Raw genomic sequence first — 56,924 nt, 5'->3', positions numbered from 1 at the left:
GGGAGGCCCGGGGCCGGGTGGGCGGCCATGAGGTCGGCGACCTCGGCGCGGACGGCGGCGAGGGTGTCCTCGTCGCCGGTGCCGGCGGCGGTGACGGCGCGGTCGATCCACTCGGCGACCGTGGCCATGTGGTCGGTGGTGAGGCCGCGGGAGGTGAGGGAGGGGGTGCCGATGCGGATGCCGGAGGGGTCGAAGGGCTTCCGCGGGTCGTACGGGACGGTGTTGTAGTTGACGACGATCCCGGCCCGGTCGAGGGCCTTCGCGGCGATCTTGCCCGGGACCTGCTTGGGCGTGAGGTCGATCAGGATCAGGTGGTTGTCGGTGCCGCCGGAGACCAGGTCGAAGCCGCGGGCGAGGAGCGCCTCGGCGAGGGCCCTGGCGTTGGCGACGACGGCATGGGCGTAGTCGCGGAAGGAGGGCTGGGAGGCCTCGCGGAGGGCGACGGCGATGGCGGCGGTGGTCTGGTTGTGCGGGCCGCCCTGGAGGCCGGGGAAGACGGCCTTGTCGAGGGCCTTGGCGTGCTCCTCGCGGGACATGAGCATGGCGCCGCGCGGGCCGCGGAGGGTCTTGTGGGTGGTGGTGGAGATGACGTCCACGTGCCCGACCGGGGAGGGGTGGGCGCCGCCCGCGATGAGGCCGGCGATGTGGGCGACGTCGGCGACGAGGACGGCGCCGGACTCTCGGGCGATCTCGCCGAAGGCGGCGAAGTCGATGGTGCGGGGCAGCGCGGTGCCGCCGCAGAAGATGACCTTGGGGCGCTCCTTGAGGGCGAGGTCGCGGACCTGGTCGAAGTCGATGAGGCCGCCCCCCTCAGAGACTGCAGCCTTGCGGACGCCGTACTGCACGCCGCGGAACCAGCTGCCGGTGGCGGAGACGCCCCAGCCGTGGGTGAGGTGGCCGCCCATGGGCAGGGCCATGCCCATGACGGTGTCGCCGGGCTGCGCGAAGGCGAGGTAGACGGCGAGGTTGGCCGGGGAGCCGGAGTAGGGCTGGACGTTGGCGTGGTCGACGCCGAAGAGGGCCTTGGCGCGCTCGACGGCGAGCGTCTCGACCTGGTCGATGTTCTGCTGGCCCTCGTAGTAGCGGCGGCCGGGGTAGCCCTCGCTGTACTTGTTCTGGAGGACGGTGCCGGAGGCTTCTAGCACGGCGGCGGAGACGTAGTTCTCGCTGGGGATGAGGCGCAGGGTCTCGGCCTGGAGCCGTTCCTCGGCGCCGACGAGGGCGGCGAGCTCGGGGTCGGCGGCGGCGAGCGCGGGGTGCTGCTGCGGGGTGGTCATGCGGTGTCCTCCGGGCGTTCGGCGGAACGGTCCCGGGGCTGAGGTGCGCACGGGACCGGGGGCCCGTGATGCCCAGGCGAGCGGCACCTCGTGTGGTGGAGCGCGCGCGGCTCCCCCGGGGTCGCTTCCCCGTACGCCAGTCGCCGTGCGTGATTCCACAGTAGCTGGCGCGCCGTCGCCGAGGTTTCCCTGTCCGGCATCCGAGCGACGATAAGAAAGGGGCCACAGCCCCCTGGGGACGAGCCGCCCCCCGAGCCGCAGGACGAACGGAGATCCCGTGTCGAGGACAGAAGACGCGATCGCTTCCGCGGAGGCGCACAGCGCTCACAACTACCACCCCCTTCCGGTCGTCGTCGCCTCGGCGGACGGCGCCTGGATGACCGATGTCGAGGGCCGTCGCTACCTGGACATGCTCGCCGGGTACTCGGCGCTCAACTTCGGGCACGGCAACCGGCGTCTGATCGATGCCGCGAAGGCGCAGCTGGAGCGGGTGACGCTGACGTCGCGCGCCTTCCACCACGACCGGTTCGCCGAGTTCTGCGCGCAGCTCGCGGAGCTGTGCGGCAAGGAGGCGGTGCTGCCGATGAACACGGGGGCGGAGGCGGTCGAGACGGCCGTGAAGACCGCCCGGAAGTGGGGGTACGAGGTGAAGGGCGTGCCGGACGGGCACGCGAAGATCGTGGTCGCGGCGAACAACTTCCACGGCCGGACGACGACGATCGTGAGCTTCTCGACGGATCACGAGGCGCGGGACCACTACGGGCCGTACACGCCGGGGTTCGAGATCGTGCCGTACGGGGATCTGACGGCGATGGAGGCGGCGGTCACCGAGAACACGGTGGCGGTGCTGCTCGAACCGATCCAGGGCGAGGCGGGGGTCCTGGTCCCGCCGGCCGGCTATCTGGCGGGGGTGCGGGAGCTGACGCGCCGGCGGAACGTGCTGTTCATGGCGGACGAGATCCAGTCGGGTCTGGGCCGGACGGGCCGGACGTTCGCGTGCGAGCACGAGGGTGTGGTGCCGGACGTGTACATCCTGGGGAAGGCGCTGGGCGGCGGGGTGGTGCCGGTGTCGGCGGTGGTGGCCGACCGTGACGTGCTCGGGGTCTTCCGGCCGGGTGAGCACGGGTCGACGTTCGGCGGGAACCCGCTGGCGTGCGCGGTGGCCCTGGAGGTGATCGCGATGCTGCGGACGGGCGAGTTCCAGGAGCGGGCGGCGGAGCTGGGCGAGCATCTGCACGCGGAGCTGGGGCTGCTCGTGGGCGGCGGCGCGGTGGAGGCGGTGCGGGGGCGCGGGCTGTGGGCGGGCGTCGACATCGTGCCGACGAAGGGGACGGGCCGGGAGATCTCGGAGCGGCTGATGGAGCGTGGGGTCCTGGTGAAGGACACACACGGTTCGACGATCCGGATCGCTCCGCCGCTGGTCATCTCGAAGGAGGATCTGGACTGGGGCCTTGAGCAGTTGAGGGGGGTCCTGTCGGACTGACGGAGTCCGTTTCGAGGGGGCGGTGGGCGGTCGACTCGACTCATTGACACCGGACTTGGTCTAGGCCAATGATGCCGCCATGCCGAGACTCCGTCTGCGTCACGCCGTGCGTGCCGCGCTCGCCGCCCTCGTCCCGCTCGCGCTCCTCGGCGCGGTCACCGGACCCGCGCAGGCCGCCCCGGAGGCGGCCTGGCCCGAGCCCGTCCCGGTGGTCTCCCACGTGGAGACCACCGACCCGGTCGTCTTCATCACCCTCGACGACGGCTGGTACCACGACCCCGCCGCGGCCCAACTGCTGCTCGACCGCCGGGTGCCCGCCTCGCTCTTCCTGCTCCCCGGCGCCTACTCGTACGACTCCGGCTACTTCCACACCCTGCTCGACCAGGGCCGCTCCCGCGTCGAGAACCACACCGTCGGCCACCCCGACCTGACCACCCTCGACGCCGCCGGCCAGAAGGCGGAGGTGTGCGGGGCCCGCGACCAGCACCTCGCCGAGTTCGGCGACGGGCCCCGGCTGCTGCGCCCGCCGTACGGCACGTACGACGCGACCACCCTGACCACCGCCCGCGCCTGCGGGGCGAAGGCCGTGGTGACCTGGACGTACGACTTCACGACCTGGGGCGGATGGACCCCGCCGACCCCGCGGCTGAAGGCCGGCGACATCGTCCTGCTGCACTTCAACGAGACGGTGACGCAGGATCTGCGGCGGGCCCTGGACGCGGCGGAGGCGGCGGGCCTGAAGCCCGCGCCGCTGCGCGACTACGTCACAGAATGACGTGCGGGAGGAAGCGGGCGTACTCGTCGGTGACGAGCCCCGCCGACTCCCGGATCCCGAGCCCCGCCGCCTCGTCCTCGACGACCCACGCGCCGAGCACCACCCGGTTGCCGTCGAAGTCGGGCAGCGGGGCCAGCTCCTGGTAGCAGCAGGGCTCCCCGTCCCGTACGAAGGGCTCCGTCCCGGCCTCGTGCAGGGTGACGCCCGCGCCCTCACGGCCCAGCAGGGGCTTGGCGACCCAGCCCGCGGTCGAGGCGAGTTCGCGCGGCCCGTCGAGGTAGGCGGGCAGCAGGTTGGGGTGGCCCGGGTTCAGCTCCCACAGGATCGCGAGCAGCGCCTTGTTGGAGAGCAGCATCTTCCAGGCGGGCTCGATCCAGCAGGTCGTGCCGGTGCCGCCGCCGTTGTCGAGGGTGTCCAGGACGTGCCGGCCGAAGCGGTCGGTGGTCAGCCACTCCCACGGGTAGAGCTTGAAGCAGCTGCGGATGAAGCGGAGCCGGTCGTCCACGAAGCGGCGCGAGAGCCGGTCCCAGCCGATCCGCTCGACGGAGAGCGCCTCGGTGTCGAGCCCGGCCTGCTGGGCGGTCTCGCGCAGGTACGCGACCGTCATCAGGTCCTCGCCGAGTTCGTCGCCGTCGGAGTGCGCGAAGTGGAGGGGGCCGGGAGGCAGCAGGTGGGCCTGCTTCTTCCACGCGTCGACGAGCCGTTCGTGGAGGGAGTTCCACTGGTCGGCGCCGGGGAACCGTTCCTCCATCCAGAACCACTGCGGGCTCGCGGCCTCCACGAGCGAGGTCGGGGTGTCGGCGTTGTACTCCAGCATCTTGGCCGGGCCCGTGCCGTCGTAGCGCAGGTCGAAGCGGCCGTACAGCGAGGGCAGTTCGGCCCGCCGCCGCCAGGACTCGGCGACCAGCCCGGCCAGTTTCGGGTCGGCGATCCCGAGCTCGGCGAACCGGTCGTGCTCGACGATGTGCGCGGCCGCCGCCAGGCACATCGCGTGCAGCTCCTCGACGACCTCCTCCAGGGCCTCGACCTCGGGCAGCGAGAAGGAGTAGTAGGCGCTCTCGTCCCAGTACGGGCGCAGCGAACCGTCCGGGTAGCGGGTCAGCGGATAGACGAGTCCCTGCTCCTCGACGGTCTGCTGCCATCCGGGCCGGGGCTCGATGGTGTGGCGTTCCATGGTGCCGTGCCCGCCTCAGCCGCCGCCGGTGCCGGAGCAGCCGAAGCCGCCGCTGTCGACGGCCGTCTTGTCGAAGCTGCCGCCGCTCACGCGCTTGTCGCGGACGGATCCGCCGTAGTAGTACGAGCCGCGGGTGGTGCTGCCGTTGTCGTCGTCGCTCCCGCCGCCGCTCTCGCACCGGTAGCTGGGCAGCTCCTCCCGGGTCAGCGGGTCCACGCACCGCTTGTCCGGCTCCGAACCGCACGAAGTGATCGTCGCCGCGAGCACACCCATCCCGCCGAGCACCACCGTGCTCGACCTCAGCCTGCGCATGTCGTCGCCTCCCCTTCACCGTCGCGACCGCACAGTGTAGGCCGGTGATTTCCAGCCGCACCCCCTAGAGTCGTTTCGTGCTCCTCGGGATGATCTGTGCGCTTGCTTCGTCCGTCTGCTTCGGCGCGGCCTCGGTTCTCCAGGCGATGGCGGCCCGCGCCGCCGAACCGGGGACGGGCGGGGGCGTCGACGTCGCGCTGATGTGGCGGGCCCTGCAGCAGTGGCGTTATCTGGCCGGTCTCGGGGCGGACGGCCTGGGGTTCGTCCTGCAGATCGTGGCCCTGCGCACCCTGCCCATCTACGTGGTGGGCGCGGCCCTCGCCGCGAGCCTGGCGGTCACGGCGGTCATCGCCTCCCGGGTGCTGAACGCGCGGCTGAGCCGGGTGGAGTGGTGGGCGGTGGCCGTGGTCTGTCTGGGGCTCGCGATGCTGGCGCTCGCCTCCGGCAAGGAGGGCCACCAGGACGGCTCGGAGGCGCTGCGCTGGGCGCTGCTCGCGATCTCCTTCGGGGTCCTGCTGCTCGGCGTGGTGGCGGGCCGGCTGCCGGAGCGGTCCCGGGCGCTGGTGCTCGGCCTCGGGGCGGGTTTCGGCTTCGGGGTGGTGGAGGTGGCGGTCCGGCTGATCGACGGCATCGACTTCACCGATCCCGTCTGGTACGCGCTCCTCGTCGGCGGCGGGGCCGCGTTCATGCTGCTGACCTCGGCGCTCCAGCGGGGCGCGGTGACCACGGCGACGGCGGGCGCGGTGCTCGGCGAGACGATCGGCCCCGCGATCGTGGGGGTGGCCTGGCTCGGGGACCGCACGCGGGACGGGCTCGGCTGGCTGGCGATCGTCGGCTTCGCCGTGGCGGTGGCGGGCTCCCTGACCCTGGCCCGTTTCGGCGAGGCACCGGCCCCGCAGCCACAGTCGGAGCCGGCCACTCCGTCGTAGACACCGCGGAAACGGTCACTCCCTCGTGGACGCGGGCCCCAGTCCTTACGGCAGCACTCCGCACAGCGCCTGGAGGGCGCCCTGCCAGCCGCTGTCCGGGGGTGTGGCGTAGCCGACGACGAGGCCGTCCAGGGTGGCCGGCACCGTGGGGCGGCGGAACTGGTTGACGCCCTGGACGGCGAGGCCGCGCCAGGCGGCGGCCCGCAGGGTGGCCTGCTCGGTGCCGGGCGGGAGCGCCAGGACGGCGTGGAGACCGGCCGCGATCCCGCTGACCCGGGTCTCCGGCGAGTGCGCGGCGACGGCCGCCACCAGCTGGTCGCGGCGCCGCCGGTAGCGCAGCCGCATCGCCCGTACGTGCCGGTCGTACGCCCCCGAGCGCAGGAACTCGGCGAACGCCAGCTGGTCCGGCGCGCTCGACGTCCAGTCCACCTCCCCCTTCGCCGCCGCCACCTCTACCGCCAGGCCCTGCGGAAGGACCATCCAGGCGAGGCGCAGCCCGGGCGCGAGGGACTTGCTCGCGGTGCCGAAGTAGACGACTCGGTCGGGGTCGAGGCCCTGGAGCGCGCCGACCGGCTGCCGGTCGTAGCGGAACTCCCCGTCGTAGTCGTCCTCCAGGACGAGGCCGCCGGAGGCGCGCGCCCAGTCGACGACCGCCGCCCGCCGGTCCGGGGGCAGGGCACCGCCCAGCGGGTACTGGTGGGCGGCGGTCATGAGGACGGCCCCGCACCCGTCGAGTGCGGCCAACTCCTCCGTCCTCGTGCCGCGTTCGTCGAAGGCCAGGGCGGGGGTGCCGAGTCCGGCCCGGCGCAGGAGGCCGTCGTGGAGCGCGAGCCCGTACGACTCGACGGCCACGTCCCGCACCCCGCGGGCCCGCAGCACCTCGCCGATCAGCGTCAGGCCGTGCACGAAGCCCGCGCAGATCACGATCCGCTCGGGCCGGGCGTGCACGCCACGGGCGCGGGCCAGGTACTCGGCGAGCGCGGTGCGCAGTTCGGGCCTGCCGCGCGGATCGCCGTACCCGAAGGCCTCGTTGGGGGCATCGGTGAGCGCCCGGCGGTAGGCCTTGAGCCAGTCGGCGCGCGGGAAGGAGGCGAGGTCGGGGGTGCCGGACTTCAGGTTGTGCGCGGGCGCGAAGGGCCGGCCCCGGCCCGTGCCGGCCGGCGAGGGGGGTCTCCCCTGCTCGCGCGAAGCCGAGAGCTTGGGGAAGGACGGCGCCGGGGTGCGGGGCGCGGCGCGGCGGGCGACGCGGGTCCCGGAGCCCTGCCGGGCGGTGAGCCAGCCCTCGGCGACCAGTTCGGCGTAGGCGTCGGCGACGGTGTTGCGGGCCATGCCGAGGTCGGCGGCGAGCGAGCGGGAGGACGGCAGGCGGGTCCCGGCCTCCAGGCGTCCGCTGCGCACCGCCTCCCGCAGGGCGTCCATCAGGCCCGCGCGGAGCCGGGTGCCGCGGAGTTCCAGGTGGAGGTCCGCCCCGAAACCGGCCCACTCGTTTGCCATGGAAATGGACCATACAGCTGCGCCATCGGCTTCGTACGGTGGACGGCATGACGACCACGACGGAGCAGACAGAGCAGACCGCGTACGCCCACGAGCACGCGCCGCGCCTCCCCCTCGCCGAGCGCGTCCCCGAGTTCTACCGGGCGATGATCCGGCTGGAGACGGCGGCGGCGAAGGACATCGACCCGACCCTGTACCACCTGATCAAGCTCCGGGCCTCGCAGATCAACCGCTGCGCGTTCTGCGTCGACATGCACAGCAAGGACGCGCTGGCGGAGGGCGAGAGCATCGAGCGGATCGTGCAGCTCTCCGCCTGGGAGGAGTCCCGGCACTTCTACACCGAGCGCGAACTCGCGGCGCTCGCGCTGACCGAGGCCGTCACCGTCCTCACCGACGGCTTCGTGCCCGACGAGGTGTACGCGCGGGCCGCCGCGCACTTCGACGAGACCGAACTCGCCCGGGTCATCGCCGCGATCGTCACGATCAACGCCTGGAACCGGATCGGCGTCACCACCCGGATGACGCCCGGCCACTACACCCCGCGCCCCGCATGAGCGCCGGCGCACTGCGGGCTCTGCACCGGGGCCGGCCTGCGGACGATCCCCTGGTGCTGCCCGGCCCGTGGGACGCGGCGAGCGCCCGCGCCTTCGAGGCGGCCGGGCATCCGGCGCTCGCCACGCCGAGCGCGGGGGTCGCCGCCTCCCTCGGGTACGAGGACGGGGCGACCCCGCCGGCGGAGATGTTCGCCGCCGTGGCGCGGATCGTCCGCTCCGTCTCCGTACCCGTCACGGCGGACCTGGAGGGCGGCTACGGGCTTCCGGCGGCCGAACTGGTGGAGCGCGTACGGGAGTCCGGGGCCGTCGGCGTCAACCTGGAGGACTCCGGTCCCGGCGGGCTCAGGGACCCGCGGGCGCACGCGGAGTGGCTGGCGGAGGTGCGGGCCGCAGCGGGGCCCGAACTCGTCCTCAACGCGCGCGTGGACGTGTACATCCGCAGGGCGCCCGAGGCCCTGGAGGCGGCGGTCGCCCGGGCCACGCTCTACGCGGAGGCGGGCGCGGACTGCGTCTACCCGATCGCGGCCCCGCCCGCCGACCTCCCGGCCCTGCGCGCCGCCCTCGGCGACCTCCCGCTCAACGCCCTGGCCGTGCCGGGCGGCCCGTCCTTCGCCGAACTCGGCCGCCTGGGCGCCACGAGGATCACCTTCGGCGACGGGCTGTTGAGGCGCACCCTCGACGAACTGACGGCCTTCGCGACGAAGCTCCGCGAGGCGGGCGGGCCCGGGGCCTGAGGGAGCGGGGACCTCGGCACGAAAAAACGGCGCCCCCGGGCCGTACGGTCGGTCGTACGGTCCGGGGACGCCGGGTATGTGGAGCTGGAATCAGCTCAGATGAGGCCGAGCTCGCGGACCGCGTCGCGCTCCTCGGAGAGCTCCTTCACCGAGGCGTCGATGCGGGAGCGGGAGAAGTCGTTGATCTCCAGGCCCTGGACGATCTCGTACTTGCCGTCCTTGCAGGTGACCGGGAAGGAGGAGATGAGGCCCTCCGGGACGCCGTAGGAGCCGTCGGACGGGACGCCCATGGAGGTCCAGTCGCCCTCGGCGGTGCCGTTGACCCAGGTGTGGACGTGGTCGATGGCGGCGTTGGCGGCGGAGGCCGCGGAGGACGCGCCACGGGCGTCGATGATCGCGGCGCCGCGCTTGGCGACGGTCGGGATGAAGGTGTCGGCCAGCCACGCCTCGTCGTTGACGGCCTCGGCGGCGTTCTTGCCGGCGATCTCCGCGTGGAAGATGTCCGGGTACTGGGTCGCGGAGTGGTTGCCCCAGATGGTGAGGCGCTTGATGTCCGTGACCGAGGAGCCGGTCTTCTGGGCCAGCTGCGTCAGGGCGCGGTTGTGGTCCAGGCGGGTCATCGCGGTGAAGCGCTCGGCCGGGACGCCCTTGGCGGCCGACTGGGCGATCAGGGCGTTGGTGTTGGCCGGGTTGCCGACGACCAGGATCTTGACGTCGTCCGCGGCGTGGGCGGCGATGGCCTCGCCCTGCGGCTTGAAGATGCCGCCGTTGGCGGCGAGCAGGTCGCCGCGCTCCATGCCCGGACCGCGCGGGCGGGCGCCGACGAGCAGGCCGATGTTGGCACCCTCGAAGCCCGCGTTCGGGTTGTCGAAGATGTCGATGCCCTTGAGCAGCGGGAAGGCGCAGTCGTCGAGCTCCATGGCGGTGCCCTCGGCGGCCTTCACGCCCTGCGGGATCTCGAGGAGGCGCAGCTTGACCGGCACGTCCGCGCCGAGCAGGTGGCCGGAGGCGATGCGGAAGAGCAGCGCGTAGCCGATCTGGCCGGCCGCGCCGGTCACGGTGACATTCACGGGAGTGCGGGTCATGGCGATCTCCGTAAGACAGCTGGCGGTGGGGGTCCCTGCCCCTGGTGCGGGATAGCTCTCTTGATCGATCGGTGTCTCGACATGAAGAGATATCCAGCGGTCAGGCTATCCGACCCGGACCCCCGCGAATCCCCACCCCCTTGTGGTCCGGCTCACTGCCACCCGTCCGGAGAGGTCCCGGGGGGCGAGCGGGAGAGGCCCGCACACCCGTCCGGACGGCCCTCCGAGGTAGCGGAATGGTCACCTCCGTGCCACAGCGCACCGACCGGCCTTGAACCGGCATTGGCACGTACATGACCCTTGATCGTGACGGCGCCCGCCCTCCCACGGGGGAGAGGGCGGGCGCCGCACTTCGCGCACCGGACGGCTACGTCACCGTGAGGTGGAGCACGTCCTCCAGGAACGGGATCCGCAGCCAGGGCCCCGGCTGCACCATGAGCGCGAGCAGCACGATCAGGCCGCCCATCACCCCGTACGTGATCATGTCCGTGAAGCGGGAGCGGACGGCCAGCATGCCGACGGACGGCAGCACCCGGCGCATCGCCGCGCCCGTGAGGAGCGCAGCCCCGACCAGGATCGCCCCCACGCGGAAGGCCTGCGGGAACGGATCCGTCCCGACCACGAGCAGGCCGATCCCGGCGAGCACGAGGACGGTGAGCAGCGGCCACTGGCGCGCGGGCGCGGAGGCGTCGCCGGGAGCGGCCCGGCCGCCGCCCTCGGGGCGCGCGGTGTCGGTGGTGACGCTCGGCGGCCGCCGCCGCGGACCGCCCTTCACCCCGCCCTCGGCCGCGCCGTCGACACCGTCCGCCCCGTCCGGGTTGCCGGGCGCCCCCGGAGTCCCCGAGGTCACGTCAGAGCGCCGCGGCCGCGCGCTCGGCGGCCTCGACGACGTTGACGAGGAGCTGCGCACGGGTCATCGGGCCCACGCCGCCGGGGTTCGGGGAGATCCAGGCGGCCACCTCGGCGACGCCCGGGTCCACGTCGCCGAGGATCTTGCCCTCGCCGTTGCGGGAGACGCCGACGTCGAGGACGGCCGCGCCCGGCTTCACGTCCTCGGGCTTGATCAGGTGCGGCACGCCGGCCGCCGCGACGATGATGTCGGCGTTGCGCAGGTGCGCCGAGAGGTCCCGGGTGCCGGTGTGGCACTGGGTCACGGTCGCGTTCTCGGAGCGGCGGGTCAGGATGAGCGGCATCGGGCGCCCGATGGTGACGCCGCGGCCGACGACGACGACCTCGGCGCCGTTGATCTCCACGCCGTGGGCGCGGAGCAGGGTGACGATGCCGTTCGGCGTGCAGGGCAGCGGGGCGGGCTCGTTGAGGACGAGGCGGCCGAGGTTGGTCGGGTGCAGACCGTCCGCGTCCTTGGCCGGGTCCATCAGCTCCAGGATGCGGTTCTCGTCGATGCCCTTGGGCAGCGGCAGCTGGACGATGTAGCCGGTGCAGTCCGGGTCCTCGTTGAGCTCCCGTACGACCGCCTCGATCTCCTCCTGGGTGGCGGTGCCCGGCAGGGTGCGCTGGATGGACGCGAGGCCGACCTGCGCGCAGTCGCGGTGCTTCCCGGCGACGTACTTCTGGCTGGCCGGGTCGTCGCCGACCAGGACCGTGCCGAGGCCGGGCGTGATGCCCTTCTCCTTGAGGGCCGCCACACGGACGGTCAGATCGGACTTGATCGCGGCTGCGGTGGCCTTGCCATCGAGAATCTGGGCGCTCATGGAGACATCCTCCCGGATGACCCCCGCCTTGTTCCAATTCGCTCGTGCGGAGCGGCCGGCGATGCGGAACGAAGAGTTGCATCTGCACAACTCCGTTGCGTACCGACTGGACAAAAAGTCGAGGTTGCGACGACGATGATCCGCGTAGTACCGCGGAAAGTGCCGGGGGGAAATCCGCTCAAATGCCGTGAAAGTCCTCCGCGCGGGCCGCGTCGTCCCCGCACAGAGAAATTCACGGAGGAATCCCGCGATGAGCTTCGGCGATCCGAACAACCCCTACGGCCAGCCGCAGGGACAGGGGCAGCAGCCGGGCTACGGCTACCCGCAGCAGACCCCGCAGGGCGTGCCCCCGCAGGGCTACGGCTACCCGGCGGCCCCGCCGGTCTCCCCGTACGGTGGCGGCGGCTACCCGGGCGTGCCCATGGACATGCCGGGCAACGTCAAGGGCGCGCGCGTCATGCTGTGGATCATGAGCGCCTTCAACATGCTCGGTGGTTTCGCGGCGATCGCGCTCTCCTTCAGCTTCACCAGCGAGCTGGAGAAGTCGGGCTCCCTGTCCGGCGACGAGGAGACCTTCGCGAACCTGGGCCAGGGCATCATGATCGGCGCCGGCGTCGTCTCGCTGATCTTCGCCATCCTCGGCATGGTGCTCGCCGCCAAGTTCAAGTCCGGTGGCAGCGGCGTCCGCATCGGCTCGATCGTCTGGGCCTCGTTCGCGGTGCTGTTCAGCCTCTTCTCGCTGCCGCTCGGCATCGTGAGCCTCGCCCTCGGCGTCATGATCATCGTCTTCCTGGCGAAGGCGGACGGCGCGGCCTGGTTCAACCGGAACAAGCAGCAGTACTGAGCATGAAACGCGTGAGGGGCGGGATCCGTACGGGTCCCGCCCCTCACGCATGTCACGGCCGCTGTCACTGCCGCTGTCAATCCCTCCGTCACTGCCGCTGTTAATCCCTCTGTCACTGCCGCTTCAGGACCGCGAAGCCGTCCGAGCGGTAGGTGATCTCGTATCGCGCCTCCGGATGCAGTTGCGAAGCCAGCTGCGCCGGATCCGACACCTGCTGCCCCCAGCCGCGCAGGTCGAAGGCGAGATAGTCCGGGGTGGTCCCCTTCGAGGTGCCCACCCAGTAGACCCGGTGGTCCGCCGTGAGGTGGGCCAGGAGCGAGACGTCCGCCTCGACGCTCACGCCCTCCGGCACCGCGTCGACCGCCGCCCGGGCCTCCAGGGTCCGGGTGTCCGTCGCGTACGTCTCCGACTTCAGCAGCTCCCGCAGCGGCAGGTTCGCGGCGAGGACGAGCGCGACCGCCGTCGCGACCGGGACCACGACCTTCCCGTACGAGACGAGCCAGGCGCGCGGCGAGGTGCGGACCGAGCGGACGCCGTCCACGAGGGCCAGGAAGACGACCGGCATCAGGATCGCGCTGTAGTGCCAGTGCATGCCCCAGTGGTTGGCGTCCTGGGAGAGGAAGCGCCAGCCCAGGGTCGGCAGGACGAGCAGGACCAGCGGGGAGCGCAGGGCCAGGAAGCCGGTGATCGCGAGCAGGTAGAAGACCATCTCCCACCGCTCGCCCGAGGCGAGGGCGTCGCCGATGACCTGGCCGAAGGAGGTGTCGGCGCCCTGGCCGGTCTTCTCGATCTTGGACCAGTAGTCGTACTGGCCGAGCTTGCTGGCCGCCGGGATCAGGACGAGGACCGTCAGCGCGAAGGCCGCCACGCCGAAGCCGGCCAGGGCCGCGCCCAGCCGCTTCCGCCCCTTCAGGAAGAGGACCGCGCCGACCATGGCGACGGTGAGCCCCATGTCCTCCTTGACCAGGACGAGCGGGAGGGACCAGGCGGCGGCCGCGGTCCAGCGCCCGAGGAGCAGGGCCCGGCAGGTCAGGGCGAGCAGCGGGACGGCGAAGGCGATCTCGTGGAAGTCGGACTTCACGGCCTCCTGGAGCCCCCAGGACAGGCCGTACGCGACGGTGAGCCCGATGGCGGCGGCCCGGCTGCCGAGGATCTGCTGGGTGGTGCGGCCGACGACGACGGCGGAGGCGGCGAACAGCGCGGCCTGCCCGAAGAGCAGGGCGACCGGCGAGGGCCAGATCCAGTAGAGCGGCGCGAGCAGCGCGGTGACCGGGCTGAAGTGGTCGCCGAGTATGGGGAAGCCGGGGCCCTTGATGTCGACGACGGGAGCCCGGAACTCGGCGTACGCCCGGACCGACTGCCCGAAGATCCCGAGGTCCCAGGAGGGCGTGCGGAAGTGCGCGTACTGCACCCACGAGTACAGGAAGTACAGGCCGCAGAGGACGCCCGCGAGGATCAGGTACGGGCGGAGCGGGGCCGGGGAGAGGCCGTCGGACGTCTCCGCTCCGGAGGTCTCCGCAGCGGGTCTGTTCAGTACGTCCAACACCACGTCCCCCACTACCGGCGGCCGACAAAAGAGCAACCCATTAGACCAGAGTCCACCCGATCGGCGGATCTCTCGTCGCCGGGCCCGGTCATGGGGCGGACGGGCTCCGTACACGGAAGGTGACGTTCTGCATTCGTTTATCGGAGCTCCCTAGCCTGACCGCGCAGTCCTCGGGGAAAGGAAGCGTCATGTACAGCATCATCGTGGTGCCCGCACACGCCGCGGACCCCGGTAGCCAGGTCAGGCTGGCGCCCGGCGAAAGACTCCATTTCGGCCGCACCACCCCCCACGCATCCGGCGAGCGTCACCTCCATCTGGACATCCCGCACCCCGGGGTGTCCCGCACCGCCGGAGAGATCGGCGCGACGGCGAGCTACTGGACGCTCAGCAACTTCAGCAAGGCCGCGACCTATGTCGTCGAGAACCCGGAGGGCGCCGGGGAGCACATCAAGATCGCGCCGGGGCGGGTCGACGCCCCCGTACCCTTCGAGTTCTCCCGGGTCGTCCTGCCCGCGGGCGGCGACCTGCTCGACTTCGGCGTCTGGGCGCCCCGCCACGACTACGTGGAGCACGCGCACGCCGCCGAGGACGGCGAGCCGACCGCGCTCGCCTTCCCCCTCGACCGCACCAAACGGTACTTCCTCGTCCTCACCGCCCTCTGCGAGTCCCGCCTGCGCGGCGCCCCGCACGCGCCGCTGCCGACGGTCGAGCAGATCGTGGCGCGGCTGCGCCCGCTGTGGCCGGCGGTGAACCGGGCCTCCGTGCAGTGGAACATCGACTACCTGGCCGTCAAGTTACGGCTCAAGCCAGGTCCCGAGGCTCCCGACGGTGGCCCGCGGCTCAACGGCAAGAAGGACTCCCTGGTCTCGCTCGCCCTCCGCTTCGACCTGGTCCGCGAGGGCGACCTGTCGACCCTGGCGGAGGTGGCGCGGTGACCGCCTTCCCCCTGACCGTGCCGGTCGGCTACGAGATCGGCGACTGGGTCGTGGAGCGCCCGCTCGGCGCGGGGGCCTTCGGCAGCGTCTACGCGGCACGCCACCTCGACGCCTCCGCCTCCCCCGCCCGGGCCGCACTCAAGTTCCTCCCGACGGGCACCCGCACCCCGCGCCAGCTGCGCCACCTCCGCGACCTGGCCGAGCGCGAGGTGGAGCTCCTCAGCCGGCTCCGCTCGCCACGTCTGATCCGGCTGTACGAGACCCTCACCGTCGACGACCCGGCGCACCCGGACCTGGACGGCGCCACCGTCCTCGTACTGGAGGAGGCGGAGCGCCCGCTCCAGTCGCTCCTCTCCAAGGCGGCGGCGCCGCCCTCCGGCCCCGCGCTGCTCGTCCAGATCTGCGAGGGCCTGCACCAGCTGCACACGGCGGGCTGGGTGCACGGCGACCTCAAGCCGGGCAACGTCCTGCTGATGAAGGACGGCACCGTCCGGCTCGGCGACTTCAGCACGGCGAGCGAGCTGGAGGGCACGCACGCCTACGCCGCCGGCTTCGCCACGCCCGACTACACACCGCCCGAGCTGCTCTGGTCCGAGATCGGCGAGCGGGGCACCCGCATCCGCCCCAGCACCGACGTGTGGGCGTTCGGCGTCCTGGCCCACCTCGTCCTCACGGGTTCCTCCCCGCTCCCCGGCGGCACGCCGACCGCCCGCCGGGACGCGGCCCTGCGCTACGCGCGCGGCGAGGAGGAACTCCGTCTCTCCCCCGAACTCCCGGCAGCGTGGCGGGAGATCGTCACGGACTGCCTGAGCCGCACCCACGAGGAACGGGCCGCCCACGACGCGAGATCCCTGCTGCGCCGCGCCAGGGAGGCGGCCGCGGGGCGGACGCCGCGCCGCCGAAGACGGCTCGTCCCGCTCCTCGCCGTGTCCCTGGCCGTGCTGACGGCGGCGGGCTTCGGCCTGAACTCCCTGCGCGACGAGCCGGGTGGGAACACCGACGTGAAGAACACCGCGGCCGGGTACGAGCGCTGCGCGCCGGGCAACGTCTGCTTCTTCTCGGAGGCGGGCGGCCAGGGCGAGATGTGCGACTGGTTCAACGACGATCCCGAGTGGTTCGACGGCGACACGGTCTGCAGCTGGGCGCGGGACCGGACGCCCCGCTCGGTGTTCAACAACGGCTCCGCCGACCCGAAGGGCTTCGTCCATGTCGCCTACTTCGCGGAGAAGAACCTGAAGGACGGTCTGGGCTGCATCCGGCAGGGCGCGCGCCGCGACCTCACCCTCGACCGGCCGATCGCCTCGCACACCTGGGCCAAGACCTGCTGAGCCCTGACCTGGGGCGGTGCCTGCCCATGGCGCCTCCCTAGGAGTTACGAGGTACCCCGCGGCCGCCGGCGGCCGCATGGTGTGACTGCGCCGCGGACGGGCGGCGCAGTCACAAGGGGGGCCGACGATGAAGCACCTGCTCGTTCGCGCGGGCGCGGTCGTCGCCGTCGTCGCGGCGGTGACGACCGGCTGCTCGCGACCGGACACCGCCGCCGCGCCGGAGCGGGAGCTGACGCAGGCCGAGCAGCTGCGGATCTCGGACGCCGACGAGGTGCTGATCGAGCAGTGCATGAACCGGGCCGGCTTCTCGTACTGGACGAGCCCCAGGTCCAGCCTGGAGGAGAGCCGCGAGCCCGGCTACGTCAACGACGACGTCGAGTGGGCGCGGAAGCACGGTTACGGCAGCCGGATCGCGGCCGCGGCCGACCGGTACCGGCGGACGAATCCGAACGGCGCGTACCGCACGGGCCTCTCCACCGAGCGCCGCAGGGCCTACGACGAGGCGCTGGACGGCGGCCGTCGGGCCAGGATCCTCACCGCGAAGCTCCCCGGCGGCAAGGCGACCGTGCGCAAACGGCTCGGCGGCTGCTCCGAGGAGGCCGAGCGAAAGCTGTACGGGGACCCGGACGCCTGGTTCCGGGCCGACAAGGCCGTCACCAATCTGCAGCCCCTGTACGTCCCCGAGATCCTGCGGGACGAGCGGTTCACGACCGCGCTCGCGGGCTGGAAGGCCTGCATGCGACGGGCCGGCTTCGCCTACCCCGACCCGACGGCCGCACGGGACGCCGCGGCCCGTGCGCGGGACTTCGCGAGCGAGACCCGCACCGCGGTCTCCGAGGCGCGCTGCGCCCGCGAGACCTCGCTGGCCACCGTGGCCCGCGAGCGCCAGACGCACTACCTGAACGCCCTGCGCGACACGTACGGCGAGGAGCTCGACACCCATCGCCGACTCCAGCGCGGGGCCTACGAGCGGGCCGCCGGGATCACCGGCGCCCGGGTCTGAAACGACCCGCCGGCACCACCCATCGGCACCACCACCGAAGGAGTCGAACCATGCGCAGAATCGGTACGTCCGTCGCCGCCCTCGGCCTCGCGGTCGCAGGACTCGTGGCACCCGCCACGGCGGCCCAGGCATCGAGCTCCGGCACGGCGAGCAACCACTGCAACGACATCTGGCCGGGCCGGAACGGCAACGTGTACGCCTACGACAGCACGTACTGCTACGGACTCCTCGGCAGCGCCGCCGGCAACGACGCCGACTGGAACGCGTCGGGCGGCGGGTTCGTCAACGCGTGGGACAGGGCGGAGTCCGTCATGAACGCCGGCTACACCGGCAGCTACTCCATCGTGAAGTTCTCCTACCTGACGAACTACGGCGGCGGCTACAACTGCCTGAAGGCCGAGGAGTTCTTCGTCGACGACCTCTCGCGGAACACCTTCAGCGACGGCAACAACATGAGCAACAACATCCGGTCCCACCAGTGGGTGAACTCCTGTGACCGCTGGATGAGCTGAGCCGAACGACGAGGGCCCGCCGGTACGCGCGCGTACCGGCGGGCCCTCGTCGTGTCACCTCGTCGCGGGTCAGTGGAAGAAGTGGCGCGTGCCCGTGAAGTACATCGTCACGCCCGCCTTCTTCGCCGCCTCGACGACGAGCTCGTCGCGCATCGAGCCGCCCGGCTGGACGACCGCCTTCACGCCGGCCGCGGTGAGGATCTCCAGGCCGTCGGGGAAGGGGAAGAAGGCGTCCGAGGCGGCGTACGAGCCGCGCGCCCGCTCCTCGCCCGCCCGCTCGACCGCGAGCTTCGCGGAGTCGACGCGGTTGACCTGGCCCATGCCGACGCCGACCGAGGCGCCGTCCTTGGAGAGCAGGATCGCGTTGGACTTGACCGCGCGGCAGGCCTTCCAGGCGAAGGCGAGCTCGGCGAGCTCCTCGGCGGAGAGCGCCTCGCCGGTCGCGAGGGTCCAGTTCGCCGGGTCGTCGCCGTCGGCCTGGAGGCGGTCGGTGACCTGAAGGAGGGCGCCGCCGTCGATGGGCTTGACCTCGACCGGGTTGGCCGGGCCGCCCTCGGCGCGCAGCACGCGGATGTTCTTCTTCTTGGCGAGGATCTCGACCGCGCCGTCCTCGTAGCCGGGGGCGACGATGACCTCGGTGAAGATCTCCGCGACCTGCTCGGCCATCGCGACGGAGACCGGGCGGTTGACGGCGATGACGCCGCCGAACGCGGACAGCGGGTCGCAGGCGTGCGCCTTGCGGTGGGCCTCGGCGACGTCGGCGCCGATCGCGATGCCGCACGGGTTGGCGTGCTTGATGATCGCGACGCAGGGCTCGGTGTGGTCGTACGCGGCCCGGCGCGCGGCGTCGGTGTCCGTGAAGTTGTTGTACGACATCTCCTTGCCGTGCAGCTGCTCCGCCTCGGCGAGGCCGCCCGTGCCGTCGACGTAGAGCGCGGCGCCCTGGTGCGGGTTCTCGCCGTACCGCAGGACGTTCTTGCGCGCGTAGGTGGCGCCCAGGAAGTCGGGGAAGCCGGAGTCGTCGGCGGCCGCGTAGTCGTCGGCGAACCAGGAGGCCACGGCCACGTCGTACGCCGCGGTGTGCTGGAAGGCCTCGCCGGCGAGCCGCTTGCGGGCGGTGAGGTCGAAGCCGCCGGCCTTGACGGCGGCGAGCACGTCGGCGTACCGCTCCGGGCTGGTGACGATCGCGACCGACGGGTGGTTCTTGGCCGCGGCGCGGACCATCGACGGGCCGCCGATGTCGATCTGCTCGACGCACTCGTCCGGGGTGGCGCCGGAGGCGACCGTCTCGCGGAAGGGGTAGAGGTTCACGACGACGAGGTCGAAGGGCTCGACGCCGAGCTCGGCGAGCTGCGCGCGGTGCGACTCCAGGCGCAGGTCGGCGAGGATGCCGGCGTGCACGCGCGGGTGGAGGGTCTTGACGCGCCCGTCGAGGCACTCGGGGAAGCCGGTCAGCTCCTCGACCTTGGTGACCGGGACGCCGGCGGCGGCGATCCGGCCGGCCGTGGAGCCGGTGGAGACGAGCTCGACACCGGCCTCGTGCAGACCGCGGGCCAGCTCTTCGAGCCCCGTCTTGTCGTAGACGCTGACCAGCGCGCGGCGGATGGGCTTAACGGTGTCCGTGTTCACCGACATGAACCTTTCGTCCCTCAATGCGGTAGCCGTGCCGGGCGAGACGCCCCACGACGTCGACGAGCAGCGAGCGCTCGACTTCCTTGATGCGCTCGTGGAGAGCGGCTTCATCGTCCTCGTCCCGCACCTCGACCACGCCCTGGGCGATGATCGGGCCGGTGTCGACACCGTCGTCGACGAAGTGGACGGTGCACCCGGTGACCTTCGCGCCGTAGGCGAGGGCGTCACGCACCCCGTGGGCACCGGGAAAACTGGGCAGCAGCGCCGGGTGGGTGTTGACGACCCGGCCGCCGAAGCGGGCGAGGAACTCCTTGCCGACGATCTTCATGAAACCCGCCGAGACGATGAGGTCCGGCTCGTACGCGGCGGTGGCCTCGGTCAGCGCGCGGTCCCACTCCTCGCGGGTCGCGTGGTCCTTGACCCGGCACACGAAGGTCGGCAGCCCGGCGCCCTCGGCGCGGTCCAGGCCGACGATCGCGTCGCGGTCGGCGCCGACGGCGACGATCTCGGCCCCGTATCCCTCGGGGTCGGCGGCGATGGCGTCGAGGAGGGCCTGCAGATTGGTACCGGAACCGGAGACCAGGACGACGAGGCGGGCGGCAGCCACTGGGTCACTCTTTCCGTGGTGTTTGTGCGGTCGTACGAACGAATCGTGCCGCTCGATACGGGGAACCCTACGAATGGCTCGACCGTCAGCAACGATACCGGCACACGGGACGGCCCCCACGGGACGGGGGCGGAGCAGGGCGGTAGCGTCAGGGTCCGACGTCGGACGCGCGCCGGACCGGGCCCGGATCAGGGCCGGTTCGGGCGGCGGACGGCTCGGCGGACGAGCAGCAGACGAGACAGCAGCGGAGACCACGGGTGCGGCCGTGGTCGAGACGACAGAGGGAAGACGTTCAGCAGATGCCGGAACGCCAGTCCACGGACGACAACAACCCGTTCGCGCCGCCGCCCGAGGGCAGGCCGGATCAGCCGTGGCAGCCGCGGCGACCGGAGGGCCCGGACGACGACACGTCCGGCACCCCGGACTCGTCGGGGCCGTCCGACGGCCGCTGGAGCCCGCACCAGCCGGGCCCCTCCCAGGACGGCTTCGGCCGGGGGCCGGAGCGCCAGGGAGGCGGCCAGGGCGGGCCGGAGGGCGACCCAGGACAGGACGGACCCCGGCGGGGCCCGGGGACCCGCTGGGACCCGACGGACCCGGCGCAGCGACGGGCGCGGTACGCGATCCTCGCGGGCATGTGGGCCTTCTTCTTCTCGATCTTCGAGATCCCGGAGCTCGCTCTGCTGCTCGGCGCCCTCGGTCTCTACTGGGGGATCAGCTCGCTGCGCACCAAGCCGAAGGCGGCGGAGGAAGTGTCGCCGACCTCACAGTCGCCCGCTGCCTCGCCGGCGGCGTCTCCGACTCCGGGGCAGTCGTCGGCCGAGCGGCCCTCGGGGCAGGGCGCGTCCGCCGCGATCGCCCCGCTCCGCTCGATGCGGACGGCGGCGATCAGCGGTCTCGTCGCGGCGAGCCTGGCCCTGATGATCGTCGCGGTGGGCTTCACCATGCAGCTCGTCTACCGCGACTTCTACGAGTGCCGCGACGACGCCCTGACCCACGCGGGCCAGCTGGCCTGCAACGACCTGCTGCCGAAGCCGCTGCGCGCGGGCTTCGGGGTACGGGAGTAGTCGACCGGCGTCAGTCGGCGGGGGGCGGCGGCGGGGAGGGCTCCCAGGCCGCCGGGAGGTAGTCGTACGGCTCGTAGCCGGGGTCTCCGAAGGGGTCTGCGAAGGGGTCTGCGAAGGGGTCTCCGGTGAGATAGCCGGCGGGTCCGGCGGGCGGATCGGCGTACGGGGTGCTGCCCGGGTCCCGGCCGGTGCCGGTTTCCGCCGGCGCCGGCGGACGGGGCGCCTCGGCTGCCGGCCGGTCCGGTGCGCCGGGCTCCGAGGGGCCGGAAGGGGCCCCGGCAGCGGCGGCCGACGCGGGCACGGCGACAGGCGCGTCCATGGCCGCGGACGCCGCCGGAACGGACCGGAGTCCCGGACGGAGGGCCCAGCGGGACCGGGCCCGTGCCACCGGGGCGACCGGGGCATCCGGGGCGACCGGGGCGACGGGGGCATCCGGGGCGACGGGCGCGGGCCGGGGCTTCTTCGGACGCAGGATCCGGCGGCCCCATGCCCGTACACCCAGGGCCACGGGGGCGTCCTGGGCCACCGGCGTGACCGGGGCGACCGGTGCCACCGGCGCCGGCCAGGGCTTCTTCGGGCGCAGGGACCGGCGCCCCCAGGCCCGTACGCCCAAGGCCACGGGAACCCCCACGCAGGCCCCCCACAGCACCGCGGCCGCGCCCGCCTGCCACCACACCGGGCCGAACGCCGAGAGCCGGCCGGTGCCGAGCGGGCCGCCCGCCGCGCCCGCCAGGACGGCGACGGCCGCTCCGCACCCCCAGGCCGCGCCGAGCGCCGTCAGGGCCGCGTCCCGGGCCGGCCAGCTCCGCGCCGCGCGGCCCACGCGGTGGCCCTGGACCAGGGCGGCGGCCAGTGGGACCGCCGCGACCGTCCAGTGGACCCAGGTGCCGCGCCCCTCGGCGGGCAGCGCGGCGAGCAGCGGGAAGGGCGGCACGGTCGGGTCGCCGACGAGGCCCAGCGGGGTGGCGAGCGCTCCCGTACCGAGGCTGAAACCGGGCCCGAGGCCGTATGCCGCCCCCCAGACGGCCATGTTCGGCAGCAGCGCCAGGACGAGCAGCAGGACCGTCACCCGACCGGACCACTCCCCCGCGAGGCCGTCGAACGAGGCCTGCGCCCGGCCCGCGTGCCAGGCCAGCGAGACCGCCGCGGCCACCGCGCCGCCACCGAGCAGCGTCAGGGTCCCGAGCCCCGCGGCGCGCAGCGCGGCGGCGGCCTGCCGCTGCCCGGGCAGCGGGCGGCCGAGCGCCGTCCAGACGCCCGCGCCCGCGGCGCCGGTGACGACGGCGGGCAGCCAGAGTCCGGCCGTGATCAGGTCGGCGGGCAGCGGGCCGCTCTCGCTGTAGACCACGACGGCGGCCGCGACCAGCAGGTATCCCCCGGCCACGGCGGCCACGGCGCCGCCCGGAGAGGGGCGCGGCCTGACCTCGTCGCCGCCCGGGTCGAGGGTGTCGCGGGCGGCTCGGTGGACGAGCCAGACGGGCAGGGCGACGAGGAGCAGCGGGACGATGCCGAGGGGGGCGGGCAGGCCGGACAGCGTGTCCGTACGGACCAGGTCGACGCCGTGGGCGAGCAGCCAGATCCCGGCGGCGACGTGCAGGGCGCCGACGGGACCGCTGTCGGGGTACGGGGAGCTGATCCAGGCCGCGATCACCAGGACGGCGAGCGCGCCGAGACCCAGTCCGGCGGCGACCCCGCCCCGGACACAGGCGGTGGCGAACGCGGCGGAACGGCCGCCCTGGACCAGGGGGTGCTCGGTCACGTGGGTCACGGGGTCATGCTGCCAACGACACGCGCTTTTGCCGCGTAACAGGCAAACCTCCGTTGTGTCGCTCAAGATACGTTTATGTACTTTTCCGCCCAGAGCAGCTCTGCGGGAGGTCGACGCCGATGAGCCGGAGCACCGCGGATTCCGCATCCTCCGTCACCCTGCCGACCCCGAAGGAGCGGCGCAGGTTGCGTGAGGCCCTCGCCCTGAGCGAGGAGCAGGTCGCCGAGGCCATGGGCGTCACGAAGGCCACGGTCAGGTCATGGGAGACCGGGCGCTCGGCGCCCCGGGGCCGCAAGCTCGAGGCGTACGCGAGACTGCTCGGCACGCCGGGGACGGAGGACCCGCTCCCGGACGCGCCGCAGCCACCGGCCCGGCCACAGACGTCGCCGTCCCCCGCGCAGGCGGCCCCGTCCCACGCGCAGGCCCAGGCGCAGGCCCAGGCCCAGGCGCAGGCCCAGCCCGCCCGGTCGCAGCCGCAGGCCCAGGCGCAGGCCCAGCCCGTCCGGTCGCAGCCGCAGGCACACGCCCAGCCGCAGGCCGCCGCCCAGGCGCAGCCCTCGGTCTCCGCCAACGTCCGGCCCAAGGCCGCCGTCAAGCGGGCCGCCAAGCCGCCGCGGGCCCCGTCCCCGGTCCCGGCCATCGCCCCCGGTCCCGCCCGCAAAGGCCCCGCGAAGCCGCCGGAGCGGCTGAAACCGGTGGCGGCCGAACCGGTGGGGGCCGAACCGGTGGCGGCCGAGGCCCCCGCGGAACCGGCCCCTACCGCACCGGCCCTCACCCCCGAGCAGGCCTTCGACGCGCTGTACGCGTACGCCGCGCCCGGCCTCGTCCACCAGACGTACCTGCTCAGCGGGCGCCGCCGGCTCTCCCGCGAGGCCGTCGAGCACGCCTTCCACCAGGCGTGGCAGCGCTGGCCCGAGGTCGCCGTGGACGCGGACCCGGTGGGCTGGGTGCGGGCGGCGGCGTACGAGTACGCCCTCTCCCCCTGGCACCGACTGCGACGCGCCCACAGGCATCCCGACGCCCCGCCGACCGAGGCGAACCGGCGGGCGCTGCTCGGCGCGCTCCTCGACCTGCCGGCGCCGTACCGCCGGACCGTCCTGCTCTACGACGGGCTCGGCCTGGACCTGCCGGAGACGGCGGCCGAGACGGAGGCGAGCACCCCCGCCGCCGCGAACCGGCTGCTGCACGCCCGCACGGTCCTCGGGCAGCGGATTCCCGACCTCGCCGAGCCGGAGGCCCTGCACCGGCGCCTGAGCGCGCTGGTCGCGGAGGCGCCGACGGCGACGCTGCCGGCCGCCCGCACGGTCCGGAGTGGCAGCGAACGCCGGGCCCGCACCTGGACGCGTGCGGTGCTCGGGGTGACGGCGGTCCTCATCGGGGTCACCGGCTTCACGGTGGTGACCGCGCCGACCCGCTACATCCCGGTGAACGCCCCCGGCGAGACCGTCAACGGGGTGCCCGTGCGCGGCGGCCCGCAGAAGCTCCGCCCGGAGGACCTGGAGCTCCGCGACAAGCTGCGTTCCGAGCCCAACCCGGGCCCGGAGCGGCTGGTCCCGACGAGCGAGTAGCCGCCGTCGTACGCGAGAGGGCCCCGCCCCCACCCGGTCTCCCGGGAGGGGCGGGGCCCTCTCACGTACTGCCTGTCAGGCCGCTGTGCGTGTCAGCCCGTTCAGCCCGCGAGGATGGCGCGCGCCAGCTTGGCCGTCTCGGTCGGCGTCTTGCCGACCTTGACGCCGGCGGCCTCGAGGGCCTCCTTCTTCGCCTGGGCGGTGCCGGAGGAGCCGGAGACGATGGCGCCGGCGTGGCCCATGGTCTTGCCCTCGGGCGCGGTGAAGCCCGCGACGTAGCCGACGACCGGCTTGGTGACGTTCTTCGCGATGAAGTCCGCCGCACGCTCCTCGGCGTCGCCGCCGATCTCGCCGATCATGACGATCAGCTCGGTCTCCGGGTCGGCCTCGAAGGCCGCCAGGGCGTCGATGTGCGTGGTGCCGATGACCGGGTCGCCACCGATGCCGACGGCGGACGAGAAGCCGATGTCACGGAGCTCGTACATCATCTGGTACGTCAGCGTGCCGGACTTCGAGACCAGGCCGATGCGGCCCGGCTTCGTGATGTCGCCCGGGATGATGCCGGCGTTGGACTGGCCCGGGGTGATGAGACCGGGGCAGTTCGGGCCGATGATGCGGGTCTTGTTGCCCTTCGACTGCGCGTACGCCCAGAAGGCGGCGGAGTCGTGGACGGCGATGCCCTCGGTGATGACGACGGCGAGGGGGATCTCGGCGTCGATCGCCTCGACCACGGCGGCCTTGGCGAAGGCCGGCGGGACGAAGAGGACGGAGACGTCGGCGCCCGTCTTCTCCATCGCCTCGGCGACGGAGCCGAAGACCGGGACCTCGGTGCCGTCGAAGTCGACGGACGTGCCGGCCTTGCGCGGGTTCACGCCACCGACGATGTTGGTGCCGTCACCCAGCATGAGCTTGGTGTGCTTCATGCCCGTGGCACCGGTCATGCCCTGGACGATGACCTTGCTGTCCTTGGTGAGGAAGATAGCCATGGTGTGCTTGACCTCGTCCCTTACTTCGCAGCCGCGAGCTCGGCGGCCTTGTCGGCCGCGCCGTCCATGGTGTCCACGCGCTGCACGAGCGGGTGGTTCGCGTCCGACAGGATCTTGCGACCCAGCTCCGCGTTGTTGCCGTCGAGGCGCACGACCAGCGGCTTGGTGACCTCTTCGCCCTTGGAGGCGAGCAGCTCCAGGGCCTGGACGATGCCGTTGGCGACCTCGTCACAGGCGGTGATGCCACCGAAGACGTTGACGAACACGGACTTGACGTCCGGGTCGCCCAGGATGATCTCCAGGCCGTTCGCCATGACCTCGGCGGAGGCGCCGCCACCGATGTCGAGGAAGTTGGCCGGCTTCACGCCGCCGTGGTTCTCACCGGCGTACGCGACGACGTCCAGGGTCGACATGACCAGGCCGGCGCCGTTGCCGATGATGCCGACCTCGCCGTCGAGCTTGACGTAGTTGAGGTTCTTGGCCTTGGCGGCAGCCTCGAGCGGGTTGGCTGCGGCCTTGTCCTCGAGCGCCTCGTGGTCGGGCTGACGGAAGTCGGCGTTCTCGTCGAGAGACACCTTGCCGTCCAGGGCCAGGATGTCGCCGGAGGCGACCTTGGCCAGCGGGTTGACCTCGACGAGGAGCGCGTCCTCGGCGACGAAGGTCTTCCACAGGGTCACGAGGACCTCGGCGACCTTCTCGGCCACGTCGGCCGGGAACTGCGCCAGGGCGACGATCTCGCGCGCCTTCTCGATGTCGACACCGGTGTTGGAGTCGACCGGCACCTTCGCGAGCTTCTCGGGGGTCGTCGCGGCGACCTCCTCGATGTCCATGCCACCGGCGACGGACGCCATGGCGAGGAAGGTGCGGTTGGTGCGGTCGAGGAGGTACGAGACGTAGTACTCCTCGAGGATTTCCGGAGCGGTCTCCGCGATCATCACCTTGTGGACCGTGTGGCCCTTGATGTCCATCCCGAGGATGTCCGTCGCGCGGGCGACGGCCTCGTCCGGGGTGGCGGCCAGCTTCACGCCGCCGGCCTTGCCGCGGCCGCCGACCTTCACCTGCGCCTTGACGACCGACTTGCCGCCAAGACGCTCGGTGGCCTCGCGCGCCGCCTCAGGCGTGTCGATGACTTCACCGGCCAGCACCGGTACACCGTGCTTGGCGAAGAGGTCCCTCGCCTGGTACTCGAACAGGTCCACGCGCGTCCGTCCCTTTTCTGATGATCGCGGTTCGTTGTCTGCGTGGGCGTGCCGCGAAGGGCAACGTGACTGCGCTGTCACAAGGGAGGCGTGCACGGAGTCCGTGGACGCGGCATGTCCGTCTCGCAGGTTATCCCCGAGGGCCGTGGGTCCCTAAATCGCAGATCACAACAGAGCGGTGATACGGGTCACAGACCGTAGGGGTCGGAGGGCGGTCCGTAGGGGTCGACAGGTGGGGACGTGCGGCGTTCACGGCAGGCGGGGCTTGGGCTCCCGGCTTCTCACGACGCGCCCGGAAGAGAAGTGAGGGCCTCTCGTGCACGAGTGTGATATGGGACTCAGTCGGCCTGTCGGCACCCGTGCGGGTGGTCCCGAGACGACGGAATCCGCACCCGGGCACGTCACCGTCCGGTGCCCGGCCGTCCCCTCCTCCGCACCCCGGCCCCTCACCGTCCGGTGCCCGGCCGTCCCCTCCTCCGCACCCCGGCCCCTCACCGTCCGGTGCCGGCCGTCCCCCTCCTCCGCACCCAGGCCCCTCACCGTCCGGTGCCGCCCGTCCCCCTCCTCCGCACCCAGGCCCCTCACCGTCCGGTGCCGCCCGTCCCCCTCCTCCGCACCCAGGCCCCTCACCCCTCCGGTGCCGCCCGTCCCCCTCCTCCGCACCCCGGCCCCTCACCCCTCCGGTATCGGCAGGGGTCGTTTCTCCAGGGCGGCCGCCATGATCTCCGGGAACAGGTCGGGGGTGCAGGCGAAGGCCGGGGCGCCGAGCGCGGCGAGCGCCGCCGCGTGGTCCCGGTCGTAGGCGGGGGCACCCTCGTCGGAGAGCGCGAGCAGTGCCACGAACTGAACGCCGGAGGCCTTCATCGCCGCGACCCGCTTCAGCATCTCGTCGCGGATCCCTCCCTCGTACAGATCACTGACGAGGACGACGACGGTGTCGGCGGGGCGGGTGATCTTCGACTGGCAGTAGGCGAGGGCGCGGTTGATGTCGGTGCCGCCGCCGAGCCGGGTGCCGAAGAGGACGTCGACCGGGTCGTCGAGCTGCTCGGTCAGGTCGACGACGGCGGTGTCGAAGACGACGAGCCGGGTGGCGAGCGACCGCATGGAGGCGAGCACCGCACCGAAGACGGCGGCGTGGACGACGGAGGCCGCCATGGAGCCGGACTGGTCGATGCAGAGCACCACCTCCTTCCTGACCGCCCGGGAGGCACGCCCGTGGCCGACCAGCCGCTCGGGGACGACCGTGCGGTGCTCGGGCAGGTAGTGCTTGAGGTTGGCGCGGATCGTGCGGTCCCAGTCGATGTCGCGGTGGCGGGGCCGACTGATCCGGGCGGAGCGGTCGAGCGCGCCGGTGAGGGTGGCGCGGGTGCGGGCGGCGAGGCGCTTCTCCAGCTCGTCGACGACCTTGCGCACGACGGCCCGGGCGGTCTCCCGGGTCGTCTCCGGCATCGCCTTGCCGAGGGAGAGGAGGGTGCCGACGAGGTGCACGTCAGCCTCGACGGCCTCCAGCATCTCCGGCTCCAGGAGGAGGGTGGCGATCCCGAGCCGGTCGATCGCGTCGCGCTGCATGACCTGGACGACGGAGCTCGGGAAGTACGTGCGGATGTCGCCGAGCCAGCGGGCGACGGAGGGCGCGGAGGCGCCGAGCCCGGCCGAGCGGTCGCCGCCCTCGCGGTCGTAGAGCGCGGTGAGGGCACGGTCCATGGCGGCGTCGGTACCGGTGAGCGCCCGGCCGGTACCGTCCGCTTCCGCACCGCCCAGGACGAGCCGCCAGCGCCGCAGCCGCTCGTCGCCGGTGCCACTGCTGCTGCTCATGGGGTGACCTCCCTGCCGAGGACGAGGTGGAGGAGGGGCAGCACGGCGTCGGCCCGCTCGGGGTCGGGGGTGGGGGCGAAACCGGGCGGGGAGGTGGCGTACCCGGCGGCGCGGTGGTGGTCCGGGCCGCGGGCGACGAGCTCGCCGAGGGTGCGGCGGACGCCCTTCTCGTACGTGGAGAAGGTGCGGCGCAGCAGCGGCAGGACGTCGACGAAGGCCGCGTCCGGGACGGACGTCAGCCAGGCGTCGACGAGGCCGAGGAGGCGCTCGTCATGGACGAGGAGCAGCCCGCCGCCGGAGGCCCCGCCGACGAAGCCGTCGATCCAGGCGGCGGCGTCGGCCGGCGGGGTGCCGGCCGAGAGGGCGCGGCTCATGAGCAGAGCGGCCTCCCCGTCACCGATCCGCCCCTCGTCGAGCAGAAGCCGAACGGCGCGCCCCCGGAGAACCCCGGGTATCCGCTCCCGCCCGGCAACCCGCCGCAACACCCCGCCCCACCGATCGACGAGCCCGCCACCGGGCCCACGGGCCGCGTCTCGCGGCGCGTCCGGGCGGTCCGGGGAGGTGGACCCGTCGAGGTGGTCCGGGGCGGGGGGTGCGCCCGGGTGGTTCGGGGCGGTGAGCCCGTCGAGGTGGTCCTGGATCGCGGGCGCGCCCGCGTGGTCCGGGGCCGTGGGTACGCCCGCGTGGTCCGGGGTCGCTGGCGCGCCCGGGTGGTCCTGGATCACGGGCGCGCCCGCGTGGTCCGGAGCCGCGGGTACGCCCGCGTGGTCCGGGGCGAGGGCCGCCCCCGTCCGGTCCGGGGACGGGGGCGCGTCGAGGTGGTCCTGGAGGAGGGCGATCGCGGTGTGGACGGCGTCGAGGTGGTCGCGCATCTGGGCGGCGGCGTCCGTGTCGAGTCCGGCGCAGGCGGGCGGCAGGCCGACGCAGATCCGCTCGGCGAGCCCGGCGGCGACCTCGCCGAGGGCCGCCGTGCCGGTGCCCCGGACGTCGCCGTAGCGCAGGGAGCGGGCCAGGGCCGGGAGGGCCTGGGCGAGGTGGGCGACGTCGGTGTCGAGGGCCGCCCGGTCGGCGAGCGCCCGCATGACGACGGGAAGCGCGTCGGCGAGCCCGGCGAGGAGGCACTGCTCGGCGAGGGCGGTGATGTCGGTGAGGGCCGTCGCGGCGAGGGCCCGGGACTCGGCCTTGGCGGTGGCGGCGGCCTCGACGGTGGTGCCCCAGACGCCGGCCTCGGCGACCTGGACGTGCAGCTCGGGCTCCCAGCGCAGCCGCCAGGTCTCCCGGAAGGTGCCGGTGCCGGCCCGTCCGGCGGCCGGTTCGCCCCAGTGGACGCCGAGGAGGCGCAGCCGGTGCAGCAGGCGGCTGCGCTCGCCGTCGGTCTCCTTGCGGAGGTCGAGTCCGAGCTCGCGCTCCTGGGCCTCGGGCTTGAGGCGGAGGGTGCGCTGGCGGCAGGTCAGATCGCGCTGGAGGGGTACGGCGGGGGCGGCGGCCGGAACTTCGCCGAGGACGTCGCCGACGACGAGGCGGTCGCGGACGAGGTCGAGCGGCACGTCGGAGCCCTCGCAGAGAACGGCGCGGACGGCGTCGGTCGTCTCGTCGAGGCCGGGGAGCGGCCGGCCGCGCAGCGCGGCGAGGGTCTCGGCGAGCCGGACGGCCTCGATGACGTGGGCGGGAGAGACGGGGTGGTCCTCGGCCCTGAGGAGGCGGGCGACCTTGGTCATCCAGCGTTCGACGGGCCGGTCGGGGGCGGCGAAGAGGTGTCCGTACCAGCCGGGTGCGTCGATCCCGGCGCCGTAGCCGGAGCGGCGGGCGAGCCTGCGGTGGGTCCAGGGGACCCAGGTCAGCTCGGCCTTCGCCCGGGGCAGGCCCTTCAGGAGGGCCTTGTCGGCGGCGACGGTGGTCCTGCGGGTGAGCGCGGGCACGTGCCAGGCGCCGCAGACGACGGCGACGGAGTCCCCGTACTCCTTGCGGGCGGCGCGCAGCTGAAGCCGCATGTACGCCTCGCGGACCAGGTCGCGGGGGTGGCCGCCGTCGCCGTACGTCTCGCGCAGGGCGCCCATGGCCTCGGCGAGGGCCTCGAAGGGAGCGGTGGGGTCGGCGTCGCCGCGCAGCTCGACGACGTCCTCCCACCAGCGCTCGGCGTCCTCGTACCCGGCGGCCCTGGCGAGTTCGGCGACGGGGTCGATCCGCAGGCCGCTCCCGGTGACCTCGTCCTCCCCGTCGCTCCAGGTGGGGTCGGCGGCGGCGAGGGTGTGGGCGGCGGGCAGGTCGACGAAGCGGACGGCGGCGCCGTGGTCGAGGGCCCAGCGGATCGCGACCCACTCGGGCGAGAACTCGGCCATCGGCCAGAACGCGGCGCGCCCGGGGTCGTCCACGGCGTGGGCGAGCAGTGCGACCGGCGGCCGCATCTCCGGGTCTCCGGCGAGCGCCACGAGGGCGTCGGCCTCGGCGGGACCTTCGACGAGCACGGCGGCGGGCCGCTCCGCCTCCAGGGCGGCCCGCACCCCGCGCGCGGACCCGGGCCCGTGATGCCGCACCCCGAGCAGCAAGGGCCCGACCCGGCGGCCGACGGCCCCGCTCCGCTCGGGGCCGGCCTCCGGCGGGAGACAGCCGACGGGGCCGGGCACCCCGTGACCGAGTCCCGGCGCGCGACCGACGGCGGTCCCGGGCTCGGCAGGCCCGGTTGCCGGCGCCCGGTCGGCAGGCCCGGGCTCGGCAGGCCCGGCCTCCGGTGTGCGGGTCGGGTCCGTGGCGGTGGGCGTCATGCGCTCACCTCGCGGCAGGCGCGATAGAAGTCCTTCCAGCCGTCTCTCTCCCGCACGACGGTTTCCAGGTACTCCTGCCAGACGACCCGGTCGGCCGCCGGGTCGCGGACGACTGCGCCGAGGATGCCGGCGGCGATGTCGGCGGGACGCAGGACGCCGTCGCCGAAGTGGGCGGCGAGGGCGAGTCCGCCGGTGACGACGGAGATGGCCTCGGCCGTGGAGAGCGTCCCCGAGGGGGATTTGACCCTCGTCCGGCCGTCGGTGGTGACCCCGTCCCGCAGCTCGCGGAAGACGGTGACGACCCGGCGGATCTCGTCCACGCCGTCGGGGAGGGCGGGCAGTTCGAGGGAGCGGCCGAGCTGCTCGACGCGGCGGGCGACGATGTCGACCTCGGCCTCGGGGGTCGCGGGCAGCGGGAGCACGACGGTGTTGAAGCGGCGGCGCAGGGCGCTGGAGAGCTCGTTGACGCCCCGGTCGCGGTCGTTGGCGGTGGCGATCAGGTTGAAGCCGGGGACGGCCTGCACCTCGTCTCCGAGCTCGGGGACGGGCAGGGTCTTCTCGGACAGGATCGTGATGAGCGTGTCCTGCACGTCGGCGGGGATGCGGGTGAGCTCCTCGACGCGGGCGGTCATGCCCTGGGACATCGCGCGCATGACGGGGCTGGGGACGAGGGCGTCCCTGCTGGGGCCGTGGGCGAGGAGTTGCGCGTAGTTCCAGCCGTACCGGATGGCCTCCTCGGGCGTGCCGGCGGTGCCCTGGACGAGGAGGGTGGAGTCGCCGCTGACGGCGGCGGCGAGGTGCTCGGAGACCCAGGTCTTGGCGGTGCCGGGGACGCCGAGCAGGAGCAGCGCCCGGTCGGTGGCGAGCGTGGTGACGGCGACTTCGACGATGCGGCGCGGTCCGACGTACTTGGGCGTGACGACGGTCCCGTCGGGGAGCGTGCCGCCGAGGAGGTAGGTGGCGACGGCCCACGGCGAGAGGCGCCAGCGGGCGGGCCGGGGCCGGTCGTCGGCGGCGGCGAGGGCCGCGAGTTCGTGGGCGAAGGCGTGCTCCGCGTGCGGTCGCAGGGCCTCGGTGGCGGTCTGCGGCCGTCCCGGTCCGGTGTCCGTCTCGACACCGGAACCGGGCTTCGCGATGGTTTCGGGCACGGGCATGGATCCCCCTCCAGATCGTTCGACCTGCTGTGCGATCCACCGTGCACCATGCCACTGACAATCGGCTGTCACCGCTGGTCAGGGCCGGTTGGGGAGAGGGGTGGTGAGGGAGGGTCAGCCCATGACCGGGGAGACGGCGACGCCTCGTAGGTCTCGTTCACGGACTTGTCGACCTGGTCGACGGCCTTCTCGGCGGCTTCGGAGCAGGCCCCGAGGGCGAGGCCGGTGACGGCGAGGGCCGAGACGGTCAGGGGCGTTGTCAGTGGTGGCCTCTACCGTCGATGACATGAATGCCATGGGGGTGCGCTGGACGGCGGAACAGGTGCTGGCACTGGCTCCTGACGAAGCGTCGCGCAGAGCGGGGAGCAAGCTCGGCACGGCCGGGCCCTGGTCGGAGACGGGGTGCGGCGACGGCGCCGTGTGGGGCCTGTGCAAGGGCGGCGGAAGCACGCCGTACCGGACGGTCGTCGACACCACCGGGCCCGCGTACTCCTGCGGTTGCCCCAGCCGGAAGTTCCCCTGCAAGCACGCGCTGGGCCTGCTGCTGCTCCGGGCGGCGGACGGGATCGCCGCCGAGGACTCCCCCGCACCCGACTGGGCCGCGCGGTGGCTCACCGCGCGGCGCGGCCGGGCCGCCGGCACCGGCGGGCGGGCCGGGGACGCGGCCCCGGGGGCGACGGCCGACCCCGAGGCCGCGCGCCGCAGGGCCGAGCGCAGAGCGGCCCGGATCACCTCGGGCGCACAGGAGTTGGAGCAGCGGCTCGCCGACCTGCTGCGCGGCGGCCTGGCGGCGGCCGGGCAGGCGGGGTACGGGCTGTGGGAGGAGACGGCGGCCCGCATGGTCGACGCCCAGGCTCCGGGTCTGGCGGGCCGGGTGCGGGAGTTGGGGGCCATACCGGGCTCGGGGCCGGGCTGGCCCGTGCGGCTCCTGGAGGAGTGCGCGCTGACCCATCTCCTCGACCGGGCGTGGCTGGCGGCCGACCGGCTGCCCGCCCCGTTCGCGACGACGGTACGGACCCGGGTGGGCCTCACCGCCCCGGCGGACGGCGTCCCGGTGCGCGACCACTGGCTGGTCCTCGCGCAGTACGACGCGGCCGACGCCCGGCTGACCACCCGGCGGATCTGGCTGCACGGCACGACGAGCGGGCGCACCGCGCTCCTGCTCTCCTTCGGCGCGGCGGGCAGGGCGCCCCAGCTGGCGCTCCCCGTGGGCGCGCTCCTCGACGGCGAACTGACCCCGCACACGGGCTCCGGCCAGGTGCGGGCGGAGCCGGGGGCGGAGTTCGTCCCGGTCGCGGGCCCCGTCGCGCCGCCGGCGGGCGGACCGGTCGGCGCGGCGCTGGACGCGTACGGCCGTGCGCTGTGCGATGACCCGTGGCTGGACTCGTGGCCCGTGACGCTGAGCGGGGTCGTACCGGCGCGCGCGGAGTACGGCTGGCAGCTCGCCGACGCCGACGGCCGCGAGGCGCTGCCCCTGACGCCCGCCGCCCAGTCCCGGCCCGGCCTCTGGCGCCTGATCGCCCTGTCGGGCGGCGCCCCGGTGACCGTCTTCGGGGAGTGCGGCCACCTGGGCTTCACCCCGCTCGCCGCCTGGTCACCGGATACCCCGGCCGAGACGGTCCCCCTCATATGACGCCCGCCCACCGCGCACCGGCCCACCGGAGGAGCCCGATGGACACGCCCACGACCACCTCCCCCGACACCCCCTCGCCGACGACGGAAACCCCCGCTGCCCAAGCGACAACCGCACCGCCGGCAGCGGGAACGGCCGACGACCCGACCGCTCCGCCCACTCCCGGCGACCACGACGCAAGCCGTCCGACCACCGCCGCCCCGGGGACCCCGGCCACCACCGCGCACGCCGCACCGGGGGCCCCCGCCGCCGCCGAGGACGCCGCACCGGGGACCCCGGCCACCACCGAGGACGGCTCTCCCGGCCCGCAGGTCGGTCTCCTCGCCGACTGCACGACCGCACCGACGGCAACCGGAACGGCAGACGGCCCGCCCGCGCCGACCGCTCCCGGAACCGCCGACGACGACGCGCGTCTGTGGGAGGAGCTCGTCAGTTCGGCGTTGCTCGGGACGGACCGGCGGCCTCCCGCCGGGCTCGCGGGTTCCGTGGCCGCCCGCGACAGGCCGGGTGCGCTGCTCGACGCCGCCGCGCTGCACACCGTACGGCGCAGGGCGGGGCTGCGGCCCGGGCCCGCCGCGGCCCTGCCGGAGCCCGCGCCCGAAGACCCGCGCCCGCCACTGCCCGAGGCCGCCCGGCTGCGGCTCGACCAGCTGCTCGCCGGCCGGGCCGCGCCCTCGCCCGCAGGACGGCGCGGGGCCGCACCCGACCTCGCCGAGCTGCTCCCCCAGTGGCTGGCCCTCGCCAACCGGCACGGCTACAAGGCCTCGCCCGCCGCGCTGCCCGCGCTGCTCGACGCGGCCAGGGCCCGCACCGATCTGCGGCCCCAGGCGCTCCGGCTCGCCGGCCCGCGCGGTCTGTGGCTGGCGCGGCTCAATCCCGAGTGGCGGTTCGCCCTCCGGGGCACGGGCGCGGGCGGCAACCTGCCGTCCCCGGGGGACGCGGAGGGGGTCCGCGCCCTGTGGGACGAGGGCCTGTTCGCCGAGCGGGTCGCCCTGCTCGCCGCCGTACGGACCGAGGATCCGGCCGCCGGTCTCGCGCTGCTCGCGTCGACCTGGCCGACCGAGCGGGCGGAGGACCGGTTGATGTTCCTGGACTCGCTGCGTACCGGACTCTCCGACGCCGACGAGGAGTTCCTGGAGGAGGCCCTCGGCGACCGCAGCCGTAATGTCCGGGCCACCGCCGCCGAGCTGCTCTCCGCCCTGCCGGCCTCCGCTCTCGCGGGCCGGATGGCGGGCCGGGCCGCCACCTGCGTCGGCCTGGACCGGACGGCCCCGACACCGACGATCGCCGTCGAGGCCCCGCACGAGTGCGACGCGGCGATGCAGCGGGACGGCCTGGTGGCGACGCCGCCGACGGGCCGGGGCGAGCGTTCCTGGTGGCTGGGCCAGCTCGTCGAGGCGGCGCCGCTGCCGTCCTGGCCGGCCAGGTTCGGGGGGCGTGGCCCGGAGGAGATCGTGGCGCTGCCGGTCGCCGACGACTGGCAGGGCGAGCTGCACGCCGCCTGGTGCCGGGCCGCCGTGCGGCAGCGGGACCCGGCTTGGTCGCGCGCGCTGCTCGGTTCCCCGGCGGTCCCGCCCGCGACGGGCCCCGGCACCTCGTCGCTGGCCGAGCGCGCCCAGCTCCTTTCGACGCTGCCCGTGGAGGAACGGGCGGGCTGGGTCGCCTCGTTCGTCGCGGCCCACGGGCTGTCCGAGGCGTTCCAGCTGCTCGGTGTCTGCGCCGTTCCGTGGGCGGAGCCGCTCGGCGTGGCGGTGATCGACGCGCTCGACATCGCGCGGGAGGCGGGCAGTTACCCGTGGAGCTTCAGCGGGGTGATGGGCCTGGCGGAGCGCTGCCTCGCCCCGGAGGCTGCGCGGCAGCTGGAGTCCCTGACGGCCCGTCCCGACGAGGCGGAGGACAGCTCCCCCGGCGCGGGCGACTACTGGTCGGAAGCCTTCCAGCGCCTGGTCTCCACGCTCCGGCTCCGCGCGGCGATGCGCGCCGAACTCACGCCGCCACCGCCGCCGGACTCCGTACTGCCTGCCCGCTGATACGCCGAAGGGCCCTCCCCTGCGGGAGGGCCCTGACAGCGAGGTGCGGACCGTGCCGCGGACCTGGACCGTCCCGGTACCGGGTCCGGCCTTGGTCCGCCGGAGAGGACCTACACGGCGACGCGGACGTTCGCGTTCACCCAGTCGACGATGGACGTGGTCGTCGCGCCCGGCGTGAAGATCTCCGCCACGCCCTTCTCCTTCAGCGGGGCGATGTCCGCGTCGGGGATGATGCCGCCGCCGAAGACCTTGATGTCCTCCGCGTCGCGGTCCTTGAGGAGCTCCAGGACCTTCACGAACAGCGTGTTGTGCGCTCCGGAGAGGATCGAGAGGCCGATCGCGTCGGCGTCCTCCTGGATCGCGGTGTCGACGATCTGCTCGGGCGTCTGGTGGAGCCCGGTGTAGATGACCTCCATGCCGGCGTCGCGAAGCGCCCGCGCGATCACCTTGGCCCCGCGATCGTGGCCGTCGAGACCCGGCTTGGCGACGACCACGCGGATCGGACCGCTCACACCCATCACTGCCTCCACATGCGACCCCCGCGCCTGATTGCCGGGGAGGTGAACGAACGTTATCTCCAGCATCTCGCACCCGGCCGTTTCGCGGTGGCGCACGAGGGGGAAATCACACGTGGGACATGTTCGCTCTGCGCCGTCCCCGCTTACGGGCCCTCCTCCTGGGCCCACCAGCCGCAAGCGGGGCCGGTCGCGAAGGGAGCCGCGACGAGGTCGCCGCGCCCCCGTGCCGCCGTCCGTGCGGCACGGGGGCGCGGCGGACCGGCGTAGCGTCCGGCCCCGCGTGCCGTTCGGGAGGCCGGCCATGGAGCTCGCCAAGGTCACCGCCCTGATGAAGGCCACCGCGCTGGAAGTCGCGATCCTCACCGGCCATCTCGTCCTCTACCCGTCCGGGATCGTCGCCGAGCGCCTCTCCCCCACCGCGAACCCGACCAGGGACCCGGCCACGGACCGGACCACGGACCCGACGGCCACGGACCGGACCTCGGACCGGACCACGGACCCGACGGCCACGGACCCCATCGTGCGCCCCACGGCGATCGCCCCCGGCACCCGCCCGGTCGTCCTCCTGCACGGCTTCGTCGACAACCGTTCGGTCTTCGTGCTGCTGCGCCGCTCCCTCACCCGGCACGGCCGTGACTGCGTCGAGTCGCTCAACTACTCACCGCTCACCTGCGACCTGCGGGCCGCCGCCGAGCTGCTCGGCCGCCGGGTGGACGAGATCCGCGCCCGCACCGGACACGCCGAGGTCGACATCGTCGGGCACAGCCTGGGCGGTCTCATCGCCCGCTATTACGTGCAGCGCCTGGGCGGTGACACGCGGGTGCGCACCCTCGTCATGCTCGGCACCCCGCACTCGGGGACCACGGTGGCCCCGCTCGCCGACGCGCATCCGCTGGTGCGGCAGATGCGGCCCGGTTCGGAGGTTCTGCGGGAGCTCGCCGGTCCCGCGCCGGGCTGCCGGACGCGGTTCGTGAGCTTCTGGAGCGATCTGGACCAGGTGATGGTGCCGGTGGAGACCGCCTGCCTCGACCACCCCGACCTGCTCGTGCACAACGTGCGGGTGAGCGGGATCGGCCATCTCGCGCTGCCCGTGCATCCGACGGTGGCCGCCGGGGTCCGGGAAGCCCTCGACGCGGGCGGACCGGTCGTCTCCGGGACGCGGGAGGAGGGGCCGGGCGCCACCTCCGTCGCCTGACCGCGCGACACCATTCTTCGAACGTTCATCGAACACAAGGCCAAAGCTCTCCACCCGACCTGGCGAAACACGGCCGATTGCCCGTTTCCTGCGGGCGCAAACCCCTCCGAAGATTGTCCGCCGCGCATACCGCCGGGTACAGTCGCGCCACTGCTTACCCCCGGGACACCCCTCACGGGCCCGCCCCGGACTGGTCCTGCTGCCGAGGCGAGAGAGACGTTGGTGAACGACCAGCACCCCCACGCCGGGTACGTCGGAGACGGCGCCCACACCACTGGCAGTTTCGCCATCGACCCGCTGTTCGGCGCCTACCCCGGCGGTCAGGCCGACCACAGCGGCCAGTGGGACCTCGGTCAGTACGGGGCCACCGGCACGTACGCGACGACGGGGCAGTACGACACCACCACCGGGCAGTACGACACCACCGGCACCGGGCAGTACGACACGACCGGCCAGTGGGACACCACGGGCCAGTGGAACGCCGCCGCCACCTCCTACGAGGCCACCGGCACCTACGCGACCACCACGGCGCAGTACGACACCACCGGGCAGTGGGACGCCTCCGCCTGGACCGAGGCCCAGCACACCGGCCAGTACGACACCGCACACGCCGGCGCCTACGCCGCCCAGGGCGCGTACGGCTACGAGGCCTACGACGCCACCGGCCAGTGGGCCGCCCCCGCCTTCGCGACCGAGACCGGCGCCTTCGACGCGACCGCGTGGAACCACGCGACCCCGGAGCCCGAGCCGGTCGTCCCCCAGCAGTACACCCCGCACGCCGAGCACACCGCCGAGTTCGCCTTCGAGTACGTCCCCGAGGGACACACGGGGCACGAGGGGCTCCCCTCCGACGCGGCGGACGAGAACTACCCGGCGTACGACGCCGAAGGGGCCTACTCCGGATACGAGGCCGAGGAGTCCTACGACCCGGCCGAGACCGACGGCCCGGCCGGTGCCCCGGAAGCCCTCGAGGACGGCGAGGACGAGGCGTACGAGTCGTACGAGGACCACGACCTGCCGAGCGGCGAGCCGGCCGTCGAGGTCCGTACCGATTCACCCCTCGCCGGCCGCCCCGTGCGCCGCTCCTCCGGTGGCAGCCGCGGCCGCCGCCGTACCCCCGCCAAGCGGTCCGCGCTGCTGACCGTCGCCGTCCCCTCCGCCTGCGTCATGGGTGTCGCCGGCATCGCCGCCGCCTCGGTCAGCGGGCTCACCGGCCCCACCACGACCGGCGGGCAGAAGGAAGACACGACCGCGCTCGCCGCCGCCGACCCGTCCTCCGTCAAGCAGGTCGCCGCCAACAGCGCGCTCGACACCCAGCTCGCCGCGCTCAGCGCCGACGCCCGCGACTTCGGCGACCGCGCCAGCCGCACCCAGGAGCGCATCGACCTCCGGGCCCGCCAGGCGGCCGACAAGAAGAAGCGCGAGGAGGAGGCGGCCCGCAAGGAGGCGCTGCGCCCCAAGTTCCTGCTGCCGGTGAAGCTCCACGAGCTCAGCGCGCGCTTCGGACAGTCGGGCGTCAACTGGATGTCGGTGCACACGGGCATCGACTTCCCCGTGCAGTACGGCACTCCCGTGATGGCCGCGACCGACGGCACCGTCCGCACCCAGTGGAACAGCGCCTACGGCAACATGGCGATCGTGACCGCGCCCGACGGCACCGAGACCTGGTACTGCCACCTGAGCAGCACCAAGCTCCGCTCGGGCTACGTCAAGGCCGGCGACGTCATCGCCTACTCCGGCAACTCCGGCAACTCCACCGGCCCGCACCTCCACTTCGAGGTCCGGCCCGGCGGCGGCTCCGCGATCGACCCGCTGCCCTGGCTGCGCAGCCACGGCCTCGATCCGACCAGCTGACCTCCGTACGTACGAGAAGGGGCCCCGGCGCGAAGCCGGGGCCCCTTCTCGTACGCGCTACAGCTTCTCGACCGGCGCGTACCGCAGCAGCAGTCGCTTCGGCTTCTCGTCGCCGAAGTCGATCGTCGCCTGGGCGTCCGAACCCGCACCGGTCACCGTCATGACCGTGCCCAGCCCGAACTGGTCGTGCGTGACGCGGTCGCCGACCTGGAGGGAGATCACCGGCTTCTCGCCGGCGCGCCGGGTGGCGAAGCCGGAGGGGCCGGAGCGCGAGCGGGAGGAGGAGAGCGAGGAGGTGATCCCCGAGGTGGGCCCGGCGGGCTTCGCCATCGGACCGGTCCGCTTCCACTCCAGGTACGCGGGCGGGATCTCCTCCAGGAAGCGCGAGGCCGGGTTGTACGAGGGCTGACCCCACGCGCTGCGCATCGACGAGCGGGTGAGGTAGAGCCGCTCACGCGCGCGCGTGATGCCCACGTACGCGAGGCGTCGCTCCTCCTCCAGCTCCTTCGCCTGCCCGAGGGCACGCATGTGCGGGAAGACGCCGTCCTCCATGCCCGTGAGGAACACGACCGGGAATTCGAGGCCCTTGGCGGTGTGCAGCGTCATCAGCGTGATGACGCCGCGGCCCTCCTCGTCCTCGTCCGGGATCTGGTCGGAGTCGGCGACGAGAGCCACCTTCTCCAGGAACTCGGCGAGGGTCGCGGGCTCCTCGCCGCGCTCCTGCTCGAACTCGAGGGCGACGGCGGCGAGTTCCTGGAGGTTCTCGATCCGGGTCTCGTCCTGCGGGTCGGTCGAGGCCTGGAGCTCGGCCAGGTAGCCGGTCCGCTCCAGGACGGCCTCCAGGACGACGGCGGGGCCGGCGCCGGACTCGACGACGGTCCGCAGCTCGTCCATGAGCGCGTTGAACCGCTTCACGGCGTTCGCCGAGCGCGCGGCCATGCCGTACGCCTCGTCGACCCGCTTGAGGGCCTGCGGGAAGGTGATCTTCTCGCGCAGGGAGAGGGCGTCGATCATCGCCTCGGCTCGCTCGCCGATGCCCCGCTTGGGAACGTTGAGGATGCGGCGCAGCGGCACGTTGTCCTCGGGGTTGGCGAGGACGCGGAGGTACGCGAGGACGTCCCGGACCTCCTTGCGCTCGTAGAAGCGCACGCCGCCGACGACCTTGTAGGGCAGTCCGACGCGGATGAAGATCTCTTCGAAGACACGCGACTGGGCGTTGGTCCGGTAGAAGACGGCGACGTCCCCGGCCTTGGCCTCGCCCGCGTCCGTGAGCCGGTCGATCTCGTCGGCGACGAACTGGGCCTCGTCGTGCTCGGTGTCGGCGACGTAGCCCGTGATCTGCGATCCCGCGCCCGCGTTCGTCCACAGGTTCTTGGGGCGGCGGGACTCGTTGCGCTCGATGACGGCGTTGGCGGCGGAGAGGATCGTCTGGGTGGAGCGGTAGTTCTGCTCCAGGAGGATCGTCGTCGCGTCCGGGTAGTCCTCCTCGAACTGGAGGATGTTGCGGATGGTCGCGCCGCGGAAGGCGTAGATCGACTGGTCTGCGTCACCGACGACGCACAGCTCCGCCGGGCCGAGGTCCTCGTAGCCGGTGCCGACGAGCTCGCGCACGAGGGTGTACTGGGCGTGGTTGGTGTCCTGGTACTCGTCGACCAGCACGTGGCGGAAGCGGCGGCGGTAGTGCTCGGCGACGTCCGGGAACGCCTGGAGCAGGTGGACCGTCGTCATGATGATGTCGTCGAAGTCCAGGGCGTTGGCCTCGCGCAGCCGCGCCTGGTACATCCGGTACGCCTCGGCGAGCGTCTTCTCGAAGCCGTCGGCGGCCTGGTCGGCGAAGGTCTCCTCGTCGATCAGCTCGTTCTTGAGGTTGGAGATCTTGGCGCTGAACGACTTCGGCGGGAACTTCTTCGGGTCGAGGTCCAGGTCCCGGCAGACCAGCGACATCAGCCGCTTCGAGTCGGCGGCGTCGTAGATCGAGAAGGAGGAGGTGAAGCCGAGCTTCTTCGACTCGCGGCGCAGGATGCGGACGCAGGCGCTGTGGAAGGTCATGACCCACATGGCGTTGGCGCGCGGTCCGACGAGCTGCTCGACGCGCTCCTTCATCTCGCCGGCGGCCTTGTTCGTGAAGGTGATCGCCAGTATCTGGCCGGGGTGCACGTGCCGCGTGCCCAGGAGGTGGGCGATGCGGTGGGTGAGGACCCGGGTCTTGCCGGAGCCGGCGCCGGCGACGATGAGCAGCGGGGTGTCGGTGTGGACGACGGCGGCACGCTGCTGCTCGTTCAGCCCCTCCAGGAGCGCGGCGGCGTCCACGACGGGGCGGTGGGCGCCGTCGCGGTAGTAGGCGTCCCGGGCGGGCGGGGGCGCGTCGAAGTGCTCCCCGAAGAGGTCGTGCGGGACCTCCTCCACGGCCGGGGAGCCGTGCTCGTGCTCCTCGGGGTGGGGCGGGGGCTCCTCCGAGGAGTGGTTCTGGAGGCCGGCCAGGAAGCTGTCGTCAAAGAGGCTGCTCATCGCCTCACGAGTCTAGGACGCCCCACCGACATCCGGGCCCGCCTTCGGCACGGTCTCTGTGGAAGGGCTCACACCCAGAGGGTCGCGATGAAGATGTTCGCCGTGGTCAGGCCGCCGACGGCGACGAAGAGGCCCTTGTCGACCTTCTCCTCGTCCCGCTTGACGTAGACGAGGCCGAGGACGACGACGAGGATCGCCAGCTTGATGCCGATCTTGAGGTTGTTCACGGTCTGGTCGTCGGCCTGGTTGAGGCCGACGAGCGCGACGCCCGTGACCAGCATGGTCAGCGCGCCGTGCAGCATCGCGGGGCTGAAGCGGGCCGTACCGGCGCCCATCGCCTTCATCTGGGTGAGGAAACCGCCGAGGAGGGAGGCGATACCGACGATGTGCAGGGCGACGAAGACATTGATGAGTACGTCCATGTGCCGGAGCCTAACGGGGGCCCTGCCACCGCTCCCCGACCGGGTGGGCGGATCCCGAACCCGGGCGTCGGCCCCCTCCTCGGCCGGGTGGGGATGCCCACCCCGGGCACCTGCGCGGCTCCCGGCCAAGTGGGCGGATGCCGACCGAGGGCCTAGCAGCGCTCCCCCGACGGGTCCACTGCTTCCGGCGCTTCGGTCGGCGGCCGCCGGAATGCCCCCGACCTCTCACTCCGGGCGAAAGAGATCGGTCCCCGACACGTCAACTGACGCCAATAGCGGTCAACTCCCCGTCCGGCCGTGACCCCCGGTTTAGCGTCCTCCACCAGGTGACCGGCTCCCCACCACCGTCGGCGATCCGGCGGCCGTCGGTCACCCCCGCCGAGAAACCCGGCGGCGGTCCGTCTCCCCTGTGCGGCCCGCCGTCGGCCCGGCGGGCACCGTACCCCTCAGGGAAGAGGATGTGACCCGCCCTCGTGGCAGCGCACCGGAAGTCCAAACAGTCCCCCCTCGGTGGCCAGGCGATCCGCACCGCCGCCACCCTCGCCCTCGCCTCGGCGGCGACGGCGACGCTCTTCGAAGGGTCCGGACACGCGGACCCCCGGCCCACCACCGCCCAGGTCAAGGCGAAGGTCGACCGGCTCTACGAGGAGGCCGAGGTCGCGACGGAGCGGTACAACGGGGCGAAGGAGAAGGCCGACGAGGCGCGCGCCGCCTTCGACCGGCTGCGCGACGAGGCCGCCCGCAGGACCCAGCGCCTCAACACCGCCCGGGACGCGCTCGGGGCCATGGCCACCGCCCAGTACCGCTCCGGAGGGCTCGACCCCGCGGTGCAGCTCGCCCTCACCTCGAACCCGGACCAGTACCTGGAGCGGGCCGCGCTCGCCGAGAAGGCCGGGGACCGGCAGGCCGCCGCCGTCACGGCCGTCCGGCGCGAGCTCGCCGCGATCCGGCAGCTGCGCGGCGAGTCGGCGGGAAAGCTCACCGCCCTGCGCGGGCACGAGGCGGAGCTGCGGCGGCAGAAGGCCGCCGTCGTCGGCAAGCTGGCGGAGGCCAGGACGCTGCTCGCCCGGCTGACCGAGGAGGAACGCGCACAGTACGAGGCGGCCGCCGCGGCCCGGGACGGCTCCGGCGCCTCCACGCGGGCCGACGGCGCGAGCGGCACGGGCGCGGCGAGCGACTCCGCGACGGTGCGGGCCGATCGCTCCTCGGGCGGCGAACGCGGGCCGGTGACCGCCCCGAACGCCCGGGCCGCCGAAGCCATCTCCTTCGCCCGCGCCCAGCTCGGCAAGCCGTACGTGTGGGGGGCGACGGGCCCCTCCGCGTACGACTGCTCCGGTCTCACCCAGGCGGCCTGGCGCGCCGCAGGCGTCGCCCTGCCCCGCACGACGTACACCCAGATCAACGCCGGACAGCGGGTCTCCCGCTCCCAGCTCGCCCCCGGTGACCTGATCTTCTTCTACTCCGGGATCAGCCACGTCGGTCTCTACATCGGCGGCGGCCAGATGATCCACGCCCCCCGGCCGGGCGCCCCGGTGCGCATCGCACCCATCGACGAGATGCCCTTCGCCGGGGCGACCCGGGTCGGCTGAGCCCCGCTCAGACCAGGCGGCGGGCGGTGGCCCAGCGGGTGAGCTCGTGGCGGTTGGAGAGCTGGAGCTTCCGCAGCACCGCCGAGACGTGCGACTCGACCGTCTTCACCGAGATGTAGAGCTGCTTGGCGATCTCCTTGTACGCGTATCCCCGGGCGATCAGCCGCAGCACCTCCCGCTCCCGCTGGGTGAGCCGGTCGAGGTCCTCGTCCACCGGGGGCGCGTCCGTCGACGCGAAGGCGTCCAGGACGAAGCCGGCGAGACGCGGCGAGAAGACGGCGTCGCCTTCCTGGACGCGGAAGATCGAGTCGACCAGGTCGGTGCCGGTGATCGTCTTGGTGACATAGCCGCGGGCACCGCCCCGGATCACCCCGATGACGTCCTCGGCCGCGTCCGAGACCGACAGGGCCAGGAAGCGGACCGGGTCCTCGGGCGCGCCCATCAGGCTCGCGCAGCGCCGCAGCACCTCGACCCCGCCGCCGCCCGGCAGGTGCACGTCGAGGAGGACGACCTCGGGGCGGGTCGCGGTGATGACCGTGACCGCCTGGTCGACGTCGGCGGCCTCGCCGACCACCTCGACGCCGGTGACCTCGGTCCGGCCGATCTCGGCCTGGACCCCGGTGCGGAACATCCGGTGGTCGTCGACGAGCACCACCCGCACCCGGCGCTCCGTGCCCGGCGCCCCCGCATCGGTTCCGGTCGCTGCTCCGGTCTCGTCGCTCATCCGTCCGCCCTCTCCATCTCGAGCTCCACTTCGGTGCCCCCGCCCTGCGGTGACCGCAGCCGGGCCGTACCGCCGTTGCGCTGCATACGGCCGATGATCGATTCTCGTACGCCCATCCGGTCCTCGGGGACCGCGTCCAGGTCGAAGCCCGGTCCCCGGTCCCGCACCGAGACGAAGACCTTGCGCCCCTCCACCTCGGCGTACACCTGCACGGCCCCGCCCTCGCCACCGTACTTGGCGGCGTTGACCATCGCCTCGCGCGCGGCCTGCATCTGCGCGGCCAGTTTCTCGTCGAGGGGGCAGTCGCCGACGACGACCACCTCCAGCGGGACCCCGTGCTTGTCCTCGACCTCGGCCGCCGCTCTCCTCACCGCCTCCGCGAGGGTCTCGGGCTCCTCGTCCCGGCCGGTGCCCTCGGGCTTGTAGAGCCAGTTCCGCAGCTCTCGCTCCTGCGCGCGGGCGAGGCGACGCACCTCGCCGGCGTCGTCGGCGTTGCGCTGGATCAGGGTGAGGGTGTGCAGCACGGAGTCGTGGACGTGGGCCGCGACCTCGGCGCGCTCCTGGGCACGGATGCGCATGGTCCGCTCGTCGTTGAGGTCCTGCGACATGCGGACCAGCCAGGGCCCGGCGAGGAGCGCTATGCCGGTGAGGACCGCGACGGCGGCGGTGACGGCCGTGCCCAGCTGGGCGACGGAGCCGCGGACCACCACGAAGATCGCGAGCCCGGTGCCGACGAGGCCGACGCCGACGAGGCCGCGGACGAGCTGGATCGCGCGCTTGCGGCGCCCGGGGTCGGTCCAGCTGGCCCGGCGGGCGTTGTCCGCCTGGCGCCAGACGAGGACGACGCCCACGGCGATGAGGATCAGCGGCCATATGTACCGCCCGGTCTCGCTGTCCACGCTGATGTTCCCGACGAGGGCCGCGAGGCCGATGCCGAGCGCGATCAGGGCGACGACCTGGCCGCGGTCGGGCTTGCGCAGTCTGCGGCGCCCGTCCGAGGTGGTCTCGAAGAGGGAGCGCGGGGCCGACCGGCCGCCGACGCCGAGCGGGACGACGATCCAGAAGACCGCGTAGAGCACGATGCCGAGACCGTTCGAGAACGACAGCACCACGAACAGCGCGCGCACCCAGACGACCGGCAGGCCGAGGTGGCCCGCGAGGCCGCGCGCGACACCGCCGAGCCACCGCCCGTCGGCGCTCCGGTAGAGCCTGCGCACGGGCGGTTCGTCGGTCTCGGTGACGCGAGCGGTTGCGGACATGCACCGATCGTCACACGTTCGGCCCGCCCCGGACATCAGGGTCGGCCCTGAGATCGTCCCTGGTACGGACTCGGGGACGGCGGCCCCGCGAATATCAGGGTCGGGCCAGGGTCGGCCCCGGTGCCGCCGGGCGTCACGGGCCGTCACCATGGAGGCATGACGAGTTCGATGCCTTCGCAGCACGAGGCCCCGCCGCCGGCGGAGGCCGATCCCGCCCCGCCGCTCCGGCGCTCGCGCGGAAGCAACGTCGTGGGCGGCGTCTGCGGAGGCCTCGGGCGGCACTTCGACCTCGACCCGGTGATCTTCCGGGTGGTGATCGGCGTGCTCGCGGTGGCGGGCGGCCTGGGCCTCGTGTTCTACGGCTTCGCGTGGCTGCTGATCCCGCTCGCGGGCGAGGAGGACAGCGAGGGGCGCCGGCTGCTGACGGGCCGGGTCTCCGGGGCTTCCCTGGCGGCCCTGCTGATGGCGCTGATCGGCTGCGGGATCTTCCTGTCGACGCTGCACAGCGGGACGGTGCTGGGCTTCACGCTGACCCTGTCGCTCGCGGTGTGCGGGGCGGCGGTCTGGTCGCAGCGGCGGCGTAGCGGCGGCGAGACCGAGGGCAGACCGGACGCGCCGACGGGCCTCGCGGTCGCCGAGGCACCGCCCGAGACCAAGGCCCCGCCGCTCGCCGAGTTCCCCTCGTGGTGGAAGGACCCGATCGTCAAGGACGGCTCGACGGGCAAGGTGGCCGTCGGCTACCTGTGGGGTCCGCACGGAATCCTGGACGAGGACGGCCGGGTGAACGGCGAGGTGCCGAAGCCGGGCAGCCAGTGGGGCCCCGGCCCGGCGGAGCCCGGGCGTCCGACGCCCTCGGTCCGCCGGAGCCCGCTCTCCATCGGGGGGCTCGTCTTCCTGCTCGCCCTGCTGGCGGGCGGGCTCGGCACGGGCCTGACGTGGGACACCCACCCGCTGGGCACCAGCCTGCAGATCGGTCTGGCCGCCGCGCTCGCCGTGTTCGGCCTGGGCCTCGTCGTCAGCAGTTTCCTCGGGCGGACCGGTTTCGGCACGGTCTTCCTGACCGTGGTCACGGCGGGCCTGCTTGCGATGGCCTCGGCGCTGCCGGACCGGATCAGCACGGAATGGGTCCGCGAGACGTGGCGGCCCGCTTCGGTCGCCGCCGTGCAGCCGGACTACGAACTGGGCACGGGGGTCGGCACGCTCGACCTGTCCGGGCTCCCGCTCCCGGCCGGCACGACAGTGGTCACCCGCGCCGAGGTGGGCGCCGGGCAGCTCAAGGTGATCGTCCCGAAGGGCGCGGTGGTGAAGCTGCACGCCCAGGTGGGCCTGGGCGATCTGCAGCTGCCGGACGCACCCGCCGGCGACATCGACGTCGCGCCGGACCGTGACGTGACCCGGACGCTCACCCCGCCGGCCGGGACCACCCCGGCGGGCACCCTGGACCTCTCGCTGGAGGTCGGACTCGGACAGGTGGAGGTCACCCGTGCTGCTTCATGAGTTCCGCCCCGGCCGGCTGCTCGTCGGCCTGACCGCCCTCGCCCTGGCCGCCGCCTACGCGGGCGACGCCGCCGGGGCCTGGACGACCCCGTGGTACGCGGTGATCCCCGTGCTCTGCGGCGGCCTGGGCACCGCCGCCCTCGCGACCTGGGTCGCCTATCGAATACGGCGCCGTTCGTCGAGGAGCCGGTCCAGCGAGAGCACCGGGGCCCCGGCCAGCAGCAGCGGGAGCCAGGACATCAGATAGGCCAGGTCGTTGCCGAGGTAGTACGGGTGGACCTGCCAGCTCACGGTCAGCCAGAGGCTCAGCGAGATCAGCGCGCCGCCGAGCGCCGCCAGTCGGGCGAAGAGACCGAAGAGGGTCCCGAGCCCGACGGCGAGCTCTCCGAAGGCGATGGCGTATCCGAAGCCGGCCGGGTTCCTGAGGGCGATGTCGACGAGAGCGGGGATCGCGGAGGTGTCGCGGACGCCGCGCATCATCTCGCCGATGGAGCCGCTGCCGGTGTCGGCGAAGAAGGCGGAGTCGGTGAGTTTGTCGAGCCCGGCGTAGACGAAGGTGACCCCGAGGAAGATCCGCAGCGGAAGGAGGGCATAGCGGGAGGCGATCGCCTTCCACTGGTCGAAGGTGGGCTTCCGCTCGACGAAGCGCCCGGCACCGCCGTTCCCGCCGACGCCGCCGGTCTCGCCAGGGCCGTCGGTGCCGCCCGGGCCGCGCGCCCCACCGGTCCCACCCGGGCCGCCGGTCCCACCCGGGCCGCCGGTCCCACCCCGGTCGCCGGTCCCGCCAGGGCCGTCGCCCGTGTCGTGTGTCCGGTCCGCCTGTCCCGTCATCGTCGGTCACCTCTCCACGCCCCGTACGACTGTTCCCGGGACGATTCTCCTCGTACCCGGTGCCCGGGATAGGGGAAGGGGGGCCGGAAGCTCAGTCCATGACGTCGATCGTGACCCGGTTGGTCTCCACGCCGGCCGCCGTGACGACCGATACCTCCACCCGGCCCGGCTCCACGTCCGCCGGGAGGGGGACGGTCAGGGCCGCGTCGGTGGGGTTGGCGAAGCCGCCCGGGACCGGGACCAGCGGCACGTGGGCGTGGACGGGGCCGATCCGGACGACCAGACGGGTCAGCGGGTCGGGGGCTCCGGCACCGGGCGGGACGAAGCCGCAGCCGCGGATCTCGATGTCGTCCCCCATGCGGATCGGGGCGTCGAGATCGCCCGCCTCCCGGGACCGGACCACGGAGTGGATCGTGGGGCGGACGCCCTCGGTGCACTTCGCGGCGAGGTGCCAGGCCACCGAGACGCCGACGAGCAGCACGAGGGACCAGGGCACCTCGGGGAGCCGGTCGGGGGCGCGGACCAGACCGACGGCGGCGAGGGCCAGGACGGAGCCGGAGACGAGGAGGTACTGGACGTCGGCGAGGGCGGCCCGGCCGCTGTCGTCGCAGACCAGGTCGGCGGCGCGCGGACGGTCGGCGCGCACCTTCTGGAGGCGGCCGGCCGCGATGCCGAGGGCCACGACGAGACGGGCGGTGACGGTGACGGAGGCGACGAGGGCGAGGACGGTCAGCAGGCCCGCGCCCCGGGCCAGACCGAAGGCGGTCGCGCCCGGTGCCCGGAAGGCCAGGAAGAGGAGGGTGTAGCCGAGGAACAGGAGCCAGCCGGCGGCGACGGCGCGGGTGGTGGAGAGCCGGTTGTCCTCGCCGATCAGCGGGGCGAGGAGACCACCGCGGGCCCGGTGGGCGTGGGCGGCGGCGCTGAGCAGGACGGCGAGGACCAGGGCCGTCCAGAGGCCGGCCGTGCGGGCACCGGTCCAGCCGCCACCGATGGCGGTGAGGGCCTGGCCGAGGAGGAGGGCGAGGACGGCACCCCAGACGGCGCCGAGGCCGCCGCGCCGTACCCGGTCGAGCCAGGCGAGCCCGGCCTCCCGGCCGTGCACGGCGACCGCGCGGGCGGACTGGGCGAGCTCGTCGGAGACCCACTGGCGGGCGGCGACCGGCGAGTGGGCGACGGCCGCGGGGACGCCGTGCCCGGCGGCGAGTTCGTCGCGCCGGGCCAGGAAGGCGGCGACGGCGCGCCGGTGACCGGCCTGCCCGCAGTGGGCGCAGCCGGCACAGGCCGTCGCGTGCTCGCCGTACTGTCTCGCCTCTTGAACCGCCACGGTGCTCACTCCCGAGCTCACATCACGGCACGCTTCTGTCCGCGTCGATCCGCCTCGGTCCGCTTCGGTGCGTCCGGGCGCGCCCCGGAGGGCCAACCAGCCGTTGATTCCAGGGAATTGTGCCGCACCGGCGGCTCCCGCGCCTGCCGCGTGCGCCCCGCCGAAGAGTGATTGCCGCGCCATCTCATTGACGTACAGAAGGGTGAAGCGATGGTGTTACGACAGGAGTTCGGGGTCCGTTCGGCTGATCCTGCGCCAGAGGGGCTGGTAGTTGATCCAGGCGACGAGGTCGCTGCCGAGCTGTTCCCGGGTGGCGACCGCGTCGTGGTGGTCGATGAGAACGGGCTTGCCGGCGGCTCGCGCGGCCAGCTGGACCTGGGCGCAGCGTTCCAGGGCGATGAACCACCAGGCGGCCGCGTCGACGGAGGTGCCGACGGTGAGCAGCCCGTGGTTGCGGAGCACGATCGCCTTGAAGGTGCCGAGGGCGACGGCGATCCGGCGGCCTTCCTCGGCGTCCACGGTGACGCCGGTGTAGGCGTCGTAGAGGGCGTGGTCCTGGTAGAAGGCGCAGGCCTCCTGGGTGATCGGGTCGAGGAGTTCGCCGAGCGCGGCGAGCGCCCGTCCGTGGACGGAGTGGGTGTGGGCGACGGCGACGGCGTCGGGCCGGGCCCGGTGGACCTGGGCGTGGACGGTGAAGGCGGCCTGGTTGACGTGGTGGCCGCCCCGGACGACCTGTCCCTCGCCGTTCACCAGGATGAGGTCGCTCGCGGTGAGTTCCTCGAACGGTGCCCCGAAGGGGTTCACCCAGAAGCAGTCCGGGTACTCCGGGTCGCGGGCGGTGATGTGGCCCGAGACGCCCTCCTCGTACCCGAGCCGCCCGAAGAGCCGGAGGGCGCCCGCGAGCCGCTGCTTGCGGTGGGTGCGTTCCTCCTGGGCCGTCGCGTGGACGGGCGGCAGGGCGAAGTGGAGCCGTTCGACGGGGACGGGGTCCGGTATCACGCTCATGCGCCGGAAGGTAACGCCCGGCCGGTCAACTCACCAGAGCCCGGACACGACGAAGCCACGCCCCGGACACCCGGACACGACGAAGCCGCCGCCCCGGGTGACCGGGGCGGCGGCTTCAGTGGCGTGCGGGAGGGCTTACTCCCACTCGATGGTGCCCGGCGGCTTGCTCGTGACGTCCAGGACGACACGGTTCACGTCGGCGACCTCGTTCGTGATGCGGGTCGAGATCTTGGCGAGCACCTCGTAGGGCAGGCGCGACCAGTCGGCCGTCATGGCGTCCTCGGAGGAGACGGGGCGCAGCACGATCGGGTGACCGTAGGTGCGGCCGTCGCCCTGGACGCCCACTGAGCGGACGTCGGCGAGCAGGACGACCGGGCACTGCCAGATCTCGCGGTCGAGGCCGGCCGCGGTGAGCTCCTCGCGGGCGATGGCGTCGGCGTCGCGCAGCAGGTCCAGGCGCTCCTTGGTGACCTCGCCGACGATGCGGATGCCGAGGCCGGGGCCGGGGAACGGCTGGCGCTGGACGATCTCCTCGGGCAGGCCGAGCTCCTGGCCGACCATGCGGACCTCGTCCTTGAAGAGCTGGCGCAGCGGCTCGACGAGCTCGAACTCCAGGTCCTCGGGGAGGCCGCCCACGTTGTGGTGGGACTTGATGTTGGCCGTGCCGGTGCCGCCGCCGGACTCGACGATGTCCGGGTAGAGCGTGCCCTGGACGAGGAAGGCGACCTCGGGGCCCTCCTCCTGGAGGATCTCCAGCTGCGCCTGCTCGAAGACCCGGATGAACTCGCGGCCGATGATCTTCCGCTTGGTCTCCGGGTCGGAGACGCCGGCGAGGGCGTTGAGGAACCGCTCCTGCGCGTCGACGACCTTCAGGTTGGCGCCGGTGGCGGCCACGAAGTCCTTCTCGACCTGCTCGGTCTCGCCCTTGCGCATCAGACCGTGGTCGACGTACACGCAGGTGAGCTGCGAGCCGATGGCCTTCTGCACGAGCGCGGCGGCCACGGCGGAGTCGACGCCGCCGGAGAGACCACAGATGGCGCGCTTGGTGCCGACCTGGGCGCGGATGGCCGCGACCTGCTCGTCGATCACGTTGCCCGTGGTCCAGCTCGGCTCGATGCCGGCGCCGCGGTAGAGGAAGTGCTCGAGAATCTGCTGGCCGTGCGTGGAGTGCAGCACCTCGGGGTGGTACTGGACGCCGTACAGCTTCTTCTCGTCGTTCTCGAAGGCGGCGACCGGCACGACGTCCGTGGAGGCGGTGACGGTGAAGCCCTCGGGGGCGGCGGAGCAGGCGTCGCCGTGCGACATCCACACGGACTGCTCGACCGGGGTGCCCTCGAAGAGGGTGGAGCCGGCCTTGGAGACGTGCAGCGGGGTCCGGCCGTACTCGCGGGCACCGGTGTTGTCGACGGTGCCACCGAGGGTGGTCGCCATCAGCTGGAAGCCGTAGCACATGCCGAAGACGGGGACGCCCGCCTCGAACAGCGCACGGTCGAGGCGCGGGGCGCTCTCCGCGTACACGGAGGACGGGCCGCCGGAGAGGATGATCGCCTTCGGGTTCTTGGCCAGCATCTCGGCCACCGGCATGGTGGACGGGACGATCTCGCTGTAGACCCGCGCCTCACGGACGCGACGGGCGATGAGCTGGGCGTACTGGGCGCCGAAGTCGACAACGAGGACTACGTCCGGGTTGGAGACGTCGGGCGCGGCAGCGGGAGTCGCTGATGACACTACGGCGGCCTTCCGGCGGTAGGAGAGGTTCCCCCGAAGGGGGGGGCTATTTGTCGATTCTACCGGCGCGGCGGTGTCGCTTTTCGTCTCACCATCCGAACCCGGGTTGTCCCCGGCTTCGGGAGGGGGTCCATACTGAGGCCATGCGCAAGCACTCGACCTTCCTGTTTACCTATGGCAACCGGCCCACCGGCTGCCATGGTCGTGCTGCTTGAGCAACTGACAAGCGACTTCCCAGGCGCCCCGGGCCGACAAGGCCCGGGGCGTTCTGCTTGTCTCCGGGCCATGTCGCTCCAGGGCGTCCGACACCCCGAGGAGCCCCACCGTGACGACGAACACCGCCACCCCGAAGACCATCACCGAGCAGACCGGCGCCCGCACCGACGAGGCGGCGACGCTGATCGGCGACGCCCGTGATCGCATCGACTCCCTCGACGACCGGATCATCGGCCTCATCCAGGAGCGGATGGCCGTCTCGGCCGTGATCCAGGAGGCCCGGATCTCCTCCGGCGGCCGCCGGGTGAACCTGGCCCGCGAGATGGAGGTGCTCGGCCACTACCGTGACGCGCTGGGCAAGCCGGGCACGGCGCTGGCGATGACGATGCTGGAGCTGTGCCGCGGCCGCATCTGAAGGACGCACCCCAGGAACGTGCCTGAGCGAAGTGGCTGAGCGACGTGCCTGAGCGATGCGCGTGAGCGACGCGGCTGAGCGAAGCGGCTGAGCGAAGCGGCTGAGCCACGTGCCCGAGAAACGCACACGAGAGGCGTGCCCGGAGGGCGAGCGACGCATCCGAGTGCGTTCCCGCATCTGAGTTCGGTCCCGCTCTCACCCGTACGGCGCGTGACCGGCCGCCGCCGGGCTTCGTTGGTCCGGGTGTCCGTGCCAGCCAGGGGCGGGCCCGAATAGAAACCACGCGTGGCTTCGCTGGGGCGTGTGGCGTACCTCTCCGGTACGTCGTGGGACCTCGCACCAGCGCGTGTGACCGGACAGCAGGGGACAGCAGCCCGGTCACCCAGAAAGGGCGGTCGGTCCCGGGGACGCCCGGGGCCGGCCGCAACCGGCCGATCTCCCGATCCCCCGAATCTCCCCGATCCTCCCGTCCCCCGATCCCCTCCCCCTCGCGGCGCAACCCCCCGGCGCCGCCCCGCTCGGCACCGCCGCTGCCCTGACACCGGTGCCGACCCCAAGGGCCCCGCGCCGCGACCGGAATCGCGAGCGCGGGGCCCTTGCACGTCGCCCGGAGACCCGGAGCCCCGGAGACCCGGAGACGCGGAGCCCCGGAGACCCCCGGAGAGGCCCACCGGCGCCCGGCGACACCCGACCACGGGACGTGACGCGCGTCACACGAAGATCCCGTGCAACCGCTACAACCAATTCCTCGGGTCGCAGGTCATCTATGCAGCAACACCAGAGCTGGAAGGGCGCTGCACTCGGAGGGGGGTGCAGCGCCCTTTCATCTACGCGTGTCCGACGTCAGTCCTTCTTCGGCGGGACCGCCGGCATCCCCAGGAACGGCAGCCGCAGGGCGCCGAAGGCCTCGGACGGAACGGCGGGGGACTTCGGCTCGACCGCCGCGAGCCGTACGTACGCCTCGCCCTGCCGCGGGCGCGGGTCCTCCTCGCCCTTGTTCGGCCAGAAGGACATGGCGCGCTCCGCCTGGGCCGTGATCGTCAGGGACGGGTTGACGCCGAGGTTGGCGGAGACGGCCGCCCCGTCGACGACGGAGATCCCGGGGTGGCCGAAGAGCCGGTGGTACGGGTCGATGACGCCGGTCGCGCCGTCGGTGCCGATCGGGCAGCCGCCCAGGAAGTGCGCGGTGAGCGGGGTGCCCATCAGTTCGCCGACGTTGGAGCCGGCGAAGCCGTTGATCTCCTCGGCGAGGAGGCTGGCGGCCTGGGTGGCCTCGGCGATCTGGACCGGGTTCGGCGCACCGTGCCCCTGGCGGGCCGTGAGCAGGCCCTTTCCGAGGCCGCCGGGCTTGCGGTAGGTCGTCAGGGAGTTGTCGAGGGACTGCATGACCAGGCCGATGATGGTCCGCTCGGACCAGTGCCAGTTGGAGAGCGAGCGGACGGCGAGCCCCGGGTGCTTGAGCAGGTTGAGGAACCAGCTGCGCACCCGGTGGGCCCCGTAGGGCACCTGGAGGACGGTCAGGCTGCCCATGGAGTTGGAGCCCTTGCCGTACCGCACGGGCTCGATGTGGGTGTTGGCGTCCGGGTGGACGGAGGAGGTGATGGCGACGCCCCTGGTGAAGTCGGCCTTCTCCTTGCCGTGCTTCTTGCGGTAGCGGCGGTCGGTGGTCTGGGCGCCGACCAGGCCCTCGGAGTTGGTACGGGTGAGCTCGCCGAGCCGGTTCGAGATCCGGGGCAGCAGTCCGCTGTCCTTCATCCGGTGCAGCAGGGTCTGCGTGCCGTACGTGCCGGCCGCGATCACCACCCGGCGCGCGGTGAACGTGCGGCCCTTCCCCTTCCGCCGCTGGTCGGTGGGCAGGGTCTTCACCGCGAAACCGCCCCGCGAGTCCTCGGTGACGGTGACGACGGTGGTCATGGGGTGGACGGTGGCACCCGCCTTCTCGGCGAGGTAGAGGTAGTTCTCGTTGAGGGTGTTCTTGGCGCCGTGGCGGCAGCCGGTCATGCACTCGCCGCACTCGGTGCAGGCCCGCCGGGCCGGGCCCGCGCCGCCGAAGTACGGGTCGGCGACCTCGCCGCCGGGCTTCGCCTTCGCCGTACCGTCGGCGTCGTCGCCGTCTCCGAAGAAGACGCCGACCGGCGCCATGTGGAAGGTGTCGCCGATGCCCATGGCCTGCGCGGCGGACTTCAGGTGCACGTCGGAGGGGGTCATCGTCGGGTTCAGGCGGACGCCGAGCATGCGCTTCGCCTGGTCGTAGTACGGCCCCAGCTCGTCCTGCCAGTCCGTGATGTCCTTCCACTGCGGGTCGTCGAAGAAGGGCTTGGGCGGTACGTAGAGGGTGTTGGCGTAGTTGAGGGAGCCGCCGCCCACGCCGGCGCCGGCGAGCACCATGACGTTGCCGAGCAGGTGGATGCGCTGGAGGCCGTAGAGACCGAGGGCGGGGGCCCACAGGAAGTTCTTCACGTCCCAGGAGTTCTTCGGCAGGCTCGCGCGGGTGAAGCGCCGGCCGGCCTCCAGGACGCCGACCCGGTAGCCCTTCTCGGTGAGGCGGAGGGCGGTGACCGAACCGCCGAAGCCGGAGCCGACGACGAGGACGTCGTAGTCGTACGAGCTGTCCTCGTCCTGATTCTGGGCAGGGGGTACCGCGGTCATGGCTCTCCTCGTACGAAAAGGTGTGAAAAGGAAAGGGCGTCAGCGCAGGCGCAGGGCCTTCATCGCCTTCAGGGACACGCTCATGAACGCGGCGTACTTCTCGTCGTCCATCCCGAAGGAGGGCGCGAGCGGGATGAGCCGCTGCTGGGCGACGGTCTGCGCCTCGGTGTACTTGAGGATGCCCTCGGAGCCGTGGCGACGGCCGAGCCCGGAGTCCTTCATGCCGCCCATCGGGGACTGCACGCTGCCGTAGGCCGGGGCGTACCCCTCGTTGATGTTGACGGTGCCGGTGCGCAGCCGGGCCGCGACGGCGTGGCCGCGGCGCGAGTCCGTCGTCCAGACGGAGGAGTTGAGGCCGTACGGGGTGGCGTTGGCCAGCTCGACGACCTCGTCCTCGTCGGTGAAGCGGTAGACGGAGACGACCGGGCCGAAGGTCTCCTCGCCGCAGACGGCCATCGGGGCCTCGACGCCGTCGAGGATGGTCGGCTCGTAGAAGAGGGGGCCGATGTCGGGGCGGGCGACGCCGCCCGCGACGAGCGTGGCGCCCTTGGCGACGGCCTCCTCGACGTGCTTGGTGACGGTCTCCAGCTGCCGCTCGCCGACGAGGGAGCCCATGTCCGCCCCGTACGCGAGGGAGTTGCCCAGCCGCATGGCCTTGGTGCGGGCGGCGAAGCGGTCGAGGAAGGCGTCGGCGACCGACTCGTGCACGTACAGCCGCTCGATGGAGATGCAGAGCTGTCCGGCGGAGGAGAAGCAGGCGCGGACGGCTCCGGCGGCGGCCTTCTCGATGTCGGCGTCCTTGAGGACGAGCATCGCGTTCTTGCCGCCGAGTTCGAGGGAGACGCCGACGAGCCGGGCGGCGGCGCCGCGGGCGACCTCACGGCCGGTGCGGGTGGAGCCGGTGAAGGAGACGTAGTCGGCGTGCTCGACGACCGCGGGGCCGACGACCGGGCCCTCGCCGAGCACGACCTGGAAGACCTCGGCGGGGAGGCCGGCCTCGATGAGCAGGTCACGGGCCCAGAGGGCGGTGAGCGCGGTCTCCGTGTCGGGCTTCATGACGACGGCGTTGCCCGAGACGAAGGCGGGGAGCGCGTCGCCGACGGACAGCTCGAGCGGGTAGTTCCACGGCGCGATCTGGCCGACGACCCCGCGCGGCTGGCGCAGCTCGGTGACCTTGGTGAGGGTCGGCACGACGCCGGTGTGGCGCTTGGCGCGCAGGTAGGAGGAGGCCTTGCGGCCGTAGTGGCGGGCGGCGACGGCCACCGCCTGGACCTC

The 56,924-nt window shown here is 73.2% G+C and carries 46 protein-coding genes and 1 riboswitch (2 of these 47 cut by a window edge); of the genes, 19 read left to right on the top strand and 27 right to left on the bottom strand.

The features are described from left to right. On the bottom strand, positions 1-1,277 hold the 5' portion of the coding sequence (glyA, locus tag ACN9M0_RS22605) for a serine hydroxymethyltransferase (protein ID WP_399695893.1). 7 nt of this gene lie to the left of the window's left edge; the window shows 1,277 of its 1,284 coding nt (coding positions 1-1,277); the start codon lies at positions 1,275-1,277; the stop codon falls past the left edge of the window. A 63-nt stretch (positions 1,278-1,340) separates the two neighbouring features. After that, a riboswitch (ZMP/ZTP riboswitch) is annotated at positions 1,341-1,431 on the bottom strand. A 123-nt stretch (positions 1,432-1,554) separates the two neighbouring features. Here glyA and rocD point away from each other — a divergent pair. Beyond that, positions 1,555-2,760, top strand: coding sequence for an ornithine--oxo-acid transaminase (gene rocD, locus ACN9M0_RS22600; RefSeq protein WP_366039880.1), 1,206 nt, complete (start codon positions 1,555-1,557; stop codon positions 2,758-2,760). A gap of 79 nt (positions 2,761-2,839) precedes the next feature. Further along, complete coding sequence (locus ACN9M0_RS22595; RefSeq protein ID WP_366039881.1) at positions 2,840-3,535, top strand: polysaccharide deacetylase family protein; 696 nt, start codon at positions 2,840-2,842, stop codon at positions 3,533-3,535. Here the strand turns inward: ACN9M0_RS22595 and ACN9M0_RS22590 are convergent. Further along, entirely contained in the window at positions 3,525-4,709 is a 1,185-nt protein-coding gene (locus ACN9M0_RS22590; protein WP_366039882.1) for a glutathionylspermidine synthase family protein, read from the bottom strand. The genes ACN9M0_RS22595 and ACN9M0_RS22590 overlap by 11 nt on opposite strands. Positions 4,710-4,724: 15 nt before the next feature. Next, complete coding sequence (locus tag ACN9M0_RS22585; RefSeq protein WP_366039884.1) at positions 4,725-5,021, bottom strand: hypothetical protein; 297 nt, start codon at positions 5,019-5,021, stop codon at positions 4,725-4,727. A gap of 89 nt (positions 5,022-5,110) precedes the next feature. Here ACN9M0_RS22585 and ACN9M0_RS22580 point away from each other — a divergent pair, with 89 nt between their 5' ends. Beyond that, a complete protein-coding gene (locus ACN9M0_RS22580; RefSeq protein WP_366039923.1) occupies positions 5,111-5,950 on the top strand; it encodes a hypothetical protein in 840 nt (279 codons plus the stop codon). Between the two features lie 45 nt (positions 5,951-5,995). On the opposite strand, the gene ACN9M0_RS22575 is transcribed toward ACN9M0_RS22580, so the two are convergent. Next, positions 5,996-7,444 carry a PLP-dependent aminotransferase family protein gene (locus tag ACN9M0_RS22575; protein WP_366039885.1) on the bottom strand — a complete coding sequence of 483 codons (1,449 nt, stop codon included), beginning with the start codon at positions 7,442-7,444 and terminating at the stop codon, positions 5,996-5,998. Positions 7,445-7,491: 47 nt separating this feature from the next. Here ACN9M0_RS22575 and ACN9M0_RS22570 point away from each other — a divergent pair, with 47 nt between their 5' ends. Both ACN9M0_RS22570 and ACN9M0_RS22565 read left to right on the top strand, forming a co-directional pair. Next, complete coding sequence (locus tag ACN9M0_RS22570) at positions 7,492-7,998, top strand: carboxymuconolactone decarboxylase family protein (protein ID WP_366039886.1); 507 nt, start codon at positions 7,492-7,494, stop codon at positions 7,996-7,998. Continuing rightward, the gene (locus ACN9M0_RS22565) at positions 7,995-8,732 is read left to right on the top strand and encodes an isocitrate lyase/phosphoenolpyruvate mutase family protein (RefSeq protein WP_399695890.1); all 738 of its coding nucleotides are present in this window, start codon (positions 7,995-7,997) and stop codon (positions 8,730-8,732) included. The genes ACN9M0_RS22570 and ACN9M0_RS22565 overlap by 4 nt, the downstream gene beginning before the upstream one ends. Before the next feature lie 95 nt (positions 8,733-8,827). On the opposite strand, the gene ACN9M0_RS22560 is transcribed toward ACN9M0_RS22565, so the two are convergent. The 3 genes from ACN9M0_RS22560 to ACN9M0_RS22550 form a co-directional block, all read right to left on the bottom strand. Then, complete coding sequence (locus ACN9M0_RS22560; RefSeq protein ID WP_366039889.1) at positions 8,828-9,817, bottom strand: malate dehydrogenase; 990 nt, start codon at positions 9,815-9,817, stop codon at positions 8,828-8,830. A 367-nt stretch (positions 9,818-10,184) separates the two neighbouring features. After that, a complete protein-coding gene (locus ACN9M0_RS22555; RefSeq protein ID WP_399695889.1) occupies positions 10,185-10,667 on the bottom strand; it encodes a DUF3017 domain-containing protein in 483 nt (160 codons plus the stop codon). A 1-nt stretch (position 10,668) separates the two neighbouring features. Next, positions 10,669-11,529 carry a bifunctional methylenetetrahydrofolate dehydrogenase/methenyltetrahydrofolate cyclohydrolase gene (locus tag ACN9M0_RS22550; RefSeq protein ID WP_366039890.1) on the bottom strand — a complete coding sequence of 287 codons (861 nt, stop codon included), beginning with the start codon at positions 11,527-11,529 and terminating at the stop codon, positions 10,669-10,671. A 250-nt stretch (positions 11,530-11,779) separates the two neighbouring features. Here ACN9M0_RS22550 and ACN9M0_RS22545 point away from each other — a divergent pair, with 250 nt between their 5' ends. Beyond that, a complete protein-coding gene (locus tag ACN9M0_RS22545) occupies positions 11,780-12,373 on the top strand; it encodes a hypothetical protein (RefSeq protein WP_399695888.1) in 594 nt (197 codons plus the stop codon). Positions 12,374-12,485: 112 nt separating this feature from the next. On the opposite strand, the gene ACN9M0_RS22540 is transcribed toward ACN9M0_RS22545, so the two are convergent. Continuing rightward, the gene (locus ACN9M0_RS22540) at positions 12,486-13,919 is read right to left on the bottom strand and encodes a DUF2079 domain-containing protein (protein ID WP_426404101.1); all 1,434 of its coding nucleotides are present in this window, start codon (positions 13,917-13,919) and stop codon (positions 12,486-12,488) included. A gap of 188 nt (positions 13,920-14,107) precedes the next feature. Here ACN9M0_RS22540 and ACN9M0_RS22535 point away from each other — a divergent pair, with 188 nt between their 5' ends. The 4 genes from ACN9M0_RS22535 (at position 14,108) to ACN9M0_RS22520 (ending at position 17,697) form a co-directional block, all read left to right on the top strand. Beyond that, positions 14,108-14,854, top strand: coding sequence for an FHA domain-containing protein (locus ACN9M0_RS22535; protein ID WP_366039892.1), 747 nt, complete (start codon positions 14,108-14,110; stop codon positions 14,852-14,854). Then, the gene (locus ACN9M0_RS22530) at positions 14,851-16,182 is read left to right on the top strand and encodes a serine/threonine-protein kinase (RefSeq protein ID WP_366039893.1); all 1,332 of its coding nucleotides are present in this window, start codon (positions 14,851-14,853) and stop codon (positions 16,180-16,182) included. Before ACN9M0_RS22535 ends, ACN9M0_RS22530 begins: the two co-directional genes overlap by 4 nt. A 127-nt stretch (positions 16,183-16,309) precedes the next feature. Continuing rightward, on the top strand, positions 16,310-17,185 hold the full coding sequence (locus ACN9M0_RS22525; RefSeq protein WP_366039894.1) for a hypothetical protein: 876 nt from the start codon (positions 16,310-16,312) through the stop codon (positions 17,183-17,185). A gap of 50 nt (positions 17,186-17,235) precedes the next feature. After that, positions 17,236-17,697, top strand: a complete 462-nt coding sequence (locus ACN9M0_RS22520) for a hypothetical protein (RefSeq protein ID WP_366039895.1) — start codon at positions 17,236-17,238, stop codon at positions 17,695-17,697. 69 nt (positions 17,698-17,766) lie between these two features. Here ACN9M0_RS22520 and purH read toward each other — a convergent pair whose 3' ends face one another. Both purH and purN read right to left on the bottom strand, forming a co-directional pair. Further along, positions 17,767-19,332, bottom strand: a complete 1,566-nt coding sequence (gene purH / locus ACN9M0_RS22515; protein WP_366039896.1) for a bifunctional phosphoribosylaminoimidazolecarboxamide formyltransferase/IMP cyclohydrolase — start codon at positions 19,330-19,332, stop codon at positions 17,767-17,769. Further along, positions 19,307-19,936 carry a phosphoribosylglycinamide formyltransferase gene (gene purN / locus ACN9M0_RS22510; protein ID WP_366039897.1) on the bottom strand — a complete coding sequence of 210 codons (630 nt, stop codon included), beginning with the start codon at positions 19,934-19,936 and terminating at the stop codon, positions 19,307-19,309. Before purN ends, purH begins: the two co-directional genes overlap by 26 nt. Before the next feature lie 299 nt (positions 19,937-20,235). Between purN and ACN9M0_RS22505 the strand changes: the two genes are divergently transcribed. After that, positions 20,236-21,000: a hypothetical protein gene (locus ACN9M0_RS22505; protein ID WP_426404100.1), complete on the top strand. Its 765-nt coding sequence runs from the start codon at positions 20,236-20,238 to the stop codon at positions 20,998-21,000. Positions 21,001-21,010: 10 nt separating this feature from the next. Here the strand turns inward: ACN9M0_RS22505 and ACN9M0_RS22500 are convergent, their stop codons facing one another. Beyond that, positions 21,011-22,768, bottom strand: a complete 1,758-nt coding sequence (locus ACN9M0_RS22500) for a DUF6350 family protein (protein ID WP_426404099.1) — start codon at positions 22,766-22,768, stop codon at positions 21,011-21,013. Between the two features lie 119 nt (positions 22,769-22,887). On the opposite strand from ACN9M0_RS22500, the gene ACN9M0_RS22495 reads away from it, so the two are divergent. Then, the gene (locus ACN9M0_RS22495; protein ID WP_426404098.1) at positions 22,888-24,336 is read left to right on the top strand and encodes a helix-turn-helix domain-containing protein; all 1,449 of its coding nucleotides are present in this window, start codon (positions 22,888-22,890) and stop codon (positions 24,334-24,336) included. A 101-nt stretch (positions 24,337-24,437) separates the two neighbouring features. Here the strand turns inward: ACN9M0_RS22495 and sucD are convergent, their stop codons facing one another. From sucD to ACN9M0_RS22470, 5 genes are all read right to left on the bottom strand, one after another. Further along, positions 24,438-25,322, bottom strand: a complete 885-nt coding sequence (gene sucD / locus ACN9M0_RS22490; RefSeq protein ID WP_366039901.1) for a succinate--CoA ligase subunit alpha — start codon at positions 25,320-25,322, stop codon at positions 24,438-24,440. Between the two features lie 20 nt (positions 25,323-25,342). Then, positions 25,343-26,521: an ADP-forming succinate--CoA ligase subunit beta gene (gene sucC / locus ACN9M0_RS22485; RefSeq protein WP_366039902.1), complete on the bottom strand. Its 1,179-nt coding sequence runs from the start codon at positions 26,519-26,521 to the stop codon at positions 25,343-25,345. 672 nt (positions 26,522-27,193) lie between these two features. Beyond that, positions 27,194-28,336, bottom strand: coding sequence for a VWA domain-containing protein (locus ACN9M0_RS22480; RefSeq protein WP_399695883.1), 1,143 nt, complete (start codon positions 28,334-28,336; stop codon positions 27,194-27,196). Next, positions 28,333-31,098, bottom strand: coding sequence for a DUF5682 family protein (locus tag ACN9M0_RS22475; protein ID WP_426404097.1), 2,766 nt, complete (start codon positions 31,096-31,098; stop codon positions 28,333-28,335). The genes ACN9M0_RS22480 and ACN9M0_RS22475 overlap by 4 nt, the downstream gene beginning before the upstream one ends. Next, the gene (locus ACN9M0_RS22470; RefSeq protein WP_366039905.1) at positions 31,095-32,252 is read right to left on the bottom strand and encodes an ATP-binding protein; all 1,158 of its coding nucleotides are present in this window, start codon (positions 32,250-32,252) and stop codon (positions 31,095-31,097) included. Before ACN9M0_RS22470 ends, ACN9M0_RS22475 begins: the two co-directional genes overlap by 4 nt. Positions 32,253-32,538: 286 nt before the next feature. On the opposite strand from ACN9M0_RS22470, the gene ACN9M0_RS22465 reads away from it, so the two are divergent. Together ACN9M0_RS22465 and ACN9M0_RS22460 are read left to right on the top strand one after the other, a co-directional pair. Further along, positions 32,539-33,885 (top strand): SWIM zinc finger family protein, encoded by a 1,347-nt coding sequence (locus tag ACN9M0_RS22465; protein ID WP_366039906.1) that lies wholly within the window; start codon positions 32,539-32,541, stop codon positions 33,883-33,885. Positions 33,886-33,923: 38 nt separating this feature from the next. Further along, positions 33,924-35,915, top strand: a complete 1,992-nt coding sequence (locus tag ACN9M0_RS22460) for a DUF5691 domain-containing protein (RefSeq protein ID WP_426404096.1) — start codon at positions 33,924-33,926, stop codon at positions 35,913-35,915. A 110-nt stretch (positions 35,916-36,025) separates the two neighbouring features. On the opposite strand, the gene ACN9M0_RS22455 is transcribed toward ACN9M0_RS22460, so the two are convergent. Continuing rightward, positions 36,026-36,433 (bottom strand): cobalamin B12-binding domain-containing protein, encoded by a 408-nt coding sequence (locus ACN9M0_RS22455; protein WP_366039908.1) that lies wholly within the window; start codon positions 36,431-36,433, stop codon positions 36,026-36,028. 301 nt (positions 36,434-36,734) lie between these two features. Between ACN9M0_RS22455 and ACN9M0_RS22450 the strand changes: the two genes are divergently transcribed. Next, a complete protein-coding gene (locus ACN9M0_RS22450) occupies positions 36,735-37,628 on the top strand; it encodes a lipase family alpha/beta hydrolase (RefSeq protein WP_426404095.1) in 894 nt (297 codons plus the stop codon). Between the two features lie 222 nt (positions 37,629-37,850). Continuing rightward, entirely contained in the window at positions 37,851-39,482 is a 1,632-nt protein-coding gene (locus ACN9M0_RS22445; protein WP_426404094.1) for a M23 family metallopeptidase, read from the top strand. 57 nt (positions 39,483-39,539) lie between these two features. Here the strand turns inward: ACN9M0_RS22445 and pcrA are convergent, their stop codons facing one another. Both pcrA and ACN9M0_RS22435 read right to left on the bottom strand, forming a co-directional pair. Then, a complete protein-coding gene (gene pcrA, locus ACN9M0_RS22440; protein WP_366039911.1) occupies positions 39,540-41,990 on the bottom strand; it encodes a DNA helicase PcrA in 2,451 nt (816 codons plus the stop codon). Between the two features lie 68 nt (positions 41,991-42,058). Continuing rightward, complete coding sequence (locus tag ACN9M0_RS22435; protein WP_426404093.1) at positions 42,059-42,412, bottom strand: hypothetical protein; 354 nt, start codon at positions 42,410-42,412, stop codon at positions 42,059-42,061. 473 nt (positions 42,413-42,885) lie between these two features. Here ACN9M0_RS22435 and ACN9M0_RS22430 point away from each other — a divergent pair, with 473 nt between their 5' ends. Beyond that, positions 42,886-44,001, top strand: a complete 1,116-nt coding sequence (locus ACN9M0_RS22430) for a C40 family peptidase (protein ID WP_399695875.1) — start codon at positions 42,886-42,888, stop codon at positions 43,999-44,001. A 7-nt stretch (positions 44,002-44,008) separates the two neighbouring features. Here ACN9M0_RS22430 and ACN9M0_RS22425 read toward each other — a convergent pair whose 3' ends face one another. Together ACN9M0_RS22425 and ACN9M0_RS22420 are read right to left on the bottom strand one after the other, a co-directional pair. Beyond that, positions 44,009-44,725 (bottom strand): response regulator transcription factor, encoded by a 717-nt coding sequence (locus tag ACN9M0_RS22425; RefSeq protein WP_366039914.1) that lies wholly within the window; start codon positions 44,723-44,725, stop codon positions 44,009-44,011. Then, positions 44,722-45,984, bottom strand: a complete 1,263-nt coding sequence (locus tag ACN9M0_RS22420; RefSeq protein ID WP_426404092.1) for a PspC domain-containing protein — start codon at positions 45,982-45,984, stop codon at positions 44,722-44,724. The genes ACN9M0_RS22425 and ACN9M0_RS22420 overlap by 4 nt, the downstream gene beginning before the upstream one ends. A 156-nt stretch (positions 45,985-46,140) precedes the next feature. Here ACN9M0_RS22420 and ACN9M0_RS22415 point away from each other — a divergent pair, with 156 nt between their 5' ends. Next, the gene (locus tag ACN9M0_RS22415) at positions 46,141-47,481 is read left to right on the top strand and encodes a PspC domain-containing protein (RefSeq protein ID WP_426404091.1); all 1,341 of its coding nucleotides are present in this window, start codon (positions 46,141-46,143) and stop codon (positions 47,479-47,481) included. A 156-nt stretch (positions 47,482-47,637) separates the two neighbouring features. Here the strand turns inward: ACN9M0_RS22415 and ACN9M0_RS22410 are convergent, their stop codons facing one another. The 4 genes from ACN9M0_RS22410 to guaA all read right to left on the bottom strand — a co-directional run bounded on the left by ACN9M0_RS22410 (position 47,638) and on the right by guaA (position 52,369). After that, positions 47,638-48,087 carry a DoxX family protein gene (locus ACN9M0_RS22410; protein ID WP_366039925.1) on the bottom strand — a complete coding sequence of 150 codons (450 nt, stop codon included), beginning with the start codon at positions 48,085-48,087 and terminating at the stop codon, positions 47,638-47,640. 316 nt (positions 48,088-48,403) lie between these two features. Next, positions 48,404-49,636, bottom strand: coding sequence for a hypothetical protein (locus tag ACN9M0_RS22405; RefSeq protein ID WP_399695872.1), 1,233 nt, complete (start codon positions 49,634-49,636; stop codon positions 48,404-48,406). Positions 49,637-49,852: 216 nt separating this feature from the next. Then, complete coding sequence (locus ACN9M0_RS22400) at positions 49,853-50,641, bottom strand: class II aldolase/adducin family protein (protein ID WP_366039918.1); 789 nt, start codon at positions 50,639-50,641, stop codon at positions 49,853-49,855. A 135-nt stretch (positions 50,642-50,776) separates the two neighbouring features. After that, the gene (gene guaA, locus ACN9M0_RS22395) at positions 50,777-52,369 is read right to left on the bottom strand and encodes a glutamine-hydrolyzing GMP synthase (RefSeq protein WP_366039919.1); all 1,593 of its coding nucleotides are present in this window, start codon (positions 52,367-52,369) and stop codon (positions 50,777-50,779) included. Positions 52,370-52,694: 325 nt separating this feature from the next. Between guaA and ACN9M0_RS22390 the strand changes: the two genes are divergently transcribed. Continuing rightward, positions 52,695-53,000 (top strand): chorismate mutase, encoded by a 306-nt coding sequence (locus ACN9M0_RS22390; RefSeq protein WP_366039920.1) that lies wholly within the window; start codon positions 52,695-52,697, stop codon positions 52,998-53,000. An 843-nt stretch (positions 53,001-53,843) separates the two neighbouring features. Here ACN9M0_RS22390 and ACN9M0_RS22385 read toward each other — a convergent pair. Next, positions 53,844-55,649 (bottom strand): GMC family oxidoreductase, encoded by a 1,806-nt coding sequence (locus tag ACN9M0_RS22385; protein ID WP_366039921.1) that lies wholly within the window; start codon positions 55,647-55,649, stop codon positions 53,844-53,846. A 39-nt stretch (positions 55,650-55,688) separates the two neighbouring features. Further along, positions 55,689-56,924, bottom strand: partial view of a succinic semialdehyde dehydrogenase gene (locus tag ACN9M0_RS22380; RefSeq protein ID WP_399695871.1) — the 3' portion only. The gene runs 429 nt beyond the window's last position; the window shows 1,236 of its 1,665 coding nt (coding positions 430-1,665); its start codon lies off the right edge, out of view — the gene reads right to left on this strand; its stop codon occupies positions 55,689-55,691.

Source organism: Streptomyces sp. R-07, from assembly GCF_049913175.1.
GTDB lineage: Bacteria > Actinomycetota > Actinomycetes > Streptomycetales > Streptomycetaceae > Streptomyces.
Note: the sequence above shows the minus strand (reverse complement) of the source record. Positions and strands in the feature narration are given on the sequence as shown.

Coding starts and splice junctions, on each gene's coding strand:
- ACN9M0_RS22550 (WP_366039890.1), bottom strand. CDS start 11,529: ATGAGCGCCCAGATTCTCGATGGCAAGGCCACCGCAGCCGCGATCAAG.
- ACN9M0_RS22535 (WP_366039892.1), top strand. CDS start 14,108: ATGTACAGCATCATCGTGGTGCCCGCACACGCCGCGGACCCCGGTAGC.
- ACN9M0_RS22585 (WP_366039884.1), bottom strand. CDS start 5,021: ATGCGCAGGCTGAGGTCGAGCACGGTGGTGCTCGGCGGGATGGGTGTG.
- ACN9M0_RS22580 (WP_366039923.1), top strand. CDS start 5,111: ATGATCTGTGCGCTTGCTTCGTCCGTCTGCTTCGGCGCGGCCTCGGTT.
- ACN9M0_RS22495 (WP_426404098.1), top strand. CDS start 22,888: ATGAGCCGGAGCACCGCGGATTCCGCATCCTCCGTCACCCTGCCGACC.
- ACN9M0_RS22565 (WP_399695890.1), top strand. CDS start 7,995: ATGAGCGCCGGCGCACTGCGGGCTCTGCACCGGGGCCGGCCTGCGGAC.
- ACN9M0_RS22570 (WP_366039886.1), top strand. CDS start 7,492: ATGACGACCACGACGGAGCAGACAGAGCAGACCGCGTACGCCCACGAG.
- ACN9M0_RS22525 (WP_366039894.1), top strand. CDS start 16,310: ATGAAGCACCTGCTCGTTCGCGCGGGCGCGGTCGTCGCCGTCGTCGCG.
- ACN9M0_RS22420 (WP_426404092.1), bottom strand. CDS start 45,984: ATGTCCGCAACCGCTCGCGTCACCGAGACCGACGAACCGCCCGTGCGC.
- ACN9M0_RS22590 (WP_366039882.1), bottom strand. CDS start 4,709: ATGGAACGCCACACCATCGAGCCCCGGCCCGGATGGCAGCAGACCGTC.
- ACN9M0_RS22385 (WP_366039921.1), bottom strand. CDS start 55,649: ATGACCGCGGTACCCCCTGCCCAGAATCAGGACGAGGACAGCTCGTAC.
- sucD (WP_366039901.1), bottom strand. CDS start 25,322: ATGGCTATCTTCCTCACCAAGGACAGCAAGGTCATCGTCCAGGGCATG.
- ACN9M0_RS22475 (WP_426404097.1), bottom strand. CDS start 31,098: ATGACGCCCACCGCCACGGACCCGACCCGCACACCGGAGGCCGGGCCT.
- ACN9M0_RS22415 (WP_426404091.1), top strand. CDS start 46,141: ATGACGAGTTCGATGCCTTCGCAGCACGAGGCCCCGCCGCCGGCGGAG.
- ACN9M0_RS22470 (WP_366039905.1), bottom strand. CDS start 32,252: ATGCCCGTGCCCGAAACCATCGCGAAGCCCGGTTCCGGTGTCGAGACG.
- ACN9M0_RS22400 (WP_366039918.1), bottom strand. CDS start 50,641: ATGAGCGTGATACCGGACCCCGTCCCCGTCGAACGGCTCCACTTCGCC.
- ACN9M0_RS22480 (WP_399695883.1), bottom strand. CDS start 28,336: ATGAGCAGCAGCAGTGGCACCGGCGACGAGCGGCTGCGGCGCTGGCGG.
- ACN9M0_RS22450 (WP_426404095.1), top strand. CDS start 36,735: ATGGAGCTCGCCAAGGTCACCGCCCTGATGAAGGCCACCGCGCTGGAA.
- ACN9M0_RS22455 (WP_366039908.1), bottom strand. CDS start 36,433: ATGGGTGTGAGCGGTCCGATCCGCGTGGTCGTCGCCAAGCCGGGTCTC.
- ACN9M0_RS22435 (WP_426404093.1), bottom strand. CDS start 42,412: ATGGACGTACTCATCAATGTCTTCGTCGCCCTGCACATCGTCGGTATC.
- purH (WP_366039896.1), bottom strand. CDS start 19,332: ATGTCGGTGAACACGGACACCGTTAAGCCCATCCGCCGCGCGCTGGTC.
- pcrA (WP_366039911.1), bottom strand. CDS start 41,990: ATGAGCAGCCTCTTTGACGACAGCTTCCTGGCCGGCCTCCAGAACCAC.
- ACN9M0_RS22460 (WP_426404096.1), top strand. CDS start 33,924: ATGGACACGCCCACGACCACCTCCCCCGACACCCCCTCGCCGACGACG.
- ACN9M0_RS22575 (WP_366039885.1), bottom strand. CDS start 7,444: ATGGCAAACGAGTGGGCCGGTTTCGGGGCGGACCTCCACCTGGAACTC.
- ACN9M0_RS22465 (WP_366039906.1), top strand. CDS start 32,539: ATGAATGCCATGGGGGTGCGCTGGACGGCGGAACAGGTGCTGGCACTG.
- ACN9M0_RS22520 (WP_366039895.1), top strand. CDS start 17,236: ATGCGCAGAATCGGTACGTCCGTCGCCGCCCTCGGCCTCGCGGTCGCA.
- ACN9M0_RS22595 (WP_366039881.1), top strand. CDS start 2,840: ATGCCGAGACTCCGTCTGCGTCACGCCGTGCGTGCCGCGCTCGCCGCC.
- ACN9M0_RS22545 (WP_399695888.1), top strand. CDS start 11,780: ATGAGCTTCGGCGATCCGAACAACCCCTACGGCCAGCCGCAGGGACAG.
- ACN9M0_RS22505 (WP_426404100.1), top strand. CDS start 20,236: ATGCCGGAACGCCAGTCCACGGACGACAACAACCCGTTCGCGCCGCCG.
- ACN9M0_RS22560 (WP_366039889.1), bottom strand. CDS start 9,817: ATGACCCGCACTCCCGTGAATGTCACCGTGACCGGCGCGGCCGGCCAG.
- ACN9M0_RS22425 (WP_366039914.1), bottom strand. CDS start 44,725: ATGAGCGACGAGACCGGAGCAGCGACCGGAACCGATGCGGGGGCGCCG.